This is a genomic window from Klebsiella sp. 2019SCSN059, from assembly GCF_021739525.1.
In the GTDB taxonomy this organism is placed as follows: domain Bacteria; phylum Pseudomonadota; class Gammaproteobacteria; order Enterobacterales; family Enterobacteriaceae; genus Klebsiella; species Klebsiella quasipneumoniae.
In genome coordinates this window covers 1-56,357 of record NZ_JAKKOM010000023.1, presented here as the reverse complement: position 1 = coordinate 56,357, position 56,357 = coordinate 1, and the positions used below count along the sequence as shown (strand labels likewise).

Below are 56,357 nucleotides of genomic sequence, written 5' to 3'. Positions count from 1 at the left end.
CAGCGCCGGGGCGATAGCCATTATTCGGTCGCCCTTCACCGCCACATCGGCACGGTATTGCGGCCCGCCGCTCCCGTCGATCACCGTGACGTTTTTGAAAAGCCAGTCAACTTTCATAGCAATTACTCCCTTTCGACATACCGACAAGTTAACCATTTACAAGTGCAAAAAACAGTGGAAAACTACGCAAAAACCAGATCATTTTGTGATACTTTTATTCAAAATAAACAAAAGTTATTAATTAAAATCATTATTATCAAAGAGTTATAACTGATACCCAGCAACTAACCGATTATAAACCCTGAAAGGATAGTGTTATGAAATACCATTCAGCACCGCTCATTCCGCACAAATCCGCCCTCATGTCCGCGCCGGCTAATCTGCTGGCGGAAGAGGGCTGTCTGCCTGCCGCGCTGCTAAAAAAGTCGGCGCTGGAAAATAATATTTCATGGATGCAGCGCTACGCCGATGCCCGCGGCGTATCGCTGGCGCCGCATGGTAAAACGACAATGACGCCATGGATATTTCAGGCGCAGCAGCGAGCGGGAGCGTGGGGGATCGGCGTGGGCAGCGCCTGGCAGGCCAGCGCGGCGATGGCCAGCGGCATCCAGCGCGTCCTGATGGTCAATCAGCTGGTCGGTAAGGCCAATATGCAGGTGGTCGCGCAGCTAAAAGCCCACTACCGGGCAGTGGATTTTATCTGCTGTGTCGATAGCGAGGCCAACGTGCGCGCCCTCTCCGCGTTCTTCGCCGCCCAGGGACAAACGCTGGATGTGCTGATTGAACTTGGCGTGCCGGGCGGACGCTGCGGCTGTCGTAGCGTGGATGACGCGCTGGCATTGGCGCAGCGGGTCAGCGACCTGCCGGGGCTACGGCTACGCGGTCTGGAATTGTATGAAGGGGTCCTGCACGGCGACGATCCGCAACCGCAGGTGGAAGCGCTATTACAACAGGCTGCAGCGCTAGCCTGCCGCATGGAGCCGCTGGTTGACGGCGAATTTATTCTCACCGGCGCGGGCACCGTCTGGTATGACGTGGTGTGCAACATCTGGCTGGCGGCGGCAAAACCGCGCCGCTGCCGTATCGTCATTCGCCCTGGCTGTTATATCACCCACGATCGCGGGATCTACGATCTCGCCCAACAAGCGCTGATCGCCCGCGATCCGATTGCCTGCGATCTCGCCGGCGATCTCACTTCAGCGCTGGAGCTGATGGCAATGGTGCAATCGGTGCCTGAGGCGGATCGCGCGGTGGTGAATTTCGGCAAGCGCGACTGCGCCTTCGACGCCGGGCTGCCGCAGCCGATCGCCCATTATCGTCACGGCAGGGAGTTAGCGCTGCGCGCTGAGTCGATCGTCAGCATCGGCATCATGGATCAGCACTGTATGCTGCGCCTGGCGCCGGGCAGCGATGTGCAGGTCGGCGATATTCTGCTGTTCGGCACCTCGCACCCCTGTCTGACCTTTGATAAGTGGAAGACGTTGCTGCTGGTCGATGACGACTACAACGTGCTGGACGAGCTCGACACGCTGTTTTGACAGGCATCCCGGGTGGCGGCGCTTCGCGCCTTGCCCGGGCTACACAACCCGCGACGTTCGGTAGCCCGGCTAAGCGTAGCGCAAGCCGGGGGATGTCCCGGGGGACGGCGATTCGCGCCTTACCCGCCCTGGCGCAAGGCGCAAATCTCATCATGCAATGAACGGCTGATGACGACCCCCTGCTGCTCACTCTGCTGGCGACAGGCGAACCGCCGCTCTCCCGGTAACCGTGCCCCTTGCTCCTGCATCCCTCTGAACAGGGTTTCGGCGCGCGCCAGTTGCTCCTGTGCCTGCGCGCCGAGAAAACGCTGCGGATCCAGCGCCAGAATCAGTTCTCCGCCGTAGGGTAAACCGCCCGCGCCGTTATCCCACGCCAGCGATTCGGCGCTGGTCATATCGCCGATAAGCGGCCCGGCCAGCAGCTCAACCATTGCCGCCAGCGCCGAGCCCTTATGGCCGCCGAAGGTTAACATCGCGCCGTTCAGTACCTCTGTGGCATCAGTAGTCGGCTGCCCCTGGCTGTCGATTCCCCACCCTTCCGGTAGCGCTTTGCCAGCGCGCTGATGCAGCTGGATCTCGCCGCGCGCCGCGGCGCTGGTCGCCATATCAACAATAAACGGCGGCTCCTCCCGCCGCGGCCAGCCAAAGGCGATAGGGTTGGTGCCGAACAGCGGACGGGTGCCGCCCGCCGGGGCGACCCAGGCATGGCTTGGCGTACAGGCCAGCCCCACCAGCCCTGCCTCAGTCAACGGCTCAATATCGGCAAACAACGCGGAAAAATGGACGCAGCGGTTAATCGCCAGCGCCGCAATACCGCTGTGCCGCGCTTTCTCCAGCAGCAGCGGCAGCGCGCGTTCGTAGGCCAGCAGCGAAAAGGCGCCCCCGGCATCCGCCCGCACAATCGCCGGCGCCTGGTCGTGGATCTGCGGCTCGGCATCAGGCGAAACCTTACCTTTACGCAAGGTATCGACAATGCCCAACAGCCGCCACAGGCCGTGGGAAGCGCAGCCGTCGCGCTCCCCGGCAGCCACGTTACGGGCGATGGCCGCCGCGTGGTCGGCGCTGAATCCATTGGCGCTGAGCACCGCCAGCGCCAGGTCATAAGCTTCTGGTAACGATAGAGTTACCGACCCCATACTGTTCTCCTTTACTCTTCTTCATCTCCGCTAAAATTAGCCTGCGGCAGACAGCTGCGCGCGCCCCAGTAATAAATCCCCATCGACATCGCCGCCACCAGCACCGTATCCCAGGGGTGACCAATAACATTAAGCCCGCCGAAGCTGCCCAGCCAGGAAAAGAGGATAATCAACGCATAAAAAGCGATCAGCCACAGCGAAGACTTCACCTGCTGCGCCAGGCTCACGGTATGTTCCGGCACCTTGCCTTTGCACATCACATACACCACAAACATCACGATCTGCAGCCCCAGCAGCCACGAGAGCGTATTCCAGCCGGACCAGTAGACGATCAGCGCCGAGACCATAAACGACACCGGGCCGATGATGCCGAAGGCGCGCACGCGGAACGGCCGCGGCAGATCCGGGGCGTTGCGGCGCAGCCCGGCGGCGGTCACCGGGGCGATGGCGTAGCTCAGCACCAGGGCCGCCGACACCACGCTTATCAGCTGTTCCCAGGAGGGGAACGGCAGCGTCCAGAAAATCGACAGCCCAAAGGTCAGCCACAGCGCCGGGCGCGGAATACCGGACGCTTTATCAATATGGGTAAAGGCTTTAAAGAAAGTACCCGCCTTCGCCCAGCCGTAGATCACCCGCGGCGTCGCGTTCATATAGATATTGCCGGTGCCGCTCGGGGAGATGATCGCATCGCTTATCACCATAAAGGCCAGCCAGCCCATGCCGAGGGTAATGGCGATATCGCGATACGGCAGCGAGAACTGTTTGCTCACTTCGGCCCAACCGCCGTTCAGCATCTCGGTGGGAATACTGCCAAGGAACGCCAACTGCAGCAGCACGTAGATAATCGTCGACAGCACCACTGATAAAATCAACGCGATAGGGATAGTCCGCTGTGGCTTTTGTACTTCGCTGGCCACCGAGATAATCGGCGTCAGTCCTAGATAGGCGAAGATAATTCCCCCGGCGCTGATCGCCGCTTCCACCCCGGACATACCAAACGGCGCAATGCCCTGAGCATGCAGGTTCTCAGGTTTAAAGAAGGCGAACAGCGTGACCACCACCAGCAGCGGCACCAGAAACTTGAGCACGCTGATGAAGTTGTTCGAGCGGGCGAAGGTCTTGACGCTGTAGTAGTTCAGCGCGAAGAAGAAACAGAGCAGCAGGAACTGCACCCCCCACCCCAGCAGCGTCGGCGAGCTGGAGCCCGGCTGGGTCAGCGCCGGAAACCAGGCCGCGGCATATTGCCGGGCGGCGACAATTTCTATCGAGATCAGGCTGGAGAAGGCGATCAGGGTGATGAACCCCAGCAGATAACCCATCAGCTCACCGTGGGAAAAGACCGGGTAACGAATAATGCCGCCGGCGCGCGGCAGCGCCGCCCCCAGCTCGCAGTAGACAATCCCCAGCAGCAGCACCGCAAAGCCGCCGATCACCCACGACGCGATACCGGCCGGACCGGCAATGGATGCCACATGGCTGGCGGCGAATAACCATCCGGAGCCGAAGATCGCCCCCAGGCCGATAAAGGTGAGGTCGGTCAGGGTCAGCTGTTTTTTAAACTTACCCGACTCCGCAACGCGGGTTTGACTGTTATGCGTAGTGTGAATGGTCATGGTGATGCCCTTGCGTCAATGAGAGGAGGAAATCGCTTCCCGGGTCCACTGGCCGTTGACCAGGCGCAGCAGGTTTAAAGGGTTCGCATCCTGCAGCGCCGGCGGTAACAGGGCGGCCGGCGCATTCTGCAGGCAGACCGGGCGCAGAAAACGCTCAATCGCCCGGCTGCCGACCGACGTCCCGCGCGCATCGGTCGTCGCCGGCCATGGGCCGCCGTGGACCATCGCATCGCACACTTCCACGCCGGTGGGATAACCGTTAAACAGCACCCGTCCGGCCTTCTCACACAGCAGCGGTAGCAGACTCGCCGCCAGCGGGCCGTCGTCCGCTTCCGCGTGCAGCGTCGCGGTGAGCTGTCCTTGCAGCGCTTTCACCACCGCCTGCAGCTGGGCCGCGTCGTCCACTTCCACCAGCAACGATAGCGGGCCGAAAACTTCGGTCTGCAGCAGCGTATCCTGCGCCAGCAGATCCTCGACCTGAGCCTGCCACAGCTGGGTTTGCGCCTCCCCGGCGCCGGCGGCGAGGCCGCTCGCCAGCCTCTCGATACGCGGATGCGCCGCCAGCGCCGCCACGCCCTGGCGGTAGTGCTGAAGGGTCGGCGCATTGAGCAACACCTGCGGCGCGCAGCCCGCTACCGCCGCGCACAGCGCCGACTTAAAGCGTTCCAGTCCGGCGCCGCGCAGCGCCAGAATCAGCCCCGGACGGGTACAGAACTGGCCGCCGCCGAGGGTAAATGACGCCACCAGCTCGTTCGCCAGCGCCTCGGCCCGCGTCTGCAGCGCCTGCGGCAGAATAATCAGCGGGTTAATCGCCGACATTTCAGCAAACAGCGGGATTGGCTGTGGGCGCTGCTGCGCCAGCTGATATAGCGCCTTACCGCCGGCCAGCGAGCCGGTAAAGCCAACGGCCTGAATCGCTGGATGGCGGACTAATTCGGCGCCGATATCCGTCCCGAAAATCATATTGAATACGCCGCCGGGTAACCCACACCGCGCGACCGCCCGGACGATCGCATCAGCGGTCAGCTCGGCGGTGGCCATATGGCCCGCATGGGCCTTCACCACCACCGGGCAGCCAGCCGCCAGCGCCGAGGCGGTATCGCCGCCAGCGGTGGAAAAGGCCAACGGAAAGTTGCTGGCGCCAAACACCGCCACCGGCCCTAACGCCTGCTGATATTGACGCAGGTCCGGGCGCGGCAGCGGCTGACGGTAGGCTAAGGCGGTATCAATACGGGCGGCGAAGGTATCCCCGCGCAGGATCACGCCAGCAAACATCCGCAGCTGGCCGCTGGTTCGCGCCCGCTCGCCCTGCAGCCGCGCCAGCGGCAGCGCGGTCTCCTGTTCGGCGATAGCAAAAAACGCCTCCCCCAGCGCGTCCAGTTCATCGGCAATGGCGCAGAGAAAGTGCGCCCGCTGCTGCGGCGCGGTCTGTGAATAAACGGCAAACGCCTGCTGCGCCGCCTCCGCGGCCTGGGCAGCCTCCGCGCGGGAAGCCGGATAAAAGCGATGGCCGGTGGACTCGCCATCCACCGCCCGCAGGCTCAATAGCGTCGCTTCGCCGCTGGCAACGCGGCGTCCGGCGATAAACTGCCGTCCCGCCGTGGTTTGAGATGCATTCATATTGACTCCTGTGCTCAGAGGCCAACGTCCGGCAGGGCAGGACGAGTCGCCAGCGCCTGTTCCACGATCGCCACCACCTGCTGGCGCGTTTCGCCTTCCAGCGCCAGACGCGGCGGACGAGTCACAGCGCTGCCGCGTCCGAGTAGCTCTTCGCACAGCTTGATGCACTGCACCAGATCCGGACGCGCATCGAGATGCAGCAACGGCATGAACCAGCGGTACAGCGCCATCGCTTCTTCGTAACGCTGTTGGCGGGCGAGACGGAACAGCGTTTCCCCTTCGCGCGGGAAGGCGTTTGACATTCCGGAGATCCACCCTTCCGCGCCGACGGCGATGCTTTCCACCACCACGTCATCCAGCCCGGCAAACAGCACGAAGCGGTCGCCAACGGTGTTACGCAGGTCGATAAAGCGGCGGGTATCGCCAGAGGAGTCTTTAAAGCAGACGATGTTGTCGCAATCGGTCAGGGTGGCGAGAATGTCCGGCGTCACGTCGTTTTTGTAAATCGGCGGGTTGTTGTAGACCATGATCGGCAGGTCGGTGGCGGTGGCCACGCTGCGGAAGTGGGCGGCGGTTTCATGCGGTTTTGAGGAGTAGACCAGCGCCGGCATCACCATGATCCCGTCGACGCCGACGCGCTCCGCCTCTTTCGCCATCTTCTGGGCAAAGGCGGTGGTGAACTCGGCCACCCCGGCGATCACCGGAATTTTGCCGCCGGCGGCATCTTTCGCCACCTCGATAATCTGCAATTTTTCATCAGTGCTCAGGGAGGTGTTCTCCCCTACGCTGCCGCACACCACCAGCCCGGAAACGCCATCTTTGACCAGGTTTTTCATCACCGCGTGGGTGGCGTCTAAATCGAGGGAGTAATCGCTACGAAACTGCGTGCTCACCGCCGGGAATACGCCGCTCCAGTGAATCGCTTTATTGCTCATGCTCGGTTCCTTGTCGTCATTTTGTTAAGTCGAGGTGAATGATTGGTGAATATTCACTGACAGATTGACGCGTCGCGGAACCGGCGGCTTGTCGGTTTTCCCTTAATCCGATGACGAAATTAGCACAGTCGACAAAAGTGTGAGCCAGCCGTTATCCCTGCAGCGTCAGGCGAAAATCGCGCGGCGTCGAGCCGGTCATCGCTTTGAACTGGCGGCTGAAGGCGCTGTGATCGGTATAGCCGCACTGCAAGGCGATATCGGTAATCGGCGTATCGCCGGCCAGCAATTCGGTGGCTTTTTCCAGACGCACTTTGTGGATCATCTGCCGCGGCGTGAGATGAAAGATCCGTTTGCAGTAGCGCTCGATCTGCGCAATCGACATCCCGCTCAAGGCGGTCAGCTCTTCCATGGCGATCGGCCGGTGATAGTGGCGGCGGATATGATCGTCGACGATCGCCAGCCGCTGCCACGCCGGATGACGGGCGTGGGCCTCCTGCAGATCGTGAGAGATCCCGGCCATGCCGATCACCTGTCCGCGGACATCGCGCAGCGCCAGCTTCTGCGTCAGGCACCAGCCGCGTTCCCGGCCATTGTAGAGATGCATTTCCAGCTGGTCGCGCAGGGTCACGCCCTCCCGCAATACCCGAAGATCCTGTTCGGTGTAACCCTGACCCAGCGCGGAAGGAAAGACGTCGGCGGAGGTTTTCCCCAGCAGCGAGGAGACGGTTTTAAAACCGCAGCGGCGGGCCAGCGTCAGATTCGCCAGCAGATAACGCGCTTCGCTGTCTTTGATAAAAAAGACCACGTTGGGGATGGCATTGAGCAGGGGGGCGATCAGCGCCAGGGCATTGAGCAGCGCCGCCATATTCTCCGGCCGCTGGCGCGCCAGCCCTTCGCAGATCTGGCTCAGCTCATCGACCGCCAGCTCCGGTTGATTGACAGCGCGCGGCGGCGCCGCTTCAGACACACCGATCATAGGGCTTCCTCATGGTAAGTGACCGAAGGATATTTATTCACTTCCTGTTAACACCTCAAGCGGCAACCGCCGGTTTTGCGATCCTGGATCCGCTTTACGCCTTCCCCTGGTTTATCCACTGGCGCAATCGCCACTTTCGGTTTACCACGCCATTAACAGAGTGATTAATAAGAAATAATTATGCATCACATGAACATCCCCCCGGCGCTATTATGCCGATTTCGTCATTATCTCTGCCGAAAGCGTTCAAGCCGCCCGTCACGGGTTGCGCCAGCATGATGAAACATGTTGTTAACTTCCGGAGAGCAGAATGACCGCGCCACGCCCCCCTATTGCGCTGAGAGCCATTGATTCACACACCGGCGGCGAACCCACCCGCCTGATCGTTGACGGCTTCCCCGACCTCGGCGGCGGCAGCATGGCGGAGCGTCGCGACCGTTTCGCCCGTGACTTCGATCGCTGGCGTCAGGCGGTGATTCTCGAACCGCGCGGCAGCGATGTGCTGGTCGGCGCGCTGCTTTGCAAACCGGTCTCGGCGGCGGCCACCGCTGGCGTCATTTTCTTCAACAACGCCGGTTTTCTGAATATGTGCGGCCACGGCACCATCGGGCTTATCGCCTCGCTGGCGTGGCTTGGCCGTATCCAGCCAGGCGTTCATCTGATTGAAACCCCGGTCGGCGACGTAAGCGCCACGTTGCACGACGATGGCAGCGTATCGGTGCAAAACGTCCCGGCCCGCCGCTGGAAAAAGCAGGTCCGCGTGGAGACCGCGCGGGGTCCCGTCATCGGCGATATTGCCTGGGGCGGCAACTGGTTTTTCCTGATTAACGATCACCCGTTCGCCATTACCCCGGCGCACATTCCACAGCTCACCGACTACGCCTGGGCGGTGCGCGAGGGGCTGGAGGCCGCGGGGATCCGCGGCGACGACGGCGGCGTTATCGACCATATCGAGCTGTTCGCCGATGACGATGCCGCCGACAGCCGTAGCTTTGTACTCTGTCCGGGAAAGGCCTGGGATCGTTCGCCGTGCGGCACCGGCACCAGCGCCAAGCTGGCCTGCCTGGCGCAGGATGGCAAACTCCAGCCGGGAGCGATCTGGCGCCAGGCCAGCATCATCGACAGCCAGTTTACCGCCAGCTACCAGCGCGCCGCCGCAGGCATCATTCCAACGATCCGCGGCGAAGCCTGGGTGTGCGGCGATAACCAGTTGATCCTCAACCCGGACGATCCCTTCTGCTGGGGGATCGCGCCGTGAAGCCGTGCGATGTCATCGTGATCGGCGCCGGGATCATCGGCGCCGCCTGCGCGTGGCAGCTGGCGAAGCGGGGGCAGAAAGTGACGCTTATCGATGACGGTCAACCCGGCGCCACGGCGGCGGGTATGGGCCATCTGGTGTGTATGGATGACGACCCCGCCGAACTGGCGCTGTCGGCGTGGTCGCTGGCGCGCTGGCGCGCCATCACCCCGCGGATGCCCGCCACTTGCGCCTGGCGCGGCTGCGGCACGCTGTGGCTGGCGGAAAGCGAAGAAGAGATGGCCGTCGCGGGTGAAAAACAGCGGCGGCTGGCTGGCTATCAGATCCACAGCGAACTGCAGACCCCACAGCAGATCGCCGGGCGCGAGCCGCTGCTGCGCAGCGGGCTGGCCGGCGGGCTATGGGTACCAGGCGACAGCATCGTCTACGCGCCAAACGTCGCCCGCTGGCTGATGGCCGATGCCGGAGACCATCTCACCTGCCTGCACGACAGCGCGCAGGCGATTACCGAACCGGAGGTGCTGCTCGCCAGCGGCAAACGGCTACAGGCGCGGGCCATCGTGGTGGCCTGCGGCCTGGAGGCCAATACGCTGTTGGCGGAAAACTGGCTGCGGCCCAGGAAGGGTCAGCTGGCAATTACCGATCGCTACGGGCCGCGGGTGCATCACCAGCTGGTTGAGCTGGGCTACGGCGCCAGCGCCCACGGCGGCGGTACCTCGGTAGCGTTTAACCTGCAGCCGCGGCCCACTGGCCAGCTGCTGATTGGCTCTTCGCGCCAGTTCGATAATCGCGAGCGCCAGCTGGATCTCCCCTTGCTGGGGCAGATGCTCGACCGCGCCCGCCATTTTGTGCCGGCGCTGGCGACGCTGAATATCATCCGCTGCTGGAGCGGCCTGCGCGCCGCCTCGCAGGATGGCAATCCGCTGATCGGCCCGCACCCCACGCGCCGCGGTGTATGGCTGGCGCTGGGCCATGAAGGACTGGGGGTCACCACCGCCCCGGCGACGGCTGAGCTGCTGGCGGCGCAGATCCTCGGCGAACGCTGCCCGCTGGCGCCTGAGGCCTGGCTCCCGGCCCGTCTGTACCATCAGGAGGCGATCGCATGAATAGCACGCTCAATATCACTGTCGATGGCGAAGCGCTGACGGTGCCGGAAGGTATCAGCGTGGCGGCAGCGCTGGCGTTGACCGGCGATCCCACCACCCGCCAGGCGGTTAACGGCGACCCCCGCGCGCCGTTTTGCGGCATGGGGGTCTGCCAGGAGTGCCGGATCACCGTCAACGGCCGGCGGGTGCTGGCCTGCCAGACCCTGTGCCGGGCCGGTATGCAAATAGAAAGGAGCCGCTATGTACACGCTGCGCTGTGACATTTTAATCCTCGGCGCCGGCCCCGCCGGCATGGCGGCAGCCCTCGCTGCCGCCGCCTGCGATAAACAGGTCATTATTCTCGACGATAACCCCGCCCCCGGAGGGCAAATCTGGCGCGCCGGCCCGCAGGCGACGCTGCCCGCCCTGGCCCGGCGCTACCGCGACGCCATCGCCGCGTCTGCCGCCATCCGGGTGGTGAACGGCGCGCGGCTGATTGCCCGCCCCTCCGCGCGCAGCGTGCTGTTTGAAACCGCCGACGGCGGTGGCGTGGTTTACTGGCAGAAACTGATCCTCTGCTGCGGCGCGCGCGAGCTGTCGCTGCCCTTTCCCGGCTGGACCTTACCCGGCGTGACCAGCGCGGGCGGCCTGCAGGCGCAGATCAAACATGGCCTGTCGCTGAAAGGCGAAAAAGTGGTGATTGCCGGCAGCGGCCCGCTGCTGCTGGCGGTGGCGGATACGGTGAACAAGGCCGGAGGCCAGGTAACGAATATCGTTGAGCAAGCGCCGTTCCCGGCGCTGCTGCGCTTCGCCAGCGGGCTGTGGCGCTGGCCGCAGAAGCTGCGCCAGTTAGCGACGCTGGCTCCGAAAGGCTATCTTAGCGGCGCCCAGGCGATCCGCGCCCACGGCGCAACGCGGCTGGAAGCCGTGACGCTGCGCCAGCGCGGCATCGAGCGGACTGTCGCCTGCGATCGGCTGGCTATCGGCTACGGGCTGGTGCCCAATATCGAGACGGGGCTGCTGTTCGGTTGCGCCGCAGCGCAGGAGGCGATCCAGGTTAACCGCTGGCAGCAGACCAGCCTCGCGGATATTTACGCCGCCGGGGAGTGCACCGGTTTCGGCGGGAGCGAGCTGGCGCTGGCGGAGGGCGAAATCGCCGGGTATGCCGCCGCCGGGGCCAGCCAGCAGGCCCAGGCGTTATTTGCCCGTCGCGCCCGCTGGCAGCGCTTCGCCACGGCCATCAACCGCACCTTCCGGCTGGCGGAGTCGTTGAAAAACGCGGCGACGCCGGAGAGCCTGCTGTGCCGTTGCGAAGATGTGCGCTGCGGCGATGTGGCAGCCGCCGACGACTGGCTACAGGCCAAGCTTACTCAGCGCTGCGGAATGGGCGCCTGTCAGGGGCGCACCTGCGCCGCCAGCGCCCGCTGGCTGTATGGCTGGCCGCTGCCGCAGCCGAGAGAGCCGCTGTCCCCCGCCCGCGCGGAAACGCTTATTGCCCTCGCCAGGCTGAGCGCCGAGCCATAACCGCTACTCTTCTTCATCACCGCGCCCGGCAGGGACGCCAAGCGCAATAAACTCCTCCAGCAACGAGGTCAGTTGCTGCAGCTTTTCCGTAGTGAACTGAGCCTCCAGCAGGCGATAGGTTTCTTCCACCTCCGCCTGGGCGCTTTCGTACAGCGCGGTTCCGGCAGGCGTCAGCGAGACGTACAGCTTGCGCTGATCGTTAACCGGCTTCAGCCGCAGCACCAGTCCATCCCGCTCCATGCGCGTCAAAATCCCGGTCAGACTGGGGCGCAGAATACAGGCGCGAAAAGCCAGATCGTGAAAGTCCATCGACGGACGTTCGGCGAGGATACGCACGATCCGCCACTGCTGTTCGGTGAGATTGTGTCGTTTGACGATCGGTCGAAAGTAGGCCATCGCCGCTTCACGCGCCTGCAACAAGGCAATGGTTAATGAATCATGCATAGTATCCCCTCAACGGCCTCATCTAAAACTTATTAACAACTTAATAATTAGCTTTAATCCTGCCATGTACAACCGGTTTCTGCACCTGAAAAGTACCAGCCTTTCCCAGAAAAATATTCAACCATTTGATTAATAACGAATAAGTTATTGAAGTGTAAATATTGTGTTAATCCGATCACAAAACATTCACTTCCAGTTGCTAAACCTCATCGCAAAGCATAAAAGATGATCATTAATATATTAACGAAATCCCTTTGAACCAAAATCAGTCCCAGAGGAGTGGTGAATGAAAGGTACCATCTTCGCCGTTGCGCTCAATCATCGCAGCCAGCTCGACGCCTGGCGCGAGGCGTTTCAACAGGCCCCCTACAAAACGCCGCCGAAAACCGCGGTCTGGTTTATCAAGCCGCGCAATACCGTGATTGGCGATGGCGAGGCGATCCCCTATCCGCAGGGCGAAACCGTGCAAAGCGGCGCCACCGTGGCGCTGATTGTCGGCAAAACCGCGCGCAAGGTGGCGGCGGAAGAGGCGGCGAACTATATCGCCGGCTACGCGCTGGCGAACGACGTCAGCCTGCCGGAAGAGAGTTTTTATCGCCCGGCGATCAAGGCCAAGTGCCGCGATGGTTTCTGCCCCGTCGGCGCGCTGTCGCCGGTGCGCAACGTCGATAACCTGACCATCATCACCGAAATCAACGGCCGCGAAGCGGACAGCTGGCATACCGGCGATCTGCAGCGTAACGCCGCGCAGCTGCTGAGCGCCTTGAGCGAGTTCGCCACCCTCAATCCCGGCGACGCGATCCTCATCGGTACGCCCCACTCCCGCGTTACGCTGCGTCCCGGCGATCGCGTACGCATTCTCGCCGAGGGCTTCCCGGCGCTGGAAAACCCGGTTGTCGCAGAAGGAGAGCTGGCATGAAACAGGCACGTATTGAATGGCAGGGACAGGTACGCGATGCGGTGGTCGATGAACGCGACCAGGTGCGCCTGGACGATGGCACGGTATTGAAAGAAGGTGAATTCCGCTGGCTGCCGCCCGCCGACGGCACGCTGTTCGCGCTGGGGCTGAACTACGCCGACCACGCCAGCGAGCTGGCGTTTAAGCCGCCAACCGAGCCGCTGGTGTTTATCAAAGCGCCAAACACCTTTACTGGCCACCAGCAGCAGTCGGTACGCCCGGATAACGTGGAATACATGCACTACGAAGCTGAACTGGTGGTGGTGATCGGTAAAACCGCCCGCCGCGTCAGCGAAGCCGAGGCCATGGACTATGTCGCCGGCTATACCGTCTGCAACGACTACGCGATCCGCGACTATCTGGAAAACTACTACCGGCCAAACCTGCGGGTGAAAAGCCGCGACACCCTGACGCCGATCGGCCCGTGGATCGTCGGCAAAGAGGCGATCCCGGATCCGCATAATCTGGCCCTGCGCACCTGGGTCAACGGCGAGCTGCGCCAGCAGGGCACCACCGCCGATCTGATCTTCAGCATCCCGTTTCTCATCGCTTACTTAAGCGAATTTATGACCCTGCAACCGGGCGACATGATCGCCACCGGCACGCCGAAAGGGCTGTCCGACGTGGTGCCAGGCGACGAGGTGATCGTTGAAGTCGAGGGCGTGGGCCGCCTGGTCAACCATATCATCAGCCAGCAAGCGTATGAGGAGACACTGTCATGAAAAAGATTAACCATTGGATCAACGGTAAAAACGTTGCCGGCGCAGACTATTTTCATACCACCAACCCGGCCACCGGCGAAGTGCTGGCGGAAGTCGCCGCCGGCGGTGAAGCCGAAGTCCATCAGGCGGTAGCGGCGGCGAAAGAGGCCTTCCCGAAGTGGGCTAACCTGCCGATGAAAGAGCGCGCGCGTCTGATGCGCCGCCTCGGGGATCTGATCGACCAGAACGTCCCGGAGATCGCGGCGATGGAAACCGCCGATACCGGTCTGCCTATCCACCAGACCAAAAACGTGCTGATCCCGCGCGCCTCCCACAATTTCGAGTTTTTCGCCGAAGTGTGCCAGCAGATGAACGGTAAGACCTATCCCGTCGACGACAAGATGCTGAACTACACCCTGGTGCAGCCGGTGGGCGTCTGCGCGCTGGTGTCGCCGTGGAACGTGCCGTTTATGACCGCCACCTGGAAGGTGGCGCCGTGCCTGGCGTTGGGGAATACCGCGGTGCTGAAGATGTCCGAGCTGTCGCCGCTGACCGCCGACCGTCTGGGCGAACTGGCGCTGGAAGCGGGTATTCCGGCGGGGGTACTGAACGTGGTGCAGGGCTACGGCGCGACGGCGGGCGATGCGCTGGTACGCCACCATGACGTGCGCGCGGTATCGTTTACCGGCGGTACCGCCACCGGGCGCAACATCATGAAAAATGCCGGGCTGAAAAAGTACTCCATGGAGCTGGGCGGCAAATCGCCGGTGCTGATTTTCGAAGACGCCGATATTGAGCGCGCCCTCGACGCCGCGCTGTTCACCATCTTCTCGATCAACGGCGAACGCTGCACCGCCGGCTCGCGCATTTTCATTCAGCAGAGCATCTACCCCGAGTTCGTTAAACGCTTCGCCGAGCGCGCTAACCGCCTGCGCGTCGGCGATCCAACCGACCCGAACACCCAGGTCGGCGCGCTGATTAGCCAGCAGCACTGGGAGAAAGTCTCCGGCTATATCCGCCTCGGCATTGAAGAAGGGGCGACCCTGCTGGCCGGCGGCGCGGATAAACCGTCCGATCTGCCGGCGCATCTGAGAAACGGCAATTTCCTGCGCCCGACGGTGCTGGCGGATGTCGACAACCGCATGCGCGTCGCGCAGGAAGAGATTTTCGGCCCGGTAGCATGTCTGCTGCCTTTTAAAGACGAGGCGGAAGGTCTGCGCCTGGCCAACGATGTGGAATACGGCCTGGCGTCGTATATCTGGACCCAGGACGTCAGCAAAGTGCTGCGTCTGGCGCGCGGTATTGAAGCCGGGATGGTGTTCGTCAACACCCAGAACGTCCGCGACCTGCGTCAGCCGTTCGGCGGCGTGAAGGCCTCCGGCACCGGCCGCGAAGGCGGCGAGTACAGCTTTGAAGTGTTCGCCGAAATGAAAAACGTCTGCATCTCGATGGGCGACCATCCGATCCCGAAATGGGGAGTCTGATATGGGTAAGTTAGCGTTAGCAGCAAAAATCACTCACGTGCCGTCGATGTACCTGTCTGAGCTGCCGGGGAAAAACCACGGCTGCCGCCAGGGCGCTATCGACGGGCATAAAGAAATTGGCAAGCGCTGCCGGGAAATGGGCGTCGATACCATCATCGTGTTCGATACCCACTGGCTGGTCAACAGCGCCTACCACATCAACTGCGCCGACCATTTCCAGGGCGTCTACACCAGTAACGAACTGCCGCACTTTATTCGCGACATGACCTACGACTATGACGGCAACCCGGAGCTGGGTCAGCTCATCGCCGACGAGGCGGTGAAGCTCGGGGTGCGCGCCAAAGCGCACAATATTCCAAGCCTGAAGCTGGAGTACGGCACCCTGGTGCCGATGCGCTACATGAACAGCGATAAGCACTTCAAGGTGGTGTCCATTTCCGCCTTCTGTACCGTTCACGACTTTGCCGACAGCCGCAGACTGGGCGAAGCGATCCTCAAAGCCATTGAGAAATATGACGGCACCGTGGCGGTGCTGGCCAGCGGCTCGCTGTCGCACCGCTTTATCGACGATCAGCGCGCCGAAGAGGGGATGAACAGCTACACCCGCGAGTTCGATCATCAGATGGATGAGCGGGTGGTGAAGCTGTGGCGCGAGGGCAAATTTAAAGAGTTCTGCACCATGCTGCCGGAGTACGCCGACTACTGCTACGGCGAAGGCAACATGCACGACACGGTGATGCTGCTCGGTCTGCTGGGCTGGGATAAATACGACGGCAAGGTGGAGTTTATCACCGAGCTGTTCGCCAGCTCCGGCACCGGCCAGGTTAACGCCGTGTTCCCGCTGCCGGCGCAGGCGTAAGGAGGCCCTATGCCGCATTTTATCGCCGAATGTACCGACAACATCCGCGAGCAGGCCGATCTGCCTGGGCTGTTCGCCAAAGTCAACGAGGCGCTGGCCGCTACCGGCATCTTTCCGATCGGCGGGATCCGCAGCCGTGCCCACTGGCTGGATACCTGGCAGATGGCCGACGGCAGGCAGGATTACGCCTTTGTCCATATGACGCTGAAGATCGGCTCCGGGCGCAGCCTGGAGAGCCGTCAGGACGTGGGAGATATGCTGTTCGCGCTGATCAAATCCCACTTCGCGGCGCTGATGGAGAGCCGCTACCTGGCGCTGTCGTTCGCCATGGAAGAGCTCGATCCGACGCTGAACTACAAACAGAACAACGTGCACGCCTTATTTAAATAACGTGCAAATTGCCCGGTGGCGCTGCGCTTACCGGGCCTACAGCGGCCATGAATTTGTAGGCCGGATAAGCGAAGCGCCATCCGGCAATACAATGCCACAGGAATCACTATGCTCGATAAACAGACCCGAACCCTGATTGCCCAGCGGCTGAATCAGGCCGAAAAACAGCGTGAACAGATCCGCGCGATCTCGCTGGATTATCCGTCGATCACCATTGAGGACGCCTACGCCGTCCAGCGCGAGTGGGTCGAGATGAAGATCGCCGAAGGCCGCGTACTCAAAGGCCACAAGATCGGCCTGACCTCGAAAGCCATGCAGGCCAGCTCGCAGATCAGCGAGCCGGACTACGGCGCGCTGCTTGACGATATGTTCTTCCACGACGGCAGCGATATCCCCACCGACCGCTTTATCGTTCCGCGTATCGAAGTCGAGCTGGCGTTCGTGCTGGCCAAACCGCTGCGCGGCCCGAACTGCACCCTGTTTGACGTCTACAACGCCACCGACTATGTGATCCCGGCGCTGGAGCTGATTGACGCCCGCTGCCACAACATCGACCCGGAAACCCAGCGCCCGCGTAAAGTGTTCGACACCATTTCCGATAACGCCGCCAACGCCGGGGTGATCCTCGGCGGCCGCCCGATCAAGCCCGACGAGCTGGATCTGCGCTGGATCTCCGCCCTGCTGTATCGCAACGGCGTGATTGAGGAGACCGGCGTCGCCGCGGGGGTGCTCAATCACCCGGCCAACGGCGTGGCCTGGCTGGCCAACAAACTGGCGCCGTACGATGTCCAGCTCGAAGCCGGGCAAATCATCCTCGGCGGCTCCTTCACCCGTCCGGTCCCGGCGCGCAAGGGCGATACCTTCCACGTCGACTACGGCAACATGGGCGTCATCAGCTGCCGCTTTGTCTGAGGAGAGCAACATGAACAACGCTTTTAAAGCGGCGCTCAAGGCCGGGCGCCCGCAAATCGGCCTGTGGCTGGGGCTGTGCAGTAGCTACAGCGCCGAACTGCTGGCCGGCGCCGGCTTCGACTGGCTGCTGATCGACGGCGAACACGCGCCCAACAATGTGCAAACGGTGCTGACCCAGCTTCAGGCCATCGCCCCCTACCCCAGCCAGCCGGTGGTCCGCCCATCGTGGAACGACCCGGTGCAGATCAAACAGCTGCTGGATATCGGCGCGCAAACCCTGCTGGTGCCCATGGTGCAGAACGCCGACGAAGCGCGGCTGGCGGTCAGAGCCACCCGCTACCCGCCCGCCGGCATTCGCGGCGTCGGCAGCGCGCTGGCCCGCGCCTCGCGCTGGAATCGGGTGCCGGATTATCTTCACCAGGCCAACGACGCCATGTGCGTCCTGGTACAGATTGAAACCCGCGAAGCGCTGAAAAATCTGCCGCAGATCCTCGATGTCGACGGGGTGGATGGCGTGTTTATCGGCCCGGCGGACCTCAGCGCCGATATGGGCCATGGCGGTAATCCGCAGCACCCGGAAGTGCAGGCCGCCATTGAACAGGCCATCCAGCAAATCCGTCAGGCCGGTAAGGCGCCGGGGATCCTGATGGCCAATGAAGCGCTGGCGAAGCGCTATCTCGAACTGGGCGCGCTGTTCGTCGCCGTCGGCGTCGATACCACCCTGCTGGCGCGCGGCGCAGAAGCGCTGGCGGCCCGTTTTACCCACACCGCAACGACCACAACCGATAACAATAAATCCGTCTATTGAACGGATAATGTGGAGCGCAACATGACTACCTCTACCCTGCAACACAATGATAATAAAGCCGTTGAAGTAGAAAACCGGGTGATCAAAAAGCTTTTCCGCCGCCTGATCACCTTCCTGTTTGTTCTCTTTGTTTTCTCATTTTTGGACCGCATTAATATCGGCTTCGCCGGCCTGACGATGGGCAAAGACCTCGGCCTGACCTCCACCATGTTCGGCCTGGCGGCGACGCTGTTCTACGTCACCTACGTGCTGTGCGGGATCCCCAGCAATATCATGCTGGCGAAAGTCGGCGCGCGCCGTTGGATCGCCGGAATTATGGTGGTCTGGGGGATCGCCTCGACCTGCACCATGTTCGCCACCAGCCCGCATACGCTGTACATCCTGCGCATGCTGGTCGGCATCGCCGAGGCTGGTTTTCTACCGGGCATCCTCGTCTATCTGACCTGGTGGTTCCCGGCCTACCATCGCGCCCGCGCCAACGCCCTGTTTATGATCGCCATGCCGGTGACCATGATGCTCGGCTCGATACTTTCCGGCTATATTCTGGCGCTCGACGGCCTGTGGAACCTGAAGGGCTGGCAGTGGCTGTTTCTGCTGGAAGGCCTGCCGTCGGTGGTGCTCGGCGTCGTCACCTGGTTCTTCCTCAACGACACGCCGGATAAAGCCAACTGGCTCGATAGCGAAGAAAAACAGGCGCTGAAGGCGATGATCGATCGTGAACGGGAAAATGCGGCGGTCGTTCCGGCTTCGCCGCGTTCCACGCTGCGCGAAGTCCTGACGCCAGCGGTGCTGATGTATACCCTGGCCTACTTCTGCCTGACCAATACCCTGAGCGCCATTAATATCTGGACGCCGCAGATCCTGCAGAGCTTCAACACCGGCAGTAGCAACATCATGATTGGCCTGCTGGCGGCGATCCCGCAGTTCTGCACTATTTTCGGCATGATCTGGTGGAGCCGCCGCTCCGACCGGCGCAAAGAGCGCAAAATGCATACCATCCTGCCCTACCTGTTCGCCGCGGCGGGTTGGCTGCTGGCTTCGGCAACTCACCACAGCCTGATCCAGCTGATCGGCATTATTATGGCTTCTGTGGGATCCTTTACCGCGATGGCCATTTTCTGGACCACACCGGATCGGGTGATCAGCCTGCAGTCGCGCGCGGTGGCGCTGGCGGTGATCAACGCCATCGGCAACGTCGGCTCTGCCGTCAGCCCGCTGTTGATCGGCATTTTGCGCGATACCACCGGCAGCTTTAGCTCCGGGCTGTGGTTTGTCGCCGGGCTGCTGATTGTCGGCGCGCTGGTGCTCACCCGCATTCCAATGAGCCAGCGTGAGGACGCCGCCGCCGCGCCGGGCTTAGCGGCGCAGAAAGGCCACTAAGGAGCGGGTATGTGCCAGCATTCCATCGCCAATATCGATATCAATAAAGATTACGACGAGAGCCTGGGCACCGAGGAGGTGCACTATCAGTCGTTTTCCCGCATGGCGGCCTTTTTTGGCCGCGACATGCAGGCGCATCGCCACGACCGCTATTTCCAGATGCACTATCTTGATACCGGGCAGATTGAGCTGCAGCTTGATGACCATCGCTATTCGGTGCAGGCGCCATTGTTTGTGTTAACGCCGCCCTCGGTGCCGCACGCCTTTATTACCGAGTCCGATAGCGATGGCCATGTGCTGACGGTGCACGAAGAACTCATCTGGCCGCTGCTGGAGGTGCTCTATCCCGGCACGCGGGAGACCTTCGGCCTGCCGGGGATCTGCCTGTCGCTGGCGGATAAACCCGACGAGCTGGCGGCGCTGGCCCACTACTGGCAGCTGATCCGCCGGGAATCCACCGCCCAGTTGCCGGGGCGCGAGCACACCCTGGCGCTGCTGGCGCAGGCGGTCTTTACCCTGCTATTGCGTAACGCAAAGCTCGACGATCACGCCGCCAGCGGCATGCGCGGCGAGCTGAAGCTATTCCAGCGCTTTAACCAGATGATCGACAGCCACTACCATCAGCACTGGACGGTACCGGATTACGCCAGGGAGCTGCACCTGACCGAATCGCGGCTGACCGATATCTGTCGCCGCTTTGCCAACCGTTCGCCCAAACGGCTGATATTCGACCGCCAGCTGCGCGAGGCGAAGCGCCTGCTGTTGTTCTCCGATAGCGCCGTCAATGAGATAGCCTGGCAGCTGGGGTTTAAAGACCCCGCTTATTTTGCGCGCTTTTTTAGCCGCCAGGTCGGCTGCTCGCCCAGCAGCTACCGGGCGCAAAAAGTACCGGTATCGTAATTCCCCGCTGGCGCTGCGCCTGCCGGGCGATAGTCCACAGGTCGGTTCAGCGCCGCGCCAGCCGGTAAACGCTGCAGAGATCACAAAATTCACTCCCGCCTGAAAAGTACCCGTCGTTGTCGCAAACGTCCCTTCACGACAAGCGCAATAACCGCTTCAATTGAACAACAAAAACAAAACATATATTTAACATCATTTTCCGATAAATACTGAAGAGGCCCCTATGAAACCTGAAGATTTCCGCGCCGACGCGAAACGCCCGTTAACTGGCGAAGAGTATTTAAAAAGCCTGCAGGATGGCCGCGAAATTTATATCTATGGCGAGCGCGTGAAGGATGTCACCACCCACCCGGCCTTCCGTAACGCCGCGGCCTCCGTCGCTCAACTGTACGATGCGCTGCACAAACCGGAGATGCAGGATTCCCTGTGCTGGGGCACCGATACCGGCAGCGGCGGCTACACCCATAAATTCTTTCGCGTGGCGAAAAGCGCCGACGATCTGCGCCAGCAGCGCGACGCCATCGCCGAGTGGTCGCGCCTAAGCTACGGCTGGATGGGCCGCACCCCGGACTACAAAGCCGCCTTCGGCTGCGCGCTGGGCGCCAACCCGGCGTTTTACGGCCAGTTCGAGCAGAACGCCCGCAACTGGTACACCCGCATTCAGGAAACCGGCCTGTACTTTAACCATGCGATCGTCAACCCGCCGATCGACCGCCACAAGCCGGCCGATGAAGTGAAGGATGTCTACATCAAGCTGGAAAAAGAGACCGATGCCGGGATCATCGTCAGCGGCGCGAAAGTGGTCGCCACCAACTCGGCGCTGACCCACTACAACATGATCGGCTTCGGCTCCGCGCAGGTGATGGGCGAAAACCCGGACTTCGCGCTGATGTTCGTCGCGCCGATGGACGCCGAAGGCGTCAAGCTGATCTCCCGCGCCTCCTATGAGATGGTCGCCGGCGCGACCGGCTCCCCGTACGACTATCCGCTCTCCAGCCGTTTCGACGAGAACGACGCGATTCTGGTAATGGATAAGGTGCTGATCCCATGGGAGAACGTGCTGATTTATCGCGACTTCGACCGCTGCCGCCGCTGGACCATGGAAGGGGGGTTCGCCCGCATGTACCCGCTGCAGGCCTGCGTACGTCTGGCGGTAAAACTGGACTTTATCACCGCCCTGCTGAAGCGCTCGCTGGAATGTACCGGCACCCTCGAGTTCCGCGGCGTGCAGGCCGACCTCGGCGAAGTGGTGGCATGGCGCAACATGTTCTGGGCGCTGAGCGATTCCATGTGCTCGGAAGCGACGCCGTGGGTCAACGGCGCATGGCTGCCGGATCACGCCGCGCTGCAGACCTATCGCGTGATGGCCCCGATGGCCTACGCCAAGATCAAGAACATCATCGAGCGCAACGTCACCAGCGGCCTGATTTATCTGCCGTCCAGCGCCCGCGATCTGAACAACCCGCAGATTGACCAGTATCTGGCGAAGTATGTGCGCGGCTCCAACGGTATGGATCACGTTGAACGTATCAAGATCCTCAAACTGATGTGGGACGCCATCGGCAGCGAGTTCGGCGGCCGCCACGAGCTGTATGAAATCAACTACTCCGGTAGCCAGGATGAGATTCGCCTGCAGTGTCTGCGCCAGGCGCAGAGCTCCGGCAATATGGACAAGATGATGGCGATGGTCGACCGCTGCCTGTCCGAGTACGACCAGAACGGCTGGACGGTGCCGCATCTGCACAATAACGCTGATATCAACATGTTGGATAAGCTGCTGAAGTAATTCGCAGCGGGAGGTCATAATGCAATTAGATGAACAACGCCTGCGTTTTCGCGATGCCATGGCCAGCCTGTCGGCGGCGGTTAACGTAGTCACCACCGCAGGCGAAGCCGGCCGCTGCGGGATTACCGCCACGGCGGTGTGCTCGGTGACGGATACGCCGCCCTCGGTGATGGTGTGTATCAACGCCAACAGCGCGATGAACCCGGTGTTTCAGGGCAACGGCAAGTTGTGCATCAACGTGCTGAATCATGAACAGGAAATCATGGCCCGTCATTTCGCCGGGATGACCGGGGTGACGATGGAAGAGCGTTTTGCCCTCAGCGGCTGGCAGCAGGGCGCGCTCGGGCAGCCGGTGCTGAAGGGGTCGCTGGCCAGCCTCGAGGGGGAGATTAGCCAGGTACAAACCATCGGCACCCACCTGGTCTATCTGGTGGAAATCAGGAATATAACCCTGAGCCAGCAAGGCCACGGGCTGATCTACTTTAAGCGCCGCTTCCACCCGGTAATGATGGAAATGGAAGTCGCAGTGTAATCGCCTTGTCTGCTCCTCCCCGGTTGGGGAGGAGCGTTAACCCACAGCGTCGCAGGCCACAATCTCCTGTGATCACAATCACATAATCCCGCCCTGTTCACTTCGTAGCCAACCGCTTACCCCTTCCAGTAACCGCTTAACCTCCTATATAACCACTCACCAATTTACTCATCTTTACGCGCGCGCCGGTCTGGCAAGATCGGAGACAGCCTAGCTAATCAATACCTCTATCAACCCTTACTTAAAACCAGACGGCTTCGGCCAATTATTCATCTCATTAACGCCAGGTTTTACTATGGATACCAAAAAACTATTCAAGCACATACCCTGGGTGATTCTCGGGATCATCGGGGCATTTTGCCTCTCAGTCGTCGCCCTGCGCCGCGGTGAGCACGTCAGTGCCCTGTGGATCGTGGTGGCGTCGGTTTCCGTGTACCTCGTCGCCTACCGGTATTACAGCCTGTATATCGCGCAGAAGGTGATGAAGCTTGACCCGACGCGCTCCACGCCGGCGGTCATTAATAACGATGGCCTGAACTATGTGCCGACCAACCGCTACGTGCTGTTTGGCCACCACTTTGCCGCGATTGCCGGCGCCGGTCCGCTGGTGGGCCCGGTGCTCGCCGCGCAGATGGGCTACCTGCCGGGTACCCTGTGGCTGCTGGCGGGCGTCGTGCTGGCAGGCGCGGTACAGGACTTTATGGTGCTGTTTATCTCCTCGCGGCGTAACGGCGCCTCGCTGGGCGAGATGATCAAACAGGAGATGGGTCCCGTACCGGGCTCCATCGCGCTGTTCGGCTGCTTCCTGATAATGATCATCATCCTCGCGGTGCTGGCGCTGATCGTGGTGAAAGCGCTGGCGGAAAGCCCGTGGGGCGTCTTCACCGTCTGCTCGACGGTGCCAATTGCCCTGTTTATGGGGATCTACATGCGCTTCCTGCGCCCGGGCCGCGTAGGCGAAGTATCGGTCATCGGTATCGTCCTGCTGGTGGCGTCTATTTACTTCGGCGGCGTGATTGCCCACGACCCGTACTGGGGCCCGGCGCTGACCTTTAAAGACACCACCATCACCTTTACCCTGATTGGCTACGCGTTTATCTCGGCTCTGCTGCCGGTATGGCTTATTCTGGCGCCGCGCGACTACCTGGCGACCTTCCTGAAAATCGGCGTCATCGTTGGCCTGGCGCTGGGTATCGTGATCCTTAACCCGGACCTGAAAATGCCGGCGGTGACCCAGTACATTGACGGTACCGGTCCGCTGTGGAAAGGCGCCCTGTTCCCGTTCCTGTTTATCACTATTGCCTGCGGCGCGGTATCCGGCTTCCACGCTCTGATCGCCTCCGGCACCACGCCGAAGCTGCTGGCCAACGAAACCGACGCCCGCTTTATCGGCTACGGCGCAATGCTGATGGAGTCCTTCGTGGCGGTGATGGCGCTGGTAGCGGCCTCAATTATCGAACCGGGCCTCTACTTCGCGATGAACACCCCGCCGGCGGGTCTGGGTATCACCATGCCGAACCTGCACGAAATGGGCGGTGAAAACGCGGCGCTGATTGCCGCCCAGCTGAGGGATGTCACCGCTCACGCGGCAGCGACCGTCAGCTCCTGGGGCTTCGTGATCTCACCTGAGCAAATCCTGCAAACCGCGAAAGATATCGGCGAACCTTCCGTACTGAACCGCGCAGGCGGCGCGCCGACGCTGGCCGTGGGTATCGCTCATGTGTTCCACAAAATCATCCCGATGGCGGATATGGGCTTCTGGTACCACTTCGGTATCCTGTTTGAAGCGCTGTTTATCCTCACCGCGCTGGATGCCGGGACCCGCGCAGGCCGCTTTATGCTGCAGGATCTGCTGGGTAACTTCGTGCCGTTCCTGAAAAAAACCGACTCGCTGGTCGCCGGGATTATCGGTACCGCCGGCTGCGTCGGGCTGTGGGGCTACCTGCTGTATCAGGGCGTGGTCGACCCGCTGGGCGGCGTGAAGAGCCTGTGGCCGCTGTTCGGTATCTCTAACCAGATGCTGGCCGCGGTGGCGCTGGTGCTTGGCACCGTGGTGCTGGTCAAAATGCAGCGCACCAAATATATCTGGGTCACCGTGATCCCGGCTGCATGGCTGCTGCTGTGCACCACCTGGGCGCTGGGCCTGAAGCTTTTCAGCACCAACCCGCAGATGGAAGGCTTCTTCTTTATGGCTCAGCAGTATAAAGAGAAGATCGCTTCCGGCGGCGAACTGACCGCACAGCAGATTGCCAACATGAACCATATCGTGGTCAACAACTACACCAACGCCGGCCTGAGTATCCTGTTCCTGGTGGTGGTGTACAGCATCATCTTCTACGGCATCAAAACCTGGCTCACTGTCCGCAACAATAAAGTGCGTACCGACAAAGAGACCCCGTACGTGCCGGTACCGGAAGGCGGCGTGAAGACCTCGTCACATCATTAACCCCGATGCCGGATGGCGCTACGCTTATCCGGCCTACAAAAAAGCGCATCAACGTAGGCCGGAGAAGGCGCTAGCCGCCATCCGGCTTTATTCGTTATCTGGAACTTACAATGTTTGGTAACTTAGGTCAGGCAAAAAAATATCTCGGTCAGGCGGCGAAAATGCTGATTGGCATTCCGGATTACGACAACTACGTCACCCATATGCAAACCAACCATCCGGATCAGCCGTACATGACTTATGAAGAATTCTTCCGCGAACGCCAGCAGGCCCGCTACGGCGGCGACGGCAAAGGCGGCGTCCGCTGCTGTTAATGGAGGCAATAATGGCACCGATTGCAGTCACCCTACTCACCGGTTTTCTCGGCGCAGGTAAAACCACCCTGTTGCGCCATATTCTCAACGAACAGCACGGCTTTAAAATCGCCGTGATTGAAAATGAATTTGGCGAAGTCGCCGTCGATGACCAGCTGATCGGCGACCGCGCCACGCAGATTAAAACCCTGACCAACGGCTGCATCTGCTGTACGCGCTCCAACGAACTGGAAGACGCCCTGCTCGATCTGCTCGACAGCCGCGACCGCGGTGAAATCGAGTTCGACCGGCTGGTGATTGAATGCACCGGCATGGCCGACCCGGGGCCGATCATCCAGACCTTTTTCTCCCACGAGGTGCTTTGCGAGCGCTATCTGCTGGATGGCGTGATCGCCCTGGTGGATGCGGTCCATGCCGACCAGCAGATGGATCAGTTCACCATCGCCCAGTCGCAGGTAGGCTACGCAGACCGCATTTTGCTGACCAAAACTGATGTTGCCGGCGACACCGAAAAATTGCGCGAACGGCTGGCGCGCATTAATGCCCGGGCGCCGATTTATACCGTCATTCACGGCGATATCGATCTTAGCCAGCTGTTTAACACCAGCGGCTTTATGCTGGAAGAAAACGTTGTTAACAGCAAACCACGTTTCCACTTTATGGCAGAGAAGCAAAACGACGTGTCATCAATCGTGGTTGAGATGGATTACCCGGTGGATATCAGCGAAGTGTCGCGAGTAATGGAAAACCTGCTGCTCTCCTTCGCCGAGCAATTGATGCGCTATAAAGGGATGCTGTGGATCGACGGCGAGCCAAATCGCCTGCTGTTCCAGGGCGTGCAGCGCCTCTACAGCGCCGACTGGGATCGCCCGTGGGGCGATGAAACGCCGCACAGCACGCTGGTGTTTATCGGCATTCAGTTGCCGGAAGAGGAGATTCGCACGGCATTTGCCGGGCTACGACGCTAATCTGCCCGCCTGCGCGCTAAGGCGCAGGCCCCCTTCTCTCCCCGTACATCGTCAAAGACAGGGTTAAAACGTCGTCATCGCGTCGAAAAATGTAAATCAACGTTTTTATAAGTAACAGCAGAAACACTTTTGGAAATAATAAGAAATTCAATGAATAGGATGCTTAATAATTAATGCCCGCCCTGTTCAGTTTCTGTTTAGCCCACCCATTAAACTGTGGCTAAACAGACCAAATTTGATGATTGACCTCGCCATAACCCAACGTCATTACAACATTTTCAAAACACTTCCCTGACAAACACAGCATAAAAAATCGACGTAAGTCACATTTGCAGAGGTAAACATCGATTGTTAAGGTGCCCTCAGACAAATTTAATGACGAGGAGCAAACCATGAAAAAGCTTAACATCCTGATTGTTGCTGCCCTGACCGCGGTCTCTGGTTCCGCCATGGCAATGGGGTTTACCGTTGAACAAGGTAAGAATTTTACCAACCTGAATATGGAAATGGGTAAATCCTCTTCCGGCCTGTATGCCGAAAGCCACTGGCTGAAGAATACCGATGATGGTAGCCAGACCGGCGGCGTTGGCGCGGGTTACAATCTGGAAGTTGGCCCGGTGATGCTCAACGCTGGCGCGAAAGCTATCTACCTCGGGCCGAAAAAAGGCGATAACGGCGTCGCGTTTCCGGTCGGCGGCGGGGTGAACGTGGCCCTGACCGACAGCATCCACGTGTTTGGCGAAGGGTATGTCGCGCCCGACGGCCTGAACAACAGCGTGAAAAACTATGTTGAGGCGAACGGCGGCGTGAGCTGGTCCCCGGTTGGTCCACTGACCCTGAAGGTCGGTTACCGTCACGTGAGCGTTGACGGCAAAGAGGGCCGCCCAAACCACACCCTGATTGATGGCGCCTACGTGGGCGGCGGGATTACCTTCTGATGAAATCACGTCTCGCCGCGCTCTCTGCGCTGAGCCTGGCGTTGCTGCTCACCGGCTGCACTCAGTATACCTGGGTGAAGCCGGGTTTAAGCGATGCCGACATGCATAAAAAGCTCACCGAATGTGAAGCGCAGGCCCTGGTCGATCTCCCTCCGGATAACGTGGTGACCGGGTCCAGTTCAGAAAAAAGCGACAAAAAGCATAAGAAACAGGATGTTGAAACAAGTTATACGGTAGAAGACGCGAATGAATATCAGCGGGAGACCTTAGTCGACAGCTGTATGTTCAAAAGCGGCTGGGATAAAGTCGAAGTGCAATAAATCTATTATAAAAAAACCTGCCGGATGGCAGGTTTTTTTATGGTCGGGCTTAGCGGCGAACCACCACCAGCTTTTGGTTCACAAACTCTTTGATGCCGAGATCGGAGAGCTCCCGGCCATAACCGGAACGCTTCACGCCGCCAAACGGCAGTTCAGGCGCGGTATCGGTCAGCCAGTTGATATAGACCATCCCGGTTTCAATGGCGGATGCCATCCGTTTAGCGCGTTCGATATCCTGACTGAACACCGCGCCGCCCAGGCCATAGTGAGAATCGTTGGCAAGCGCAATCACCTCCTCATCGTTTTTCACCACGTAGATCTGCGCCACCGGGCCAAAGAACTCTTCGAAGTACGCCGGGTTGTCGCGGGAGATACCGGTCAGGATAGTGGGTTCAAAGAAGTTGCCGTCTCGCGCCACGGGTTTGCCGCCCAGATGCAGCGTGGCGCCGTTTTTGACCGCCTCGTCAACCTGCTTGCTTAAGGTTTCCAGCGCATCTTTAGAGGAGAGCGGCCCCAGCGTGGTGCTTTCATCCAGCGGATCGCCTATTTTTACCTGGCGAAACGCCTCGCTAAATTTCGTCAGAAACGACTCAGCGATGTTCTCATGCAGGATAAACCGCTTGGCGGCAGTACACACCTGGCCGGCGTTGTTCAGCCGCGCCTGGACGCCGATTTTCACCGCGCGATCGAGGTCGGCATCGTCGAGCACCACAAACACATCGTTGCCGCCGAGTTCCAGGGTCGATTTTTTAATATGCTTCGCCGCCTGCGCCGCCACCACGCTGCCAGCTTTTTCCGACCCGGTCAGCGCCGCGCCCTGCACACGATCGTCGGCGATAATCTTCGCCACCTGATCCTGGGAGATAAACAGATTGGTCCACGCCCCATCTGGTGCGCCGGCCTCGCGCACCAGATGAGCAAAGGTTTCCGCGCAGTGCGGCACAATGCTGGCGTGTTTGGCGATAACCGGGTTCCCGGCCGCCAGGTTTGGCGCCAGGACGCGCATCAGCTGGTAATAGGGGAAGTTCCACGGTTCCACCGCCACTAATACGCCGATGGGATGGTGTTCAACCCAGGCGTCGCCGAGTTCGGTGGGGTATTTCACCGGCGCCAGCATCGATTTGGCGTTATCGGCGTAATAGCGGGCGATTTGCGCGCACAGTTTTACTTCGCCGCGGCTCTGCTTAATGAGTTTCCCCATCTCCTCGCTGGCGATTTTCGCCAGATCTTCCGCCCGGCTGTCGATCAGATCCGCCAGCTTATGCAACACCGCCAGACGCGGTTCAATATCGCCTTTCGCCCAGGCAGAATGATAGAGCGCATCCGCCTGCCGCAGCGCCGCCTCCACGTCCGCATCGCTGTGCGCCGGGTACGTTTTAATAAGCTGATTGTTCGCAGGATTCACCGTCTGATAGGCCATATCGCATGTCTCCTTGTTATCGCTATTAAGGCAGTCAAAAATGCCGTTAAGGATATTAAGGGTAGTCGAGATGGCTGGCGATGCGGGTAAAGTTAGGTATATCCGGAATATTCCATAACGGTGGCTAACCGGGGCGACCGTCAGGCCGTCCCGGCGTTATCAATGCGCCAGCGCGGCGATCTCATCGGCGGTCAGGCCGGTGATTTTCACCACCGTCTCGCGGGCAATGCCGTCGGCCAGCATCCTCTGGGCAATGCGCAGCGCCTCGGCATGCTGTCCTTCACGCTTGCCTTTTCTGCGCCACACTTCCTGTAATCGTTCGGCGATGGTCATCAATCTCTCCCTGTGCTGAGGAACCCGTTGCGCCACTTCCTGGATAAACCGGCCAAAGCGACGCGCGTTGCCAGTCTGCAGTAGATAATTAAACAGCGTTTTTATCTGCCTGTCATTAGCGTCACCGCTAAGTAAAATCGTCGTCAGCTGCTCAACAATCGCCATTAAATCGCGCTGGCGAATATGCTTCTGTATCAGCTCGAGTAATGCCACCCGCCGGTGACGAACGATCTCATCGTCGGGGATCACCGTGATATCCACCAGCGGAAAGGGCGAGGCATAAAGCTCCCTCGCCAGCGGTGGATCGGCAAAGCAGTCCAGCCAGCTGAGCGACCACGGGTATGGCGTGGTCGCTCCGTGATAGAACAGCATCGGCACCACCAGCGGCAGTCTGGTATGACCGTTATCCAGATGGCGCTGCATCGCGGCGATGGCGTAGCGCATCAGGCGAAAAGCCATTTGCACGTCCGGTGAGCTCTGATGTTCGATAACCACATAAATGTATCCCTTGCCAGACGCGGTTTTGAGTGACCACAGCACATCGGAGTACCAGGCCCGCAGGCTCTCCTCGATAAAGCTTGCCGACTCCAGCTGTAAGGTATCGAGGTCGCAGCGCTGACGCAGCGCAGGCGGTAGATGGATCGCCAGGAAATCACGCGCGATGTCGGCCTGAGTGAGAAACTGTTTAAACACCGCATCATGCGGCGTCGAGGTGGTGCCCTTTGCCATCGGCTCATCCCTGCCTGCTTATCCTGCAGGGACTCTACCTCCCATGAATGTCGCTGACACCCCGGAAACCGGGATTTTACATTCCGCGACGAAAACATATTTCCCCGGACTGCAAGCGTGACATCCTTTTTCGACGCGGTACGCAAATCCCGGCGGGCGACAGCCTCGGCGCAGCATGCTATAAACGATTTATCCCCTCAGCAAAGGTCGATGCGGTGAACCATACCCGAGATATTCCCCAAACCTTCTGGCGAGACGAACGCCTGCCGTGGCTGGAGCTGCGCAGCACCTGGGGCAGCCGTCAGGCCTATAAGCGCCACAGCCACCCGCAGCTCTCGGTGGGGGCGATTATCGACGGTGAAACGCGCTGCCTGTGCAATGGTCAGGAATATCTCCTGCAGCCCGGGGATCTGATCGTGATCCCGCCGCACGTGCCGCATAGCTGTAATCCGCTGCGTGACCGGCCGCGCAGCTATCATATGCTGTACCTGGAGGCGGCATGGTGCCATGCGCAGCGTCCGGATATTCCCCCTGGCGCCAGTATCACCTCGCCGCAACCGCTGCTGCGCGACAGCCCTCTCTTTGCCTGTTTCCAGCAGATTGTCGCCCTGATGAGCCGCGGCCGCATTGAGCAACTGCCCGCCCGGCTGGCGCAGCTCCTGCACGCGCTGCCGCTGTGCGCCGCCGCGCCGCAGGCGCCACATCACGCCAGCGCCCTGCTGTTTCAGCGCCTGGCGACAGATCTGCCGGCGCCGCCATCGCTGGATAAGCTGGCCCACGACAGCGCGCTACGTAAAGAGACCGTTATCCGCGCCGTGAAACAGGATACCGGCCTGACGCCCGCCAGTTTGATCAATATGGCGCGCATTGAATATGCGAAAACGCGCTTACGTGCCGGGGACCCTATTGCCGACGTCGGCTATCAGGCCGGCTTTGCCGATCAGAGCCATTTCCATAAAACCTTCGTCAGCTATACCGCCGCCACGCCGCGGCAGTATGCGCAAAGCCGATCAATTTCCGACAATAAGTAATTTTCCACCTGGCGTAGGGTGGCCTCAGCACCATTATCGAGGCCACTATGAATACCTTATCGACTCTCTTCCCCGCCGCCTTTCCGGCGTTAGCCCTGTCCCACTTTGTCGCTCTGCTCAGCCCGGGCCCCGATTTTTTTCTGCTGGTCGGTTACGCTGTACGCTACCGGATCCGCGGCAGCCTCGGACTGTGTCTCGGCATCGCCGCCGGGAATGCGTTGTATATTGTCCTGGCCATCGTTGGCTGGGGGCTTCTGCGCCAGGCGCCGCTGCTGTTTTTGCTCATCGAGCTGCTGGGCGCAGGCTATTTACTGTGGATTGGCAGCCTGCTGATTCGCAGCCGTCCCGCGGCGCTGGCGGTGGAGAGTGTTCGCGCATCGTGTCCGGGGTTCGGCAAGCAGCTGCTGCTGGGGCTGGGGTCATCGCTGCTCAACCCGAAGAACGCGCTGTTTTATCTGGCGCTGATGACCTCCCTGCTGGGGCCGGCGGTTACCTTGCTGCAGCAAACGGTAAGTGGCCTGTGGATGGTCAGCGTGGTGTTCTTCTGGGATTTACTGCTGGTGAGCGCGATTGCGCTGCCGCAGGTGCAGCACCGCCTGAGCGCCATCGTCTGGCGGGTCGAGCGGGCGGCGGGGGCGATCCTGATGATGTTCGGTCTGTGGATTATCTGGCGATTTTTGCACGACCTCGCCGTCAGGTTATATGCTTAAGTTTATGGAAAAACTCGCTGAACTGAAACGCGCCAAACTGCTGGCGCTGTCGCTGCTGCTGATCGCCGCCGCGCTATTTATCACCACCCTGCTGCTGCCGCCGACGCCATGGGTCAGCGCGCTGAAGGCCATTTCCGAAGCGGCGATGGTCGGGGCGCTGGCCGACTGGTTTGCGGTGGTGGCCCTGTTTCGTCGTATTCCGCTGCCCTTTGTCGCCCGCCATACCGCGATTATCCCGCGCAACAAAGATCGCATCGCTGACAACCTCGGCCGCTTTGTGGAAGAGAAGTTCCTCGATACCCCGTCGCTGGTGGCGCTGATCCGCCGCTATCAACCAGCTCTGATGCTCGGCAACTGGTTCAGCCAGCCGGAGAACGCCCGGCGGGTCGGCCAGCACCTGCTGCAGGTGATGAGCGGTTTTCTCGAACTGACCGATGACGCCCGCATTCAGCGCCTGCTGCGGCGCGCGGTGCATAAGGCGATCGATAAGGTCGACCTGACGCAGACCAGCGCCATGATGCTGGAGGGGCTGACCCGCGACAACCGCCATCAAAAGCTGCTGGATTCGCTGATAAATCAGTTGATCGCCCTGCTGCAGCGCGACAGCTCCCGCGCCTTTATCGCCCGCGGCATCGTGCGCTGGCTGGAGACCGAACACCCGCTGAAAGCCAGGCTATTACCCACCGAGTGGCTCGGCGAGCACAGCGCCGAGATGGTCACCGACGCCGTGAATACCCTGCTGGACGAGGTCACTCACGATCGCACCCACCAGATCCGCCAGACCTTTGACCGCGCGACGCAAAAGCTAATCGATAACCTGAAATCCGACCCGGAACTGGCGCAGAAGGCCGATAACATCAAAGCGTGGCTGAAAAATGATGAGACCTTCAACCGCTATCTTGGCGAAGTGTGGGGCGACCTGCGCGGTTGGGTAAAAAACGATATCAGCAGCGACGACTCGCGTATCAAGCAGCGCATCGCCGAGGCTGGCCAGTGGTTCGGTGAAACCTTACTCCGCGACGACGCGCTGCGCGAATCGCTTAACGAACACCTGGAGCAGGCGGCGCACCGGGTGGCCCCGGAGTTCGCCGCCTTCCTCACTCGGCATATCAGCGACACGGTGAAGAGCTGGGACGCCCGCGATATGTCGCGGCAGATCGAGCTTAATATCGGTAAAGATCTGCAGTTCATCCGCATCAACGGCACCCTGGTCGGGGGAACCATCGGCCTGTTGTTGTGGCTGCTCTCGCAGATCCCGTCGCTGCTGCATCTGCATATTGGTTAGCAATGATACTATCTGAACAATAGCGCTGAAAAATATTCCACAGGGAGGGCGAGATGATGCACCGGATGACCCGCTGGCTAACCCGGCACGCCGCCGCGCTGTTCTTCCCGGCGGCGCTCATTCTGTATGATTTTTCCGCCTATCTCACCACCGACCTGATCCAGCCGGGGATCCTGCACGTGGTGCGGGATTTCAACGCCGATGTGGCGCTGGCTCCAGCCTCGGTGAGCCTGTATATGGCCGGCGGCATGGCGCTGCAGTGGCTGCTGGGGCCGCTCTCTGACCGGATCGGACGGCGTCCGGTACTGCTCACCGGCGCGCTGATTTTCACCCTCGCCTGCCTGGCGACGCTGTTCACCACCTCCATGACCCAGTTCCTGATCGCCCGCTTCGTGCAGGGCACCAGCATCTGCTTTATCGCCACCGTCGGCTACGTCACCGTACAGGAAGCCTTTGAGGAAAAAAGATCGATCAGGCTGATGGCGGTGATCACCTCCGTCGTGCTGGTGGCGCCGATCGTCGGCCCGCTCTCCGGCGCGGCGCTGATGCATTTTATCCACTGGAAAGCGCTGTTCGGCATTATCGCCGCCATGGGGCTGGTGGCCTGGCTGGGGCTGCTGTTGACCATGCCGGAGACGGTGCGCCGCGGCGATGTGCCGTTCAGCCCCCTGGGCGTGCTGCGCGATTTTCGCAACGTCTTTCGCAACCGCATCTTTTTGCTCGGCGCCGCCACGCTGTCGCTGAGCTATATTCCGCTGATGAGCTGGGTGGCGGTATCGCCGGTGATTTTAATGGACGCCGGCGGGCTGACCACCAGCGAGTTCGCCTGGAGCCAGGTGCCGGTCTTCAGCGCCGTCATCATTGCCAACCTGTCGGTGGCGCGCTGGGTAAAAGATCCCACCCGTCCGCGCTTTGTGCTGAGCGCGGTGCCGGTACAGATGCTCGGCCTGGCCATCCTGATCGTGGGGAATCTGGCCTGGCCGCACGTCTGGCTGTGGTCGGTGCTCGGCACTTGCTTCTACGCCTTCGGCATCGGGCTGATTTTCCCGACGCTGTTCCGCTTTACCCTCTTTTCCAACGACCTGCCGAAAGGCACGGTCTCCGCCTCGCTGAATATCGTGATCCTCAGCGTCAGCGCCTTATCGATTGAAGGCGCGCGCTGGCTGTGGTTCCATGGCGGGAGACTGCCCTTCCACCTGTTGGCGGTGGTCGCGGGGCTCGCCGCCGCCTGCTGCCTCGCCGGACTGTTACGCCACCAGCGTCAGTGCGCGCAAGCGGTCATTGAAGCCCGGCAGTCGTGACCCCTTTGACGGAGAAAGCCCCATCATGAGTGAGATTGAACTCAGTCCGGCGCAGCGCGACCTGCTGCGCGACAGGCTCAGCAAGTACTGCGAAGAGACGTTTAACCTCGAACTGGAGCAGTTTGACGCTGAATTTTTTGTCGACTTTATCGCCCAGGAGCTGGGGCCGCTGTTTTACAACGCCGGTATCGAAGAGGCCATCCGCACCCACCTGGCATGGAGCGAGCGGATCCAGGAAGAGATGGATTTAAAGAAGGTCTATTAACGCCGCGCGCAGACGCAGGAGATCAATAAAAGCATACAAATAACAGGGTTATAATGGCGACTCTTTCAGCATCTCCCGTGTACGGGGAAGGAAAACCATGTCGCTTATCACCGATCTACCCGCCATTTTTGACCAGTTCTCGGAAGCTCGCCAGAAGGGCTTTCTCACCGTCATGGATCTTAAAGAGCAGAACGTGCCGCTGGTGGGCACCTACTGCACCTTTATGCCTCAGGAGATCGCCATGGCGGCGGGGGCCGTGGTGGTCTCGCTGTGCTCTACCTCCGATGAAACCATCGAGGAAGCGGAAAAGGATCTGCCGCGCAACCTCTGTCCGTTAATCAAAAGCAGCTACGGCTTCGGCAAAACCGATAAATGCCCCTACTTCTATTTCTCTGACCTGGTGGTTGGGGAAACCACCTGCGACGGTAAAAAGAAAATGTACGAGTACATGGCCGAGTTCAAGGCGGTCCACGTGATGCAGTTGCCGAACAGCGCCAGCGACGCGGCCTCCCGCGCCCTGTGGAAAGCGGAGATCCTGCGCCTGCAGCAGGTGATTGAGGCGCAGTTTGGCGCGTCGATTAGCGAGGCGGCGCTGCGCGAGGCCATCGTGCTGAAAAACCGCGAACGCCGGGCGCTGGCCTACTTTTATCGTCTCGGGCAGCTCAATCCGCCGGCGCTCAGCGGCGGCGACATCCTGAAAGTGGTGTATGGCGCCACCTTCCGCTTCGACAAAACCGCGCTGATTGACGAGCTCAACGCCATGGCGGAGCGCATCCGTCAGGAGTGGCGGCAGGGTAAACGACTGGCCTCACGCCCGCGCATTCTGATCACCGGCTGCCCGATCGGCGGGGCGGCGGAGAAAGTGGTTCGCGCCATCGAAGAAAACGGCGGCTGGGTGGTGGGCTATGAAAACTGCACCGGCGCGAAGGCGACCGAGCGCTGCGTGGCGGAAGAGGGCGACGTCTACGATGCCTTAACCGATAAATATCTCGCCATCGGCTGCTCCTGTATTTCCCCTAACGATCAGCGCCTGCAGCTGCTGAGCCAGATGGTGGAGGAGTACCAGGCCGACGGGGTAATCGACGTCATCCTGCAGGCCTGCCATACCTATGCCGTGGAATCGCTGGCCATTAAACGCCATCTGCGCCAGCAGCACGACCTTCCTTATATGGCGATTGAAACCGACTATTCGACAGCGGACCTCGGCCAGCTCAGCACCCGCGTCGCCGCCTTTATCGAAATGCTGTAAGGAGCACGCGTGATCTACACGGTTGGTATTGATTCCGGCTCCACCGCCACGAAAGGCATCCTGCTGGCGGACGGGGTGATTACGCGTCGTTTCCTCTGCCCGACCCCCTTTCGCCCTGCCGACGCCATCCATGAGGCCTGGGAGACGCTGCGCGCTGGCCTCGCGGAAACGCCCTTTTTAACCCTCACCGGCTATGGCCGCCAGCTGGTGGATTTTGCCGATAAACAGGTGACGGAGATTTCCTGTCATGGCCTCGGCGCCCGCCTGCTGGCGCCGGACACCCGCACGGTGATTGATATCGGCGGCCAGGACAGCAAGGTTATCCAGCTGGATGCCGGGGGCAACCTCAGCGACTTTCTGATGAATGACAAATGCGCCGCCGGTACCGGCCGTTTTCTGGAGGTCATTTCACGAACCCTCGGCGCCAGCGTCGAACAGCTGGACGTCATTACCGACGGCGTGGAACCGCACGCCATCACCAGCATGTGTACGGTATTCGCCGAATCGGAAGTCATCAGCCTGCGGTCGGCCGGGGTCGCGCCGGAGGCGATTCTGGCGGGGGTGATTAACGCCATGGCCCGGCGCAGCGCGAACTTTATCGGCCGCTTATCGGCGCAGGGACCGCTGCTGTTTACCGGCGGCGTCAGCCACTGCGCCGCCTTTGCCCGCATGCTGGAAAGCCATGTCGGCATGGCGGTGACAACCCATCCCGACGCCCAGTATGCCGGGGCGATTGGCGCGGCGCTGATCGGCCAGCGTCGGCGGAGGCGCGGATGACAACCTTTCTGTTTTTATTTCATTCCACGGTGGGAGTGGTGCGCACGCGCAAAGCCCTGCAGGCGGCGGAAATGACCTTCGAGGTCAAAGATATTCCCCGCCAGCTGCGCAGCGGCTGCGGACTGTGCATCCTGCTGGAGGGGACGGAAGCCGATGCGCGAAGCTGGATCCTGCCGGAGCTGACGGCGGCGTTGTATCAGCAGGACGGGGAAGCGTGGCGCTGTCTCGCCACCTTCCCATCGGCAGGTTAATCGCTTACCCCAAAGCGCGTCGCCGCGAAGCAGTTCAGCAGGCGGTGCATCAGAAAGACCAGGGTCAGCGTCACCACCAGCGAGACCGTCACCGAGGTGATGCGGTACAGATCGCTGAATACCAGATCCTGATAGGGATGCAGATTCTGGCCAAACATAATGCCGATGGTGGTGATGCTGGCGAAGCCCACCCCGGCGCCCACTTTCTCCATCACGTGCAGACGGGCGCTGAAGGCCAGCCCGAGGCCAATCAGCGGCATCATCAGGACCATGTGGTTGCTGAAGTCATAGATAATCAACTGCACCACCAGAATATAGAGGCAGGCCAGCACCACCCCCGCCACGCGCCAGATCGAGCTGATTACCGCCCCGCGATAGTGCATCGGGAACAGGATCAGGATCCCGGCCATCAGCGCTGACAGCGAGTCGCTGAGATCGCAGATCTGAAACACCACGAAGATGATCGTCGCCACCGTGCCGGAGAGCAGCGACTCGTGGCGGATGCGGGCGGCGTCTTTTTCAAGGCGCGGCGGCGGCTTGCGCGGCTCGACGTCCGGGATCAGGTAATGCAGCAGCGCGCTTAGCGCCACCGCCAGCACGCACGCTTCCATGTTGGAGAACATCAGGGTGTGCCAGTTACTGGTCGGGTAGCTCATAAAGTTGAGCATCGTGCTCTGACACACCACCCCCATCGACCCCAGCAGAAACAGCGGCCCCTGGCTCATAAAGCGAAAACGCATCACGTACAGGGCGAACACCACCAGCGTCATGATCACCGGCCACTGCGACAGATAGCCAACGATCAATACCATTTCGACGCAGTTCACCGCCGCGCTGAATACAAACTGGCGGGCGACATGGCGGTTGAACACCGGCACCAGCGACATCAGCATCAGCGGATAAACCACAAAAAATACGCCGTACTGCACGTCGTAGAAGGTGGAGATGCTGAGGGCAATGGTCCCGGCCACGGCGATACGCACCGTCTGGCGAAAATCATTCGCCGTGTAGACGATATTGCCGTGCGGGGTAAAGACGTGCGCCAGGGTATTAATAGACATAGTGCAACCAGCTCACCAGATGGATCTGCAGGCCAGCGAAGGTGCGGGCGAAAGGTCCCTCGCTATTGTACAGCTGCACCGTGGCGCGGGCGCCGGTCGGCAGCGGTTTCTCCAGCGGCTGATCCAGCGCGACGTGAATGCGCATTCGCTGGGCGTCGCGCACCCAGCGGGTGGACTGTTCCGGCTGCGACAGCTGACCGTTAACCGCCTCCTGCCCCGCCAGAATCCCGGCATCGCTGCTGGTGACATGCGCCGGGAAGACTTCCCCCGGCAGGGCGTCAAAGACCACCGCCGCATCGGTGTTTACCGCGGTGTGGCGCAGGCTCTTCTCACGGAAGTCAGCGACGATATCGGTATTGTTGTTGACCAGCGCCAGCACGGCCGTCGCCGCGGTGGCGTAGATCCCCGGGTTAAGCTGCAGGTTGCTGACCATGCCGTCAGTTTCCGCACGCACTTTGGTCCAGGCCAGGTTCAGCTGCGCCTCCTCCAGCGCGTTGCGGTATTTCTGCAGGGTGACGTTGCGCTTATCGTCGCGCTCGCCGCGCTGGATCAGCAGGTTCTGGATCTGCGCGTTCAGCGCCGAGACCGACTGCTCGCTGGTCTGCCAGGTGGTCCGCACCTTGTCGAGATCGGACTGCGAGACGTTCTGCATGGTGCTCAGGCGCTGATAGCGATCGAGCGTGACCTTATCGTTACGGGCGGTGTACTGCGCGGTGCGCAGGTTGGCGCGGGCGGCGGCGATTTGCGCGTCCAGCTGCTGGTTGCTCAGCTTCGCCTGTTCAAGGGCGATCTGTGCCGCTTCAACTTTATTAATGAATGGCGTTGGGTCGAGCTCATACAGCAGGTCGCCCTTTTTCACCTGGCTATTGTTATGCACGTAGACGTGCGAGACATAGCCGGAGACCCGCGACGAAACCGGGGTCACCACGCGCATGACGGTGGAGTCCGGCGTCAGCGGGATCCAGATATCGGCAACGATAAACCAGGCGAATATTCCCAGAAAAGCGGCAATACTCACCCGTACCCAGCGGGCAAATTTTTGTTCAGGCGTCATCATAGTGTGTTAGATCTTGTTATCTTCTTCGCGGATAGTCCGCAAACGGCAGGCGATTTGATTTAACGTGGCGCTGAAGGTGGCGAGGTCGGCCTCCGGGATGGTCTGGGTTACGCGCTCCTGATAGGTCTCGATCACGCGGCTCAGTTTTTCCAGAATAGCCCGCCCTTCGGCGGTCAGCGTCAGCAGGCGAATGCGTTTGTCATATGGCGATGTGGAACGCAACAGATAGCCCTGCTTTTCCAGTAATGAGAGGGTGCGCGTCAGCGGCGGCAGTTCAATCCCCTGCACCTCCGCCAGTTCGCTGACCGAGACGTTGTCTCCCAGCTGATGCAGCTGCATCAGCACCGTCCAGCTGGACTGGGTGAGTCCCGTATCGGTGATAGCGGAGTCAATAATCGCGCGCCACTGGCGCACCACCATGGCCATCCGCATCCCCAGCGGGCGGCGGGCAAACAGTTCGTCTTCAGTCACAGCTTTTCCTCTCATTGTTGAGAAGAAAATAATACTTATCAGGGTAAGTATCAAGAAACGGAAGGTCGCGTCGCATCAATTGATAAATTTCGTGAATGTTTCCCCGGCGTCGCCAGCGCTTACCGGGGCAAAGAAGAAATGATGTCTGAAAAAAACCGCACTTTTTAATTGATCTGATCCCGACGCAGGCCGATATCTTTCAGCTGTTCGTCGCTCATTTTCTGCAAAGCTCTGCGCGTTTGCTCCTGAAGCCACCATTTTTTGACAAATCGCACCAGCAGTACGAAACCGATAAATGGCTGTCTTGCCCTGTTCTCGTGAAATTCCATCCTCTACCTCCTCACCTTGCCAGAGGCTTTATCTTCACGGATTTGGGGGTAAGGAATACAGATTCACAAAACACTTTTCTTTAACATACAGATTAGCTAAAACGTACAGCAGACCCCACTTTTTACGGCCATCTGTACTGGTTATTCCATCTGTATGGCGGCAATTAAGGATACACATGACCCGCTATCAACATCTCGCGACGCTGCTGGCCGAACGCATTGAACAGGGCCTGTATCGCCACGGCGAAAAGCTGCCGTCGGTGCGCAGCCTGAGCCAGGAGCACGGCGTCAGCATCAGCACCGTCCAGCAGGCCTATCAGCTGCTAGAGCAGCAGCAGATGATTGTGCCGCAGCCGCGATCGGGCTATTTCGTCGCCCCCCGCAAGGCCCAGCCGCCGGTGCCGCCGATGTCGCGCCCGGTGCAGCGCCCGGTGGAGATCACCCAGTGGGATCAGGTGCTGACCATGCTCGACGCCCGCTACGATAAAACGATCATCCCCTTCGGCGGCGGCTCGCCGGACGTGACGCAGCCAAGCCTGAAGCCCATCTGGCGCGAACTGAGCCGGGCGATCCAGCACAACCTCACTGAGGTGTTGAACTATGACGAACTGGCCGGGCGCCGTGAGCTGCGGGAGCAGATCGCCCGCCTGATGCTCGACGGCGGATCGGTGGTGACTGCCGACGATCTGGTGCTCACCAGCGGCTGCCACAGCGCGCTGTCGCTGGCCCTGCTGTCGGTGTGCCAGCCTGGGGACATCATCGCCGTGGAATCCCCCTGCTACTACGGCACCATGCAGATGCTGCGCGGACTGGGATTAAAGACGATTGAGATCCCCACCGATCCGGAAACCGGGATCAGCATCGAGGCCCTGGAGCTGGCGCTGGATCAGTGGCCGATCAAAGGGGTGATCCTGGTGCCGAACTGCAACAACCCGCTGGGCTTTATCATGCCGGACGCTCGCAAGCGCGCAGTGCTGAACCTGGCCCAGCACCACGATATCGTTATTTTCGAGGATGATATCTACGGCGAGCTGGCCACCGAGTACCCGCGCCCGCGCACCATTCACTCCTGGGATATCGACGGCCGGGTGATGCTCTGCAGCTCCTTTACCAAAACCATCGCCCCCGGCCTGCGCATCGGCTGGATCGCCCCCGGTCGCTACTACGACAAGCTGCTACAGATGAAGTACGCCGCCAGCGGCACCAACGTCCCCTCCACTCAGCTGGCGGCCTGTAACTTTATTCGCGAAGGCCACTACCACCGTCACGTGCGGCGGATGCGGCAGATCTATCAGCGCAATATGGAGATCTATACCTGCTGGCTGCGGGAATTTTTCCCCTGCGGGATCTGCGTCACCCGGCCGAAGGGGGGTTTTATGCTGTGGGTGGAGCTGCCGGAGCAGGTGGATATGGTCTGTGTCGCCAAACAGCTGTGCCGGCTGAAGATCCAGGTCGCGCCGGGCTCGCTGTTTTCCGCGGCGGGCAAGTATCGCAACTGCGTCAGGATCAACTGCGCCCTGCCGCCGACCGAGAAACATAAAGCGGTGATGGTGAAGCTGGGAGAAGCGGTGAAGGTGGCGATGGAGTGAAGTGCAACCTGTTCTCCCCGGTGGCGCTGCGCTTACCGGGGCTACGGATGATCCCGCGTCAGCAAAGCGCTTCACTGGTCAAAAAACACCATCCCCTTATACGGCTGTTCGCGGCAGGCGGCCAGACGCTGGGCGAGGCTGCCGACGTGCAGCTCCAGCTTATGGCCGTCGGGGTCGAGGAAGTAGTGCGAGGCGCCTTCGCTGCGGTTCAGCTTCCACACCGCCACGCCGGCAACCTCAAGGCGAGCGGCGAAGCAGGCGAAATCGGCTTCGCTGATGCTAAACGCATAATGGGTGTAATCGCTCTCCTCCGGCGGGGTGATGCGCCGCTGCGGATCCAGCGACAGGCATAGCCACAGATCGCCGCAGGAGAGATAGGCGCCGCTCTCCCAGCGGGCGTGCAGCGTCATACCCAACAGCTGCTGATAAAACGCCACGCTCGGCGCCAGCTGGCTGACCGCCAGGGTCAGGTGATTCAGTCCGCTCAGCATGTCTGTTCCTCCAGTGAATTCACAATGAACTGGCGCAGCCATTGATGCGCCGGGTCGCGGTGCCAGCGCTCGTGCCACAGCATCAGCATCTCAAAGCCGGCGACCGCCAGCGGCGGCTCGACGACCGCCAGCCCGCGCTGCCCGCGCACCAGCCGCTCCGGCAGCATCGCCACCAAATCGCTGTTGCGCAGGGTCTCCAGCATAAACAGGAAATGTGGCACGGAGAGGACAACCCGCCGCGTCAGGCCAAGGTTCGCCAGCGCGGTATCGGTCGCTGCGCTGAAGCCGCCCCCGTCCGGGGAGACGATCGCTTGCTCCAGCTGACAGAACGTTTCCAGACTCAACCCTTGCCGCAGCGCCGGATGCCCGGCCCGACCCGCCAGCACGTAGCGCTCGCGAAACAGCAGGCGCTGATGCAGCCCCGGCGGCGCGCCCTCGCGGGTATGGAAGCAGAGATCCACTTCATCGCTGGCCGCCTGCTGCTCCAGACGCGCCGGCTGGAGCTCAAATACCGCCAGCCGACTGCCGGGAGAGGCCAGGCGTAGCCTGCCCAGCAACGGCAGGAGGATCGCCGAGGCCATATAGTCCGTCGCCGCCACCCGCCAGGTCTCCGCCGCCGTCGCCGGATCAAAAGGGCTGACCGGCGCCACCGCCTGCTCCAGCGCGGCTAACGCGGCGCGCAGCGGCTGGCGAAGCTCATCGGCGCGGGCGGTGGGCTGCATGCCGCGCGGGCCCGGCATCAGCAGCGGGTCGGCAAACATCTCCCGTAACCTGGCGAGCTGAATACTCACCGACGGCTGCGACAGATTCAGCCGCTGCGCCGCCCGGGTGACGTTGTTTTCACTGAGCAGCACGTCGAGCGTGCGCAGCAGATTGAGATCCAGACGATGTAAATTAATCACAGCTATACCTGGGATTGAAGTAATTAATTTCTACTATAGCGCCAGCTTTCCTACTCTGCAGATCTTCCCACTTCAGAGGTGATGTTATGAAAGTACTGCTGATTTACGCCCATCCGGAACCGCGCTCCCTCAATGGCGGACTCAAAGATTTCGCCATCCGTCATCTGCAGCAGGCCGGTCATGAAGTCCAGGTGTCCGATCTCTACGCCATGCGCTGGAAGGCCGGGTATGACGCCGACGACAGCGGCGCGCCGCCGGTCGGCGAGTTCTGGCGTCCTACCCTTGATTCAAAACAGGCCTTTTCGCAAGGAACTCAAAGCGCGGATATCGCAGCCGAGCAGGAAAAGCTGCTGTGGGCCGATACGGTGATTTTTCAGTTCCCGCTGTGGTGGTTCTCGATGCCGGCGATCATGAAAGGCTGGATCGATCGGGTATACGCCTGGGGTTTTGCCTATGGCGTCGGCGAGCATAGCGACCGCCACTGGGGCGATCGCTATGGGGAAGGCACCTTCGTCGGCAAGCGGGCAATGCTGATCGTCACCGCCGGCGGCTGGGCGGAACACTATTCACCGCGCGGGATCAATGGCCCCATCGACGACATCCTGTTCCCCATTCAGCACGGTATGCTGTTCTATCCCGGCTTCGAGGTGCTTCCGCCGCTGGTGTTCTACCGCACGGACAAAACCGATGCCGCGCAGTTCGCCGACCAGTGCGCCACCCTGGCCGGGCGGCTGGACACCCTGTGGCAAACGGAGCCCATTCCATTTCGCCGGCAAAATCATGGCGACTATCTGATCCCATCGCTGACGCTTCGCCCGGAGCTGGCGCCGGGGCAAAGCGGCCTGGCGGTGCATTTGCGTAGCGAGTAGCAGACAAACGCTGCCCGTCTTCGCCACCGAGGATGGGTAGTTTATCCGACTCTCTCCAGCCCCAGCATGCCTCGCGCCTGGATAAAGCACAGCAGCAATCCCCCCCACAGCGCCATCGTCAGATAGGGGCTGATACCGAGGATATTGAACCCACTCTCAATGATCTGCAGCAGGAACAGCGCTAGCACCATCCCGACGATGCGCCCGCTGCCGCCATCCGGATTCACGCCGCCAAGCACCGCCGCGAGGATCGACACCAACAGATACGATTCTCCATAAGACACTTTGGCTGAGTTCAGCTTCGACATCATCAGAAACGCGGCCACAGCGCAGAGCAGGGCCGAGATGACATATACCCACATCAACACCCGTCGGGTATTGATCCCGGAATAATGGGTCGCCCGCTCGTTGGATCCGATCAACATGATCGCCCGACCCAGCGGGCTTTTCTCCAGCAGCACCCACAGCCCGATCGCCACCACCGCAAAAAGCCACATTGGTAGCGGAATACCAAACCACTGGGCATGATTCAGCCACAGTACCCACTGAGGATAGTTAGCGATGGCGCTGCCGCCGGTGATCAAAATATTTATCCCTTTGAGCAGGGTCATCATACCGAGGGTCGCCAGGATCGGCGAAACACGGATCCCGGCGATCAGTATCCCGTTGCACAGGCCAATGATCATCGCCGCCCCTCCGCCGGCCAGCAGCGTCGCCAGCGCAGTGGCGGCACCCGGTGGATAGCTTGTCGCTACCCAGGCCATCACCAGCGAGCAGGCATTGGCGGTCGCGATAATTGACAGATTAATGCCGCCGCAAAGCATGGTCATTGCCATCGCCAGCGCCAGGATCCCCAACATCGGCATTTGCGAGGCAATCGACTGGAAATTAGTGACAGACCAGAAGATGTTTGGCATGGCAATGCTAAAGGCGATAACCGTCAGCAGCAGCAGGCCGATCAGGTAAAACTCAACGTTATTGCGCCATGATTTTTTCATAACAAGCTCCGGTTCTGATGCTGGCTCCAGGCCGTTACGCTGATACTGACGACGATGATCGCCCCGGTAATCAGGGTCTGCCAGTAGGAGGAGACCCCCAGCAGGTTCAGGCCGTTCTGCATCACCGCCAGTAAAATCACCCCCAGCAGCGTACCGGTGAGGGTTCCGCGCCCGCCAATCAGGCTGGTACCGCCCAGCACCACCGCGGCCAGCACCGTCAGCTCATAGCCCAGCAATGAATCCGGCGCGACAGTCATCACTGTCCATGCCTGCACGACACCTGCGGCCCCCGACATCAACCCCATATAGCCATAAACGAACAACTGCAGGCGGAGCACACTGAAGCCGACGCGGCTGGCGGATTCCCGGTTGCCGCCCATGGCATAGATCTTGCGGCCAACGGTGGTGAAATTCATGATAAACGCGGTCAACAACACCACCGCTATCATCGTCAGCAGCGGCAGCCCCAGGCCGTAATCGTAACCATCGGCATCGGTGTATTTGAACAGCATGACCCCCTTTTCAAACCACGGGGGGAAGTCATAGAGCCAGACACCTTTGCTTAACCACAGCAGTAAACCGTAGAAAATATTGAGCGTGGAAATGGTGATAATGATCGAGGGGACCCGCAGACGATTGACCAACAGCGCGTTAACCAGCCCCAGTAGCACGCCGATACCGCCGGCAAGCACAAAGGCCACCGCGAAGTTGCCGCCCACTTTTTGCAGCATCACCACCATGCCGTACTGGGCGATAATGGTCATGGCCGGGAAGGAGATATCAATCCCGCCGGCGATCAGCACCACGAACAGGCCACAGGCGAGGATAGTCAGCATCGCGTAGTTATTAGCGAGGTCGTAAATATTACCGAAAGTGAAAAATTCCTCACTGCGCCAGCCCAGCATCAGGCACAGCGCGATAATAAACATACCTAACCAGAATTCATGTTGTTTCAACAGATTAGCCATTAACCACCTCCGCTATCTGCTGTTGGTTACTGCTGTCCGGCAGGAAGCTATGCGTCAATTCGCCCTGCTTCATCACCAGGATGCGATGACTCTGGTACCACGCCTCTTCGATCTCGTCACAAATCATCAGCACGGCGATGCCATGGGCAGCCAAATCGCTGATGATATGATAGATCCCGGCTTTGTTTGCGATATCCACCCCCACCGTCGGGCTATCAAGGATCAGCAGCTTAGGGGCGATCGCCAGCCATTTGGCGATAGAGACGCGTTGGGCATTGCCGCCGGAGAGGGTATTCACCGGCAAATGCGTATCCGGCGCTTTAATGGTCAACGCGTTGACCATTCTCGTGACCAGTTGCTGAGCTTTACTGTCACTCAATAGTCCGCAAGTGCCTTTCACTTTATGAAACACCGTGCTGATGATGTTATTTTCAATCGACTGACTCATCACCAGGCCGCGTGACATACGGTCCTCAGAGACATAGCCGATACCGTGGCGGATAGCGTCCTGATTGCTACGCAACCGCACCGGTTGGCCATTTATCAGGATCTCGCCGCTGTCGGGGCGGGTCATGCCGAAAAGGCTCAGGCACAACTCTGTTCGCCCCGCACCCAGCAGGCCGACTATCGACACCACTTCTCCGGCTTCGACCTTCAGAGAGACGTTGTGATATTCCCCCTTGCGGCTGAGATTGCGCACTTCCAGTACCGGCGTGCTGCCCTTCCCTTGCCACAGGTCGCGCACCTGATAATCAAACTCCTGGCCCGTCATCAGAAAACCGAGTCGCCGAGTAGTCACCTCTGCCGCCGGTAAGGTGCCGACCAGATTGCCATCCTTCAGCACGCTGATGCGATCCGATACGGCCATGACCTCTTCCAGACGGTGGCTAACGAAGACGATGCAGATCCCCCTCTCACGTAGCTGGCGCACGACATTCAGTAGCCCCTCCACTTCCTGATGGGTCAATGAGGCCGTGGGTTCATCCATAATGATAAGCCGGGCGTCCTGCGCCAGCGCGCGGCAGATCGCCACCAGCTGGCAGCGGGCGATGGAGAGCGACTCAACGGTGGCATCAAGCGGCAGCGAGACGTTAATACTCCGCATCGCCTGCTCCGCACTGCGCCGCAGTTCGCTGCGCTTTACCAGCACGCCGCGGTGATAGTGGTTGATGGCAATGTTCTCCCACACGCTGAGATTGGGAAACAGCGACAGATCCTGATAAATCACCTGGATCCCATGGGCGACAGAGGCCGCAGGCGTCAGTCTGGGCCACGTCTTGCCGCCCAGCTCCATCGCCGCGCCCTCATCCGGGCGATAGACGCCGGAGATAATTTTGATCAACGTCGACTTCCCGCAACCGTTCTGCCCGGCCAGGCAGTGTACTTCCCCGGGCATAAAATCGATGCTGATATCATTGAGCGCGCGGTTAGCGTGGAAGGTTTTGCTGACGTGACGAAGGGAAAGGAAAGGTTCCATAACATCCCCTGGCAGGTTAAGCCGGGGCGCCAGGCGCCCCGGAAGATGGATTAGTAGAGCGAATCAATATTGTCTTTATTTACCAGCAGCACTTTATGGAAGCGGATAATATACTTGTCGCTATCGACATCCGCTTTACCGAGCTCTTTCAGTTCAAATCCTGGCTCAATGGATTTGCCGTTCAGCAGGGTGCTGGCGACGGCCGCGAGGGCATAGCCGGCTGTCGCCGGATCGTAGGTAATGCCTTCTGTAATATCACCACTCTTAATGAGGGAGGCCGCCTGCGATGGGATCATCATCCCGTAGACCGCAACTTTGTTTTTCGCACGCTTCTCTTTCACCGCGCGCCCCGCGCCAATCGGACCATTCGAACCAAAAGAGACCACCGCTTTCAAATCCGGGTAAGTTTTCATTAGATCGAGCGTGGTACGGCGGGAATCATCAACACTTTCCGCTACCGGCATGCGGCGGGTGACTTCATGCATGTCCGGATAATGCTCTTTTTGGTATTTCACCAGCAGATCGGCCCACAGGTTGTGCTGCGGTACCGTAAGGCTACCTACATAGATAACGTAGCCGCCTTTGCCACCCATCCGCTTGGCCATATGCTCCACATATTCAGCGGCGAACTTCTCGTTATCGATGATCTCCACATCCCAGTTGGCGCTCGGCTGTCCGGGCGATTCGTTGGTCAGCACGACGATGCCGGCGTCACGGGCTTTTTTGAATACCGGCTCCAGCACGTTGGCATCGTTAGGCACGATAGTGATGGCATCCACTTTACGTGCAATCAGGTCCTCAATAATTTTCACCTGCTGCGGCGCGTCGGTGCTGGACGGCCCAACCTGAGAGGCGTTGAGGTTAAACTCTTTCCCAGCCTGGACTACCCCTTCACCCATCCGGTTAAACCATGGCATGCCATTTACTTTTGAAATATTGACTACCGTTTTTTCCGCCGCATATACCGGCGCGGAAATAAGCGCAGCCCCCAACAGCAAGGATGAAAAAATATTAACGACCAGACGTTTATGCATAATAATTAGCCTCAATACGTTGTAGTCAGACAGGGGTATGACGCAAAATGGAAAAAAGATATAAATAGTAATAATGTTAATAATTTAGAAGAGAATAAACACAAGCTGTAACAGCAGACAGGTAATATCCAGCTATAAATATGGATAATAATACTATAATCCTGTGACGTGAGCTTTTTCACAAAAAGCCTGCAACATACTTTATTGTTCCATAATAATTATCAGGTCTATGAGAAAACCTATTTTCCCGTCTGGTCATTTACCGCAAAACAACAAAAAAATAATACCAGAAAAATCATATGGTTTTTGATTGCGCTCTTGGCCTATTCCGTGGCAGGATAAAAAGATGAACAGAAACGCGATCGTAACCTATCCCCGCCGTTGGTGGCTGCCTGCATAACAGGCGGCACGATACACGTTTCCATTTTCAAAGCCGCCGGAAGGCGGCTTTGGTGTTTTCAGGACGTCTTTCGGCTGAACAGTCTGATAAGGAGTCCCTGATGAACCATCCGCAAACCATCCTCACTGGCGACCGCCCCACCGGCCAGCTACATCTTGGCCATTACGTCGGCTCGCTGCGCCAGCGCGTCGCGCTGCAGCACGACCACCAGCAGTTTATCCTGATCGCCGACCTGCAAGGGCTCACTGACAACGGCAGCAACCCGCAAAAAATCAGCCATCATATTCTCGAAGTGATGGCCGATTATCTGGCCGTCGGCATTGACCCCAGGCTCACCACGCTCTGCCTGCAGTCCGCCCTGCCCGCGCTGGCGGAGCTCAGCGCGCTGTATATGAATATCGTCACCGTCGCCCGCGTGGAACGTAATCCGACGGTCAAAAATGAGATTGCCCAGAAGGGATTCGCCCGTTCGTTGCCGGTGGGCTTTCTCGCCTATCCGATTAGCCAGGCGGCCGATATCACCGCCTTCAAAGCCGAACTGGTGCCAGTGGGCGACGATCAGCTACCGATGATTGAGCAGACCAACGAGATCGTCCACAAGATGAATAGCCTCACCGGCGAACCGGTGCTGCGCCACTGCAAGGCGCTACTCAGCGAAGTGAGCCGCCTGCCGGGCGTCGACGGCAACGCCAAAATGTCGAAATCGCTGGGCAATACGCTGACGTTATCGGCCAGTGAAGAGGAGATCCACCGCGCGGTCAGCGCGATGTATACCGACCCGACGCACCTGAGAGTCAGCGATCCGGGGCATGTCGACGGCAACGTGGTGTTCACCTATCTCGACGCTTTCCATAGCGATAAGGCACTGGTGGCTGAGATGAAAGCCCACTATCAGCGCGGCGGGCTGGGGGATCGCCAGTGTAAAAATGAACTGGAAACCTGCCTGCAGGCGCTCCTGGCGCCGATCCGCGAACGGCGGGCCACCTTTATTCAGGATAAAGGGATGTTGCTGGAATTGTTGCGTCAGGGCAGCGAGCGCGCCCACCAGTTGACGCAGCAGACGCTGCATGAGGTGAAACGAGGTCTGGGGCTGCCGGTCCTGTTCTGAGGTGATGAAAGGTTTCCGGTAGTGGATATTTTGTTAACGCGTCGACAAGACCCTTCCTTTAGTGTGGACAACACCGCCGCGAATGTTACTATCACGTTAACGGTAGCTCTCACTATGCGTGTTTCATTAAGGCCAGGATCGCTGATGATACCACATAAGTAGTACAGCGTTCGGCTGCGCATCGACGCGGTAGAGCGCTGCGTCAGCGGCCCTTCCCCACTCATTCGTCCTTCGCAAGGAGGACGCTCCGCCCGCCGGAGAAGACACGCGTATCACTTCGCACAGGGAATCAAGCGAGTCGCGTATGGACAAAATAAAGAAACGTTGGACAGGGTATTTTGTCGGCTTACTGGTGGTACTCGCCGCCGCAGCATGGTGGCTGCTGCGCCCGCCGGGCCTCCCGGAGGGTTTTGCCAGTAGCAACGGACGAATCGAAGCCACCGAGGTGGATATTGCCAGCAAAATCGCCGGGCGTATCGACACCATTCTGGTCAAAGAGGGTCAGTTCGTGCACCAGGGAGAGGTGCTGGCGAGAATGGATACCCGTGTACTGAACGAGCAGCGTCTTGAAGCCGCCGCGCAAATCAAGGAAGCGGAAAGCACGGTCCTGGCCGCCAGAGCCTTGCTCGATCAGCGGCAAAGTGAAATGCGCGCCAGCGAAGCGGTAGTGAAGCAGCGTCAGGCGGAGCTGGATTCCACGGCGAAACGCCATGTTCGCTCAAACACCCTCTCTCAGCGTGGCGCCGTCTCCGCCCAGCAGCTGGATGACGATCGCGCGGCAGCAGAAAGCGCTCGCGCGGCGCTGGAGTCGGCGAAAGCCCAGGTCTCAGCCGCCCGCGCCGCCATCGAAGCTGCCCGCACCAGCATTATTCAGGCGCAAACCCGCGTCGAAGCCGCCCAGGCGACCGAGCGGCGGATCCTGGCCGATATTGACGATAGCGAGCTGAAGGCGCCCCGCGACGGCCGTATTCAGTATCGCGTCGCCGAGCCGGGTGAAGTGCTGGCCGCCGGTGGTCGGGTGCTGAATATGGTCGATCTCGCCGACGTCTATATGACTTTCTTTCTGCCCACCGAACAGGCGGGTCTGCTGGCGCTCGGCAGCGAAGCGCGCTTGATCCTCGATGCCGCTCCGGATCTGGTGATCCCGGCCAATATCAGCTTTGTCGCCAGCGTCGCCCAGTTCACGCCGAAAACGGTGGAGACCCGCGACGAGCGTCTCAAACTGATGTTCCGCGTCAAAGCGCGCATCCCGCCGGCGCTGCTGGCGCAGCACCTGGAGTATGTCAAAACCGGTCTGCCCGGCATGGCTTACGTGCGGCTGGATAACCAGCAGTCCTGGCCTGAAGCCCTGACGGTGAGGTTGCCGCAATGATACTGACGCCACAGGATACTTCGCCTCCCGTCGCCCGGCTGGACAACGTTGGCCAGCGCTTCGGCATCACCGTGGCGCTGCGGGATATCAGTCTGGCGATCCCGGCGCGGCGCATGGTCAGCCTGATTGGCCCGGACGGCGTCGGCAAATCGAGCCTGCTCTCTCTCATCGCCGGGGCGCGGGCCATTGAGCAGGGTAACGTGATGGTGCTCGGCGGGGATATGCGCGACGTTCATCACCGCCGCGAGGTGTGCCCGAAGATTGCCTGGATGCCGCAGGGGCTGGGGAAAAACCTCTATCACACCCTTTCGGTGTATGAAAACGTCGACTTCTTCGCCCGCCTGTTTGGCCACGATAAAGCCGAACGCGAATCTCGTATCAACGAGCTGCTGCAGAGCACCGGGCTGGCGCCGTTTCGCGATCGCCCGGCGGGTAAGCTCTCCGGCGGGATGAAGCAAAAGCTGGGGCTCTGTTGCGCCCTTATCCACGACCCGCAGCTGCTGATCCTCGATGAACCCACCACCGGCGTCGACCCGCTTTCCCGGGCGCAGTTCTGGGAGCTTATCGACAGCATTCGTCAGCGCCAGCCGGAGATGAGCGTACTGGTGGCTACCGCCTACATGGAAGAGGCTGAGCGCTTTGACTGGCTGGTGGCGATGAACGCCGGCGAGGTGCTGGCGACCGGTACCGCTGCGGAGCTGAAAGCGCAGACCGGCAGTCAGACGCTGGAGCAGGCGTTTATCGCCCTGCTGCCGGAAGCGCAGCGCCAGGCGCATAAGGCAGTGGTAATCCCGCCGCGCGACGACCGCGAGGAAGAGATCGCCATCGAAGCCCGTGGGCTGACCATGCGCTTTGGCGACTTCGTCGCCGTCGACCACGTTAACTTCCGCATCGCCCGCGGTGAAATCTTCGGCTTCCTCGGCTCCAACGGCTGCGGCAAATCCACCACCATGAAGATGCTCACCGGCCTGCTGCCCGCCAGCGAAGGCGAAGCCTGGCTGTTCGGCCAGCCGGTCGACCCGAAAGATATCGCCACCCGCCAGCGGGTGGGCTATATGTCGCAGGCTTTCTCGCTCTATAGCGAACTGACCGTCCGGCAAAACCTCGAACTGCACGCCCGCCTGTTTCATATTCCGGACGGCGAAATCCCCGGTCGGGTGGCGGAAATGAGCGAGCGCTTCATGCTCAGCGAGGTGGAAGACGCCCTGCCCACCGCCCTGCCGTTGGGCATCCGTCAGCGTCTGTCGCTGGCGGTGGCGGTCATCCATCGCCCGGAAATGCTGATCCTCGACGAACCCACCTCCGGGGTCGATCCGGTGGCACGGGATATGTTCTGGCAGCTGATGGTCGACCTCGCGCGTCAGGATCGGGTGACCATTTTTATCTCCACCCACTTTATGAATGAGGCAGAACGCTGCGACCGCATCTCGCTGATGCACGCCGGCAAGGTGCTGGCCAGCGATACGCCGCAGGCGCTGGTCGAGCAGCGCGGTGCCGCCAGCCTCGAAGAGGCGTTTATCGCCTGGCTCCAGGAGGCGCAGCCAACCGCCGCTGCTCCTGAGGAACCTGCGCCAGCTGCAGCATCCCATCCAGAACGCGCGGCCCCGCGCCAGGCCTTCAGTCTGCAACGGCTGTTCAGCTACAGCCGCCGCGAAGCGCTGGAACTGCGCCGCGATCCGGTGCGCTCGACGCTGGCGCTGCTGGGAACGGTGATCCTGATGTTTATCATGGGCTATGGGATCAGCATGGACGTCGAGGATCTACGCTTTGCGGTACTCGACCGCGATCAAACCCTCAGCAGTCAGGGCTGGTCGCAGAATATCGCTGGCTCACGCTACTTTATCGAACAGGCGCCGCTGCGCAGTTACGATGAGCTCGACCGGCGGATGCGCGACGGCGAGCTGGCGGTGGCGATAGAGATCCCGCCGAACTTTGGCCGCGATATCGCCCGCGGCACGCCGGTGCAAATCGGCGTCTGGGTGGATGGCGCAATGCCAAACCGCGCGGAAACGGTACGCGGCTATGTGCAGGCCATGCATCTGGCCTGGCTGCAGGAGATGGCCGCCCGGCAGAGCAGTCCGCAGCGCGCTACCTCTCTCATCTCCATTGAGACCCGCTATCGCTATAATCCGGACGTGAAGAGCCTGCCGGCCATCGTCCCGGCGGTGATCCCGCTGCTGCTGATGATGATCCCGGCGATGCTCAGCGCCCTGAGCGTGGTACGCGAGAAGGAGCTCGGGTCGATCATCAACCTGTACGTGACGCCGACCACCCGCAGCGAATTCCTGCTCGGCAAGCAGGTGCCTTACATCGTACTGGGAATGTTTAACTTCTTTTTGCTGTGCGCGCTGTCGGTCTTCGTCTTTGGCGTATCACATAAGGGCAGCTTCCTGACGCTGAGCCTGGCGGCGCTGCTCTATGTCACCATCGCCACCGGACTGGGACTGCTGATCTCAACCTTTATGAAGAGCCAAATCGCCGCCATCTTCGGCACCGCCATCATTACGCTCATCCCGGCGACCCAGTTCTCCGGGATGATCGATCCGGTGGCGTCGCTGGAAGGCCCCGGGCGCTGGATTGGACAAATCTACCCGACCAGCCACTTCCTGACTATCGCCCGCGGCACCTTCTCCAAGGCGCTGAATCTCAGTGATTTGTGGGGCTCCTTTATTCCCCTACTGATTGCGGTGCCGCTGGTGCTCGGGCTGAGCGTGTTGCTGCTGAAGAAACAGGAGGGGTGATGCGCGGATTACGTAATATTTATAACCTCGGCGTTAAAGAGCTGCGCAGCCTGCTGGGTGATAAAGCGATGCTGGCGCTGATCGTGTTTGCTTTTACCGTGTCGGTGTACTCCTCAGCTACGGTGATGCCCGGCTCGCTGCACCTGGCGCCGATTGCGGTTGCCGATATGGATAAGTCGCAGCTCTCTTCACGCATCATTAACGCTTTCTACCGCCCCTGGTTTCTCGAACCGGAGCTGATCACCGCCGATGAGATGGACGCCGGCCTGGATGCCGGGCGCTACACTTTCGCCATCAATATTCCGCCAAATTTCCAGCGCGATGTGCTGGCCGGCCGCCAGCCGGAAGTGCAGGTCAACGTCGACGCCACGCGCATGAGCCAGGCCTTTACCGGCAACGGCTATATCCAGAATATTATTAACGGCGAAGTAAACGGCTTCATTGCCCGCTATCGGGAGAACAGCGTGCTGCCGGTAGAGCTGGCGGTAAGAATGCGCTTTAACCCTAACCTGGAACAGGAGCGCTTTGGCGCGGTGATGGCGATCATCAACAACATCACCATGCTGGCTATTGTCCTCACCGGCTCGGCGCTAATCCGCGAGCGCGAGCACGGTACCATCGAGCATCTGCTGGTGATGCCGGTTACGCCGTTTGAGATCATGATGGCCAAGATCTGGTCGATGGGGCTTGTGGTATTGGTGGTCTCCGGGCTGTCGCTGCTGCTGATGGTTCAGGGGATTTTGCAGGTGCCCATTGAGGGGTCGATTCCACTGTTTATGCTGGGGGTGGCGCTCAGCCTGTTCGCCACCACCTCGATCGGCATTTTTATGGGCACCCTCGCCCGCTCGATGCCGCAGCTGGGGCTGCTGATGATCCTGGTGCTGCTGCCGCTGCAGATGCTCTCTGGCGGCTCCACGCCGCGGGAAAGTATGCCGCAGCTGGTCCAGGATATCATGTTGACCATGCCGACCACCCACTTCGTCAGTCTGGCGCAGGCGATTCTGTACCGCGGCGCCAGCTTCAGTATCGTCTGGCCGCAGTTCTTAACCTTGCTGGCTATCGGAGCGGTGTTCTTTACTATCGCCCTGCTGCGTTTTCGCAAAACGATTGGTCAGATGGCGTAAGGGCTTAAGAAGGGCCGTCGACTCCCGGCGGCCCGAATGGTTTATTTGTGGCGATTCATAAAGTGGCGAAGACCCCAGGTGAAGGCCATCGCCATGCTGAAGAGAATGAACAGCAGCACCACCCAGCTGATGGAGATGCGCAGCAGCGTGCCGGGGGTCATAAACGGCTGCAGATAGACAGTGAAGGACTGGGCGGGTGATTTCCCCAGCAGTTCATACAGGTTATCCGTCAGCCACACGCCGACCCGGCAGAACAGCCAGATTATCGCTGGCCAGCAGAGCAGCACCAGAAAGGTAAAGCGCTCCTGAAGGTAGGTGAAGAGCCGGCGCAACGGCGACCAGTTAAGCAGGATTTTCATTTCTATTCTCATATTGCCAGCCGATAACCAGAGCAGATAACGCAAGGTACGTCGGGCAGCATCCATACAGGCAATCATCCCTCTTTGTATATCAAATTTGCTGTCATATAAACCAGATCAAGTTAACAAAGTGTTAATGATATAGCGGATCAAGCCCAAAAACCGGCAAGATGCATACCCATTGTTGCAATAAATGGGGAGTGAAGTCCTCAGCGGCGGAAATAATTTCGTAATTTCGCTAACGCGTTAATATTCCGAAAGAAGAAGCAGCGCTATTATTTCGCAGAGCACAAGATAATAGCGCTGAAATAGAGAGAGATATTTAATCGTAGCCACTGATAATTATTTTTCGACTCGTATCATTGGATAAATTCACGGTACGAGCGACCACACCACGCGCGTAATTCTCAGTATTTTGCGAGGCAAAAAGATAGGTATTTTTTCCGCAGCGTTGCAGAGGTTGTTTATTCACCATACCCGTGTTGCAGGTTTCTGACACCACCCGCCCGGAGAGCGTCAGGTTGGCGGGTTAGCGAAGCAGTAGCAGGACTTCAGGCGATATTTTTCCCTGAGTCAGTGCTGCATATCTTGTCCGCGCCACAGGGGCGTAGCCCCATGTCAGATCCGTAGCCCCGGTAAGCGCAGCGCCAGCGGGGAGATATACCCCACAAAGCAAAAAACCCCGCACCTTTCGGGACGGGGTTCTTTTTAAACGCAAAAACAAAAAGCTCAGTCTTTCGACTGAGCCTTTCGTTTTATTTGATGCCTGGCAGTTCCCTACTCTCACATGGGGAGACCCCACACTACCATCGGCGCTACGGCGTTTCACTT

The 56,357-nt window shown here is 60.0% G+C and carries 57 protein-coding genes and 1 pseudogene (1 of these 58 running past the window's edge); 37 read left to right on the top strand and 21 right to left on the bottom strand.

What is annotated here, in order from left to right; translation table 11 throughout:
* On the bottom strand, positions 1-117 hold the 5' end (the start) of the coding sequence (locus L2I46_RS20440) for an N-acyl-D-amino-acid deacylase family protein (protein ID WP_032454777.1). 1,323 nt of this gene lie to the left of the window's left edge; the window shows 117 of its 1,440 coding nt (coding positions 1-117); it begins with the start codon at positions 115-117; its stop codon lies beyond the left edge, outside the window.
* On the opposite strand from L2I46_RS20440, the gene L2I46_RS20435 reads away from it, so the two are divergent.
* Positions 95-241, top strand: a complete 147-nt coding sequence (locus L2I46_RS20435) for a hypothetical protein (protein ID WP_032454776.1) — start codon at positions 95-97, stop codon at positions 239-241. The genes L2I46_RS20440 and L2I46_RS20435 overlap by 23 nt on opposite strands.
* Before the next feature lie 76 nt (positions 242-317).
* Positions 318-1,538, top strand: coding sequence for an amino acid deaminase (locus L2I46_RS20430; RefSeq protein WP_085551425.1), 1,221 nt, complete (start codon positions 318-320; stop codon positions 1,536-1,538).
* Between the two features lie 119 nt (positions 1,539-1,657).
* Here the strand turns inward: L2I46_RS20430 and L2I46_RS20425 are convergent, their stop codons facing one another.
* The 5 genes from L2I46_RS20425 to L2I46_RS20405 all read right to left on the bottom strand — a co-directional run bounded on the left by L2I46_RS20425 (position 1,658) and on the right by L2I46_RS20405 (position 7,818).
* Positions 1,658-2,674, bottom strand: a complete 1,017-nt coding sequence (locus L2I46_RS20425) for an Ldh family oxidoreductase (protein ID WP_085551426.1) — start codon at positions 2,672-2,674, stop codon at positions 1,658-1,660.
* Between the two features lie 11 nt (positions 2,675-2,685).
* Positions 2,686-4,287 carry an APC family permease gene (locus L2I46_RS20420; protein ID WP_101862313.1) on the bottom strand — a complete coding sequence of 534 codons (1,602 nt, stop codon included), beginning with the start codon at positions 4,285-4,287 and terminating at the stop codon, positions 2,686-2,688.
* A 15-nt stretch (positions 4,288-4,302) separates the two neighbouring features.
* Positions 4,303-5,907, bottom strand: coding sequence for an aldehyde dehydrogenase (NADP(+)) (locus L2I46_RS20415; protein WP_085551427.1), 1,605 nt, complete (start codon positions 5,905-5,907; stop codon positions 4,303-4,305).
* 14 nt (positions 5,908-5,921) lie between these two features.
* Positions 5,922-6,842, bottom strand: coding sequence for a dihydrodipicolinate synthase family protein (locus L2I46_RS20410; RefSeq protein ID WP_004204197.1), 921 nt, complete (start codon positions 6,840-6,842; stop codon positions 5,922-5,924).
* Between the two features lie 151 nt (positions 6,843-6,993).
* Positions 6,994-7,818: an AraC family transcriptional regulator gene (locus tag L2I46_RS20405; RefSeq protein ID WP_032455015.1), complete on the bottom strand. Its 825-nt coding sequence runs from the start codon at positions 7,816-7,818 to the stop codon at positions 6,994-6,996.
* A gap of 310 nt (positions 7,819-8,128) precedes the next feature.
* Between L2I46_RS20405 and L2I46_RS20400 the strand changes: the two genes are divergently transcribed.
* Genes L2I46_RS20400 through L2I46_RS20385 form a run of 4 tightly spaced genes read left to right on the top strand, consistent with a single transcriptional unit; the run spans position 8,129 to position 11,685 of the window.
* Positions 8,129-9,076, top strand: a complete 948-nt coding sequence (locus tag L2I46_RS20400; RefSeq protein WP_236948188.1) for a 4-hydroxyproline epimerase — start codon at positions 8,129-8,131, stop codon at positions 9,074-9,076.
* Complete coding sequence (locus L2I46_RS20395; protein ID WP_064158448.1) at positions 9,073-10,182, top strand: NAD(P)/FAD-dependent oxidoreductase; 1,110 nt, start codon at positions 9,073-9,075, stop codon at positions 10,180-10,182. Before L2I46_RS20400 ends, L2I46_RS20395 begins: the two co-directional genes overlap by 4 nt.
* Positions 10,179-10,442, top strand: coding sequence for a (2Fe-2S)-binding protein (locus L2I46_RS20390; RefSeq protein WP_101862312.1), 264 nt, complete (start codon positions 10,179-10,181; stop codon positions 10,440-10,442). The genes L2I46_RS20395 and L2I46_RS20390 overlap by 4 nt, the downstream gene beginning before the upstream one ends.
* On the top strand, positions 10,423-11,685 hold the full coding sequence (locus tag L2I46_RS20385) for an FAD-dependent oxidoreductase (RefSeq protein WP_236948187.1): 1,263 nt from the start codon (positions 10,423-10,425) through the stop codon (positions 11,683-11,685). The genes L2I46_RS20390 and L2I46_RS20385 overlap by 20 nt, the downstream gene beginning before the upstream one ends.
* A gap of 3 nt (positions 11,686-11,688) precedes the next feature.
* On the opposite strand, the gene hpaR is transcribed toward L2I46_RS20385, so the two are convergent.
* The gene (gene hpaR / locus L2I46_RS20380) at positions 11,689-12,129 is read right to left on the bottom strand and encodes a homoprotocatechuate degradation operon regulator HpaR (RefSeq protein WP_002887503.1); all 441 of its coding nucleotides are present in this window, start codon (positions 12,127-12,129) and stop codon (positions 11,689-11,691) included.
* Between the two features lie 64 nt (positions 12,130-12,193).
* Here hpaR and L2I46_RS20375 point away from each other — a divergent pair.
* The 17 genes and pseudogenes from L2I46_RS20375 to L2I46_RS20295 all read left to right on the top strand — a co-directional run bounded on the left by L2I46_RS20375 (position 12,194) and on the right by L2I46_RS20295 (position 27,825).
* Positions 12,194-12,358: pseudogene (locus tag L2I46_RS20375) on the top strand (hypothetical protein).
* A gap of 57 nt (positions 12,359-12,415) precedes the next feature.
* Entirely contained in the window at positions 12,416-13,048 is a 633-nt protein-coding gene (locus L2I46_RS20370) for a fumarylacetoacetate hydrolase family protein (RefSeq protein WP_049014166.1), read from the top strand.
* Positions 13,045-13,809, top strand: a complete 765-nt coding sequence (locus tag L2I46_RS20365) for a fumarylacetoacetate hydrolase family protein (protein ID WP_044525284.1) — start codon at positions 13,045-13,047, stop codon at positions 13,807-13,809. The genes L2I46_RS20370 and L2I46_RS20365 overlap by 4 nt, the downstream gene beginning before the upstream one ends.
* Positions 13,806-15,272 (top strand): 5-carboxymethyl-2-hydroxymuconate semialdehyde dehydrogenase, encoded by a 1,467-nt coding sequence (hpaE, locus tag L2I46_RS20360; RefSeq protein WP_236948186.1) that lies wholly within the window; start codon positions 13,806-13,808, stop codon positions 15,270-15,272. The genes L2I46_RS20365 and hpaE overlap by 4 nt, the downstream gene beginning before the upstream one ends.
* Before the next feature lies 1 nt (position 15,273).
* Positions 15,274-16,131 carry a 3,4-dihydroxyphenylacetate 2,3-dioxygenase gene (hpaD, locus tag L2I46_RS20355; RefSeq protein ID WP_002887492.1) on the top strand — a complete coding sequence of 286 codons (858 nt, stop codon included), beginning with the start codon at positions 15,274-15,276 and terminating at the stop codon, positions 16,129-16,131.
* Between the two features lie 9 nt (positions 16,132-16,140).
* Positions 16,141-16,521, top strand: coding sequence for a 5-carboxymethyl-2-hydroxymuconate Delta-isomerase (locus tag L2I46_RS20350; protein WP_064158449.1), 381 nt, complete (start codon positions 16,141-16,143; stop codon positions 16,519-16,521).
* Positions 16,522-16,629: 108 nt separating this feature from the next.
* Positions 16,630-17,433 (top strand): 2-oxo-hept-4-ene-1,7-dioate hydratase, encoded by an 804-nt coding sequence (hpaH, locus tag L2I46_RS20345; RefSeq protein WP_004182838.1) that lies wholly within the window; start codon positions 16,630-16,632, stop codon positions 17,431-17,433.
* A 10-nt stretch (positions 17,434-17,443) separates the two neighbouring features.
* The gene (gene hpaI, locus L2I46_RS20340) at positions 17,444-18,241 is read left to right on the top strand and encodes a 4-hydroxy-2-oxoheptanedioate aldolase (RefSeq protein ID WP_044525283.1); all 798 of its coding nucleotides are present in this window, start codon (positions 17,444-17,446) and stop codon (positions 18,239-18,241) included.
* A gap of 21 nt (positions 18,242-18,262) precedes the next feature.
* Positions 18,263-19,621, top strand: coding sequence for a 4-hydroxyphenylacetate permease (gene hpaX / locus L2I46_RS20335; protein WP_023291848.1), 1,359 nt, complete (start codon positions 18,263-18,265; stop codon positions 19,619-19,621).
* A gap of 9 nt (positions 19,622-19,630) precedes the next feature.
* Positions 19,631-20,521 carry a 4-hydroxyphenylacetate catabolism regulatory protein HpaA gene (hpaA, locus tag L2I46_RS20330; protein WP_023291847.1) on the top strand — a complete coding sequence of 297 codons (891 nt, stop codon included), beginning with the start codon at positions 19,631-19,633 and terminating at the stop codon, positions 20,519-20,521.
* Between the two features lie 223 nt (positions 20,522-20,744).
* Positions 20,745-22,307: a 4-hydroxyphenylacetate 3-monooxygenase, oxygenase component gene (hpaB, locus tag L2I46_RS20325; protein WP_002887473.1), complete on the top strand. Its 1,563-nt coding sequence runs from the start codon at positions 20,745-20,747 to the stop codon at positions 22,305-22,307.
* 19 nt (positions 22,308-22,326) lie between these two features.
* Positions 22,327-22,839, top strand: coding sequence for a 4-hydroxyphenylacetate 3-monooxygenase reductase subunit (locus L2I46_RS20320; RefSeq protein WP_023291846.1), 513 nt, complete (start codon positions 22,327-22,329; stop codon positions 22,837-22,839).
* A gap of 295 nt (positions 22,840-23,134) precedes the next feature.
* Entirely contained in the window at positions 23,135-25,285 is a 2,151-nt protein-coding gene (gene btsT / locus L2I46_RS20315; RefSeq protein ID WP_044525281.1) for a pyruvate/proton symporter BtsT, read from the top strand.
* 110 nt (positions 25,286-25,395) lie between these two features.
* Positions 25,396-25,599, top strand: coding sequence for a YbdD/YjiX family protein (locus L2I46_RS20310; RefSeq protein ID WP_002887451.1), 204 nt, complete (start codon positions 25,396-25,398; stop codon positions 25,597-25,599).
* 11 nt (positions 25,600-25,610) lie between these two features.
* A complete protein-coding gene (gene yjiA / locus L2I46_RS20305) occupies positions 25,611-26,567 on the top strand; it encodes a GTPase (protein ID WP_032454757.1) in 957 nt (318 codons plus the stop codon).
* Positions 26,568-26,959: 392 nt separating this feature from the next.
* The gene (locus L2I46_RS20300; protein WP_023291843.1) at positions 26,960-27,505 is read left to right on the top strand and encodes a YfaZ family outer membrane protein; all 546 of its coding nucleotides are present in this window, start codon (positions 26,960-26,962) and stop codon (positions 27,503-27,505) included.
* Positions 27,505-27,825, top strand: coding sequence for a hypothetical protein (locus tag L2I46_RS20295; protein ID WP_032454756.1), 321 nt, complete (start codon positions 27,505-27,507; stop codon positions 27,823-27,825). The genes L2I46_RS20300 and L2I46_RS20295 overlap by 1 nt, the downstream gene beginning before the upstream one ends.
* 49 nt (positions 27,826-27,874) lie before the next feature.
* On the opposite strand, the gene L2I46_RS20290 is transcribed toward L2I46_RS20295, so the two are convergent.
* Positions 27,875-29,245 carry an NAD-dependent succinate-semialdehyde dehydrogenase gene (locus L2I46_RS20290; RefSeq protein WP_236948185.1) on the bottom strand — a complete coding sequence of 457 codons (1,371 nt, stop codon included), beginning with the start codon at positions 29,243-29,245 and terminating at the stop codon, positions 27,875-27,877.
* Between the two features lie 159 nt (positions 29,246-29,404).
* On the bottom strand, positions 29,405-30,307 hold the full coding sequence (locus L2I46_RS20285) for an Rpn family recombination-promoting nuclease/putative transposase (RefSeq protein WP_023291840.1): 903 nt from the start codon (positions 30,305-30,307) through the stop codon (positions 29,405-29,407).
* A gap of 215 nt (positions 30,308-30,522) precedes the next feature.
* On the opposite strand from L2I46_RS20285, the gene L2I46_RS20280 reads away from it, so the two are divergent.
* From L2I46_RS20280 to L2I46_RS20245, 8 genes are all read left to right on the top strand, one after another.
* Positions 30,523-31,338, top strand: a complete 816-nt coding sequence (locus L2I46_RS20280; protein WP_236948184.1) for an AraC family transcriptional regulator — start codon at positions 30,523-30,525, stop codon at positions 31,336-31,338.
* 47 nt (positions 31,339-31,385) lie between these two features.
* On the top strand, positions 31,386-32,048 hold the full coding sequence (locus L2I46_RS20275) for a LysE family translocator (RefSeq protein ID WP_023291838.1): 663 nt from the start codon (positions 31,386-31,388) through the stop codon (positions 32,046-32,048).
* A complete protein-coding gene (locus L2I46_RS20270; RefSeq protein WP_023291837.1) occupies positions 32,041-33,333 on the top strand; it encodes a DUF445 domain-containing protein in 1,293 nt (430 codons plus the stop codon). Before L2I46_RS20275 ends, L2I46_RS20270 begins: the two co-directional genes overlap by 8 nt.
* Positions 33,334-33,386: 53 nt before the next feature.
* Positions 33,387-34,634, top strand: coding sequence for a multidrug efflux MFS transporter MdtM (gene mdtM / locus L2I46_RS20265; RefSeq protein WP_023291836.1), 1,248 nt, complete (start codon positions 33,387-33,389; stop codon positions 34,632-34,634).
* Between the two features lie 25 nt (positions 34,635-34,659).
* Complete coding sequence (locus L2I46_RS20260; protein WP_004204157.1) at positions 34,660-34,899, top strand: DUF2164 domain-containing protein; 240 nt, start codon at positions 34,660-34,662, stop codon at positions 34,897-34,899.
* 97 nt (positions 34,900-34,996) lie between these two features.
* A complete protein-coding gene (locus tag L2I46_RS20255) occupies positions 34,997-36,148 on the top strand; it encodes a double-cubane-cluster-containing anaerobic reductase (protein ID WP_085551434.1) in 1,152 nt (383 codons plus the stop codon).
* A 9-nt stretch (positions 36,149-36,157) separates the two neighbouring features.
* Positions 36,158-36,925, top strand: a complete 768-nt coding sequence (gene yjiL / locus L2I46_RS20250; protein WP_032454750.1) for a putative 2-hydroxyacyl-CoA dehydratase activator YjiL — start codon at positions 36,158-36,160, stop codon at positions 36,923-36,925.
* Positions 36,922-37,176, top strand: a complete 255-nt coding sequence (locus L2I46_RS20245; RefSeq protein WP_032454749.1) for a DUF3343 domain-containing protein — start codon at positions 36,922-36,924, stop codon at positions 37,174-37,176. Before yjiL ends, L2I46_RS20245 begins: the two co-directional genes overlap by 4 nt.
* On the opposite strand, the gene L2I46_RS20240 is transcribed toward L2I46_RS20245, so the two are convergent.
* From L2I46_RS20240 to L2I46_RS20225, 4 genes are all read right to left on the bottom strand, one after another.
* On the bottom strand, positions 37,173-38,237 hold the full coding sequence (locus L2I46_RS20240) for a DUF2955 domain-containing protein (RefSeq protein ID WP_085551435.1): 1,065 nt from the start codon (positions 38,235-38,237) through the stop codon (positions 37,173-37,175). The two genes, L2I46_RS20245 and L2I46_RS20240, sit on opposite strands and share 4 nt — an antisense overlap.
* Complete coding sequence (locus L2I46_RS20235) at positions 38,227-39,294, bottom strand: HlyD family secretion protein (protein WP_023291831.1); 1,068 nt, start codon at positions 39,292-39,294, stop codon at positions 38,227-38,229. The genes L2I46_RS20240 and L2I46_RS20235 overlap by 11 nt, the downstream gene beginning before the upstream one ends.
* Positions 39,295-39,300: 6 nt before the next feature.
* Entirely contained in the window at positions 39,301-39,765 is a 465-nt protein-coding gene (locus L2I46_RS20230) for a MarR family winged helix-turn-helix transcriptional regulator (protein WP_023291830.1), read from the bottom strand.
* 164 nt (positions 39,766-39,929) lie between these two features.
* Positions 39,930-40,094, bottom strand: a complete 165-nt coding sequence (locus tag L2I46_RS20225) for a DUF1127 domain-containing protein (protein ID WP_023319656.1) — start codon at positions 40,092-40,094, stop codon at positions 39,930-39,932.
* 176 nt (positions 40,095-40,270) lie between these two features.
* On the opposite strand from L2I46_RS20225, the gene L2I46_RS20220 reads away from it, so the two are divergent.
* Entirely contained in the window at positions 40,271-41,683 is a 1,413-nt protein-coding gene (locus L2I46_RS20220; protein ID WP_236948183.1) for an aminotransferase-like domain-containing protein, read from the top strand.
* Between the two features lie 71 nt (positions 41,684-41,754).
* Here L2I46_RS20220 and fosA read toward each other — a convergent pair whose 3' ends face one another.
* Complete coding sequence (gene fosA / locus L2I46_RS20215; RefSeq protein WP_072421092.1) at positions 41,755-42,174, bottom strand: FosA5 family fosfomycin resistance glutathione transferase; 420 nt, start codon at positions 42,172-42,174, stop codon at positions 41,755-41,757.
* Positions 42,168-43,076 (bottom strand): LysR family transcriptional regulator, encoded by a 909-nt coding sequence (locus L2I46_RS20210; RefSeq protein WP_236948182.1) that lies wholly within the window; start codon positions 43,074-43,076, stop codon positions 42,168-42,170. Before L2I46_RS20210 ends, fosA begins: the two co-directional genes overlap by 7 nt.
* Positions 43,077-43,162: 86 nt before the next feature.
* On the opposite strand from L2I46_RS20210, the gene L2I46_RS20205 reads away from it, so the two are divergent.
* On the top strand, positions 43,163-43,945 hold the full coding sequence (locus L2I46_RS20205) for an NAD(P)H-dependent oxidoreductase (RefSeq protein ID WP_048336338.1): 783 nt from the start codon (positions 43,163-43,165) through the stop codon (positions 43,943-43,945).
* A 41-nt stretch (positions 43,946-43,986) separates the two neighbouring features.
* Here L2I46_RS20205 and L2I46_RS20200 read toward each other — a convergent pair whose 3' ends face one another.
* From L2I46_RS20200 to L2I46_RS20185, 4 genes are read right to left on the bottom strand one after another with little or no spacing between them, the layout of a single operon-like run.
* Positions 43,987-44,943: an ABC transporter permease gene (locus L2I46_RS20200; RefSeq protein WP_236948181.1), complete on the bottom strand. Its 957-nt coding sequence runs from the start codon at positions 44,941-44,943 to the stop codon at positions 43,987-43,989.
* Complete coding sequence (locus L2I46_RS20195; protein ID WP_023291824.1) at positions 44,940-45,911, bottom strand: ABC transporter permease; 972 nt, start codon at positions 45,909-45,911, stop codon at positions 44,940-44,942. The genes L2I46_RS20200 and L2I46_RS20195 overlap by 4 nt, the downstream gene beginning before the upstream one ends.
* Positions 45,904-47,388: a sugar ABC transporter ATP-binding protein gene (locus tag L2I46_RS20190; protein ID WP_023291823.1), complete on the bottom strand. Its 1,485-nt coding sequence runs from the start codon at positions 47,386-47,388 to the stop codon at positions 45,904-45,906. The genes L2I46_RS20195 and L2I46_RS20190 overlap by 8 nt, the downstream gene beginning before the upstream one ends.
* A 50-nt stretch (positions 47,389-47,438) precedes the next feature.
* A complete protein-coding gene (locus L2I46_RS20185; protein WP_236948180.1) occupies positions 47,439-48,422 on the bottom strand; it encodes an autoinducer 2 ABC transporter substrate-binding protein in 984 nt (327 codons plus the stop codon).
* Between the two features lie 500 nt (positions 48,423-48,922).
* Here L2I46_RS20185 and trpS point away from each other — a divergent pair, with 500 nt between their 5' ends.
* The 4 genes from trpS (at position 48,923) to L2I46_RS20165 (ending at position 55,167) form a co-directional block, all read left to right on the top strand.
* Positions 48,923-49,930 (top strand): tryptophan--tRNA ligase, encoded by a 1,008-nt coding sequence (gene trpS, locus L2I46_RS20180; protein ID WP_072421090.1) that lies wholly within the window; start codon positions 48,923-48,925, stop codon positions 49,928-49,930.
* Positions 49,931-50,234: 304 nt separating this feature from the next.
* Complete coding sequence (locus L2I46_RS20175) at positions 50,235-51,302, top strand: HlyD family secretion protein (protein ID WP_236948179.1); 1,068 nt, start codon at positions 50,235-50,237, stop codon at positions 51,300-51,302.
* The gene (rbbA, locus tag L2I46_RS20170) at positions 51,299-54,043 is read left to right on the top strand and encodes a ribosome-associated ATPase/putative transporter RbbA (protein WP_236948178.1); all 2,745 of its coding nucleotides are present in this window, start codon (positions 51,299-51,301) and stop codon (positions 54,041-54,043) included. The genes L2I46_RS20175 and rbbA overlap by 4 nt, the downstream gene beginning before the upstream one ends.
* Entirely contained in the window at positions 54,043-55,167 is a 1,125-nt protein-coding gene (locus L2I46_RS20165) for an ABC transporter permease (RefSeq protein WP_048336335.1), read from the top strand. Before rbbA ends, L2I46_RS20165 begins: the two co-directional genes overlap by 1 nt.
* A gap of 41 nt (positions 55,168-55,208) precedes the next feature.
* On the opposite strand, the gene L2I46_RS20160 is transcribed toward L2I46_RS20165, so the two are convergent.
* Together L2I46_RS20160 and L2I46_RS29805 are read right to left on the bottom strand one after the other, a co-directional pair.
* Positions 55,209-55,526, bottom strand: coding sequence for a hypothetical protein (locus L2I46_RS20160; protein WP_004204117.1), 318 nt, complete (start codon positions 55,524-55,526; stop codon positions 55,209-55,211).
* Positions 55,527-55,848: 322 nt separating this feature from the next.
* Positions 55,849-56,046, bottom strand: a complete 198-nt coding sequence (locus L2I46_RS29805) for a DUF2574 family protein (RefSeq protein WP_117264931.1) — start codon at positions 56,044-56,046, stop codon at positions 55,849-55,851.
* Positions 56,047-56,357: the final 311 nt, after the last annotated feature.

Excerpts from the sequence above, each read along its gene's own strand:
- L2I46_RS20225 (WP_023319656.1), bottom strand. The coding sequence starts at position 40,094 with ATGGAATTTCACGAGAACAGGGCAAGACAGCCATTTATCGGTTTCGTA.
- L2I46_RS20365 (WP_044525284.1), top strand. The coding sequence starts at position 13,045 with ATGAAACAGGCACGTATTGAATGGCAGGGACAGGTACGCGATGCGGTG.
- L2I46_RS20200 (WP_236948181.1), bottom strand. The coding sequence starts at position 44,943 with ATGAAAAAATCATGGCGCAATAACGTTGAGTTTTACCTGATCGGCCTG.
- hpaX (WP_023291848.1), top strand. The coding sequence starts at position 18,263 with ATGACTACCTCTACCCTGCAACACAATGATAATAAAGCCGTTGAAGTA.
- L2I46_RS20350 (WP_064158449.1), top strand. The coding sequence starts at position 16,141 with ATGCCGCATTTTATCGCCGAATGTACCGACAACATCCGCGAGCAGGCC.
- L2I46_RS20425 (WP_085551426.1), bottom strand. The coding sequence starts at position 2,674 with ATGGGGTCGGTAACTCTATCGTTACCAGAAGCTTATGACCTGGCGCTG.
- L2I46_RS20385 (WP_236948187.1), top strand. The coding sequence starts at position 10,423 with ATGTACACGCTGCGCTGTGACATTTTAATCCTCGGCGCCGGCCCCGCC.
- L2I46_RS20400 (WP_236948188.1), top strand. The coding sequence starts at position 8,129 with ATGACCGCGCCACGCCCCCCTATTGCGCTGAGAGCCATTGATTCACAC.
- hpaB (WP_002887473.1), top strand. The coding sequence starts at position 20,745 with ATGAAACCTGAAGATTTCCGCGCCGACGCGAAACGCCCGTTAACTGGC.
- L2I46_RS20430 (WP_085551425.1), top strand. The coding sequence starts at position 318 with ATGAAATACCATTCAGCACCGCTCATTCCGCACAAATCCGCCCTCATG.
- L2I46_RS20160 (WP_004204117.1), bottom strand. The coding sequence starts at position 55,526 with ATGAAAATCCTGCTTAACTGGTCGCCGTTGCGCCGGCTCTTCACCTAC.
- L2I46_RS20205 (WP_048336338.1), top strand. The coding sequence starts at position 43,163 with ATGAAAGTACTGCTGATTTACGCCCATCCGGAACCGCGCTCCCTCAAT.
- L2I46_RS20245 (WP_032454749.1), top strand. The coding sequence starts at position 36,922 with ATGACAACCTTTCTGTTTTTATTTCATTCCACGGTGGGAGTGGTGCGC.
- L2I46_RS20270 (WP_023291837.1), top strand. The coding sequence starts at position 32,041 with ATGCTTAAGTTTATGGAAAAACTCGCTGAACTGAAACGCGCCAAACTG.
- L2I46_RS20255 (WP_085551434.1), top strand. The coding sequence starts at position 34,997 with ATGTCGCTTATCACCGATCTACCCGCCATTTTTGACCAGTTCTCGGAA.
- hpaI (WP_044525283.1), top strand. The coding sequence starts at position 17,444 with ATGAACAACGCTTTTAAAGCGGCGCTCAAGGCCGGGCGCCCGCAAATC.
- L2I46_RS20320 (WP_023291846.1), top strand. The coding sequence starts at position 22,327 with ATGCAATTAGATGAACAACGCCTGCGTTTTCGCGATGCCATGGCCAGC.
- L2I46_RS20370 (WP_049014166.1), top strand. The coding sequence starts at position 12,416 with ATGAAAGGTACCATCTTCGCCGTTGCGCTCAATCATCGCAGCCAGCTC.
- hpaE (WP_236948186.1), top strand. The coding sequence starts at position 13,806 with ATGAAAAAGATTAACCATTGGATCAACGGTAAAAACGTTGCCGGCGCA.
- L2I46_RS20295 (WP_032454756.1), top strand. The coding sequence starts at position 27,505 with ATGAAATCACGTCTCGCCGCGCTCTCTGCGCTGAGCCTGGCGTTGCTG.
- hpaD (WP_002887492.1), top strand. The coding sequence starts at position 15,274 with ATGGGTAAGTTAGCGTTAGCAGCAAAAATCACTCACGTGCCGTCGATG.
- hpaH (WP_004182838.1), top strand. The coding sequence starts at position 16,630 with ATGCTCGATAAACAGACCCGAACCCTGATTGCCCAGCGGCTGAATCAG.
- L2I46_RS20165 (WP_048336335.1), top strand. The coding sequence starts at position 54,043 with ATGCGCGGATTACGTAATATTTATAACCTCGGCGTTAAAGAGCTGCGC.
- L2I46_RS20275 (WP_023291838.1), top strand. The coding sequence starts at position 31,386 with ATGAATACCTTATCGACTCTCTTCCCCGCCGCCTTTCCGGCGTTAGCC.
- btsT (WP_044525281.1), top strand. The coding sequence starts at position 23,135 with ATGGATACCAAAAAACTATTCAAGCACATACCCTGGGTGATTCTCGGG.
- L2I46_RS20195 (WP_023291824.1), bottom strand. The coding sequence starts at position 45,911 with ATGGCTAATCTGTTGAAACAACATGAATTCTGGTTAGGTATGTTTATT.
- L2I46_RS20285 (WP_023291840.1), bottom strand. The coding sequence starts at position 30,307 with ATGGCAAAGGGCACCACCTCGACGCCGCATGATGCGGTGTTTAAACAG.
- trpS (WP_072421090.1), top strand. The coding sequence starts at position 48,923 with ATGAACCATCCGCAAACCATCCTCACTGGCGACCGCCCCACCGGCCAG.
- L2I46_RS20390 (WP_101862312.1), top strand. The coding sequence starts at position 10,179 with ATGAATAGCACGCTCAATATCACTGTCGATGGCGAAGCGCTGACGGTG.
- yjiA (WP_032454757.1), top strand. The coding sequence starts at position 25,611 with ATGGCACCGATTGCAGTCACCCTACTCACCGGTTTTCTCGGCGCAGGT.
- L2I46_RS20240 (WP_085551435.1), bottom strand. The coding sequence starts at position 38,237 with ATGTCTATTAATACCCTGGCGCACGTCTTTACCCCGCACGGCAATATC.
- L2I46_RS20410 (WP_004204197.1), bottom strand. The coding sequence starts at position 6,842 with ATGAGCAATAAAGCGATTCACTGGAGCGGCGTATTCCCGGCGGTGAGC.
- L2I46_RS20415 (WP_085551427.1), bottom strand. The coding sequence starts at position 5,907 with ATGAATGCATCTCAAACCACGGCGGGACGGCAGTTTATCGCCGGACGC.
- L2I46_RS20420 (WP_101862313.1), bottom strand. The coding sequence starts at position 4,287 with ATGACCATTCACACTACGCATAACAGTCAAACCCGCGTTGCGGAGTCG.
- mdtM (WP_023291836.1), top strand. The coding sequence starts at position 33,387 with ATGATGCACCGGATGACCCGCTGGCTAACCCGGCACGCCGCCGCGCTG.
- L2I46_RS20405 (WP_032455015.1), bottom strand. The coding sequence starts at position 7,818 with ATGATCGGTGTGTCTGAAGCGGCGCCGCCGCGCGCTGTCAATCAACCG.
- L2I46_RS20185 (WP_236948180.1), bottom strand. The coding sequence starts at position 48,422 with ATGCATAAACGTCTGGTCGTTAATATTTTTTCATCCTTGCTGTTGGGG.
- hpaR (WP_002887503.1), bottom strand. The coding sequence starts at position 12,129 with ATGCATGATTCATTAACCATTGCCTTGTTGCAGGCGCGTGAAGCGGCG.
- L2I46_RS20235 (WP_023291831.1), bottom strand. The coding sequence starts at position 39,294 with ATGATGACGCCTGAACAAAAATTTGCCCGCTGGGTACGGGTGAGTATT.
- hpaA (WP_023291847.1), top strand. The coding sequence starts at position 19,631 with ATGTGCCAGCATTCCATCGCCAATATCGATATCAATAAAGATTACGAC.
- L2I46_RS20220 (WP_236948183.1), top strand. The coding sequence starts at position 40,271 with ATGACCCGCTATCAACATCTCGCGACGCTGCTGGCCGAACGCATTGAA.
- rbbA (WP_236948178.1), top strand. The coding sequence starts at position 51,299 with ATGATACTGACGCCACAGGATACTTCGCCTCCCGTCGCCCGGCTGGAC.
- L2I46_RS20260 (WP_004204157.1), top strand. The coding sequence starts at position 34,660 with ATGAGTGAGATTGAACTCAGTCCGGCGCAGCGCGACCTGCTGCGCGAC.
- L2I46_RS20310 (WP_002887451.1), top strand. The coding sequence starts at position 25,396 with ATGTTTGGTAACTTAGGTCAGGCAAAAAAATATCTCGGTCAGGCGGCG.
- fosA (WP_072421092.1), bottom strand. The coding sequence starts at position 42,174 with ATGCTGAGCGGACTGAATCACCTGACCCTGGCGGTCAGCCAGCTGGCG.
- L2I46_RS20300 (WP_023291843.1), top strand. The coding sequence starts at position 26,960 with ATGAAAAAGCTTAACATCCTGATTGTTGCTGCCCTGACCGCGGTCTCT.
- L2I46_RS20190 (WP_023291823.1), bottom strand. The coding sequence starts at position 47,388 with ATGGAACCTTTCCTTTCCCTTCGTCACGTCAGCAAAACCTTCCACGCT.
- L2I46_RS20290 (WP_236948185.1), bottom strand. The coding sequence starts at position 29,245 with ATGGCCTATCAGACGGTGAATCCTGCGAACAATCAGCTTATTAAAACG.
- L2I46_RS20175 (WP_236948179.1), top strand. The coding sequence starts at position 50,235 with ATGGACAAAATAAAGAAACGTTGGACAGGGTATTTTGTCGGCTTACTG.